Source organism: Rhodococcus sp. I2R (assembly GCF_020889545.1).
Classification (GTDB): Bacteria; Actinomycetota; Actinomycetes; order Mycobacteriales; family Mycobacteriaceae; genus Rhodococcoides.
In genome coordinates, this window is sequence record NZ_JAHUTG010000012.1 from 57,672 (window position 1) to 115,342 (window position 57,671).

General features: G+C 61.0%; 47 protein-coding genes and 4 pseudogenes (2 of these 51 cut by a window edge). 26 read left to right on the forward strand and 25 right to left on the reverse strand.

The annotated features are described in order from the left end of the window. Nucleotides 1-51, reverse strand: partial view of an excinuclease ABC subunit UvrA gene (locus KVY23_RS14365; protein ID WP_230557158.1) — the 5' portion only. 2,247 nt of this gene lie to the left of the window's left edge; 51 of the gene's 2,298 nt are visible here — the first part of the coding sequence; it begins with the start codon at nucleotides 49-51; its stop codon lies beyond the left edge, outside the window. A gap of 206 nt (nucleotides 52-257) precedes the next feature. Between KVY23_RS14365 and KVY23_RS14370 the strand changes: the two genes are divergently transcribed. Next, nucleotides 258-776, forward strand: coding sequence for an excalibur calcium-binding domain-containing protein (locus KVY23_RS14370; protein ID WP_230557159.1), 519 nt, complete (start codon nucleotides 258-260; stop codon nucleotides 774-776). 742 nt (nucleotides 777-1,518) lie between these two features. On the opposite strand, the gene KVY23_RS14375 is transcribed toward KVY23_RS14370, so the two are convergent. The 3 genes from KVY23_RS14375 to KVY23_RS14385 all read right to left on the reverse strand — a co-directional run bounded on the left by KVY23_RS14375 (nucleotide 1,519) and on the right by KVY23_RS14385 (nucleotide 5,353). Beyond that, nucleotides 1,519-4,050 carry a bifunctional diguanylate cyclase/phosphodiesterase gene (locus tag KVY23_RS14375; protein WP_230557160.1) on the reverse strand — a complete coding sequence of 844 codons (2,532 nt, stop codon included), beginning with the start codon at nucleotides 4,048-4,050 and terminating at the stop codon, nucleotides 1,519-1,521. A gap of 107 nt (nucleotides 4,051-4,157) precedes the next feature. Continuing rightward, nucleotides 4,158-4,844, reverse strand: coding sequence for a tellurium resistance protein (locus KVY23_RS14380; protein ID WP_230557161.1), 687 nt, complete (start codon nucleotides 4,842-4,844; stop codon nucleotides 4,158-4,160). A 161-nt stretch (nucleotides 4,845-5,005) separates the two neighbouring features. After that, nucleotides 5,006-5,353 carry a hypothetical protein gene (locus tag KVY23_RS14385; RefSeq protein ID WP_230557162.1) on the reverse strand — a complete coding sequence of 116 codons (348 nt, stop codon included), beginning with the start codon at nucleotides 5,351-5,353 and terminating at the stop codon, nucleotides 5,006-5,008. Between the two features lie 184 nt (nucleotides 5,354-5,537). On the opposite strand from KVY23_RS14385, the gene KVY23_RS14390 reads away from it, so the two are divergent. The 3 genes from KVY23_RS14390 (at nucleotide 5,538) to KVY23_RS14400 (ending at nucleotide 11,281) form a co-directional block, all read left to right on the forward strand. Then, entirely contained in the window at nucleotides 5,538-7,004 is a 1,467-nt protein-coding gene (locus KVY23_RS14390; RefSeq protein WP_230557163.1) for a serine hydrolase, read from the forward strand. A gap of 110 nt (nucleotides 7,005-7,114) precedes the next feature. Then, nucleotides 7,115-8,839, forward strand: coding sequence for a hypothetical protein (locus tag KVY23_RS14395; RefSeq protein ID WP_371829882.1), 1,725 nt, complete (start codon nucleotides 7,115-7,117; stop codon nucleotides 8,837-8,839). A gap of 204 nt (nucleotides 8,840-9,043) precedes the next feature. After that, complete coding sequence (locus KVY23_RS14400; protein WP_230557165.1) at nucleotides 9,044-11,281, forward strand: NADP-dependent isocitrate dehydrogenase; 2,238 nt, start codon at nucleotides 9,044-9,046, stop codon at nucleotides 11,279-11,281. Nucleotides 11,282-11,389: 108 nt separating this feature from the next. Here the strand turns inward: KVY23_RS14400 and KVY23_RS14405 are convergent, their stop codons facing one another. Continuing rightward, nucleotides 11,390-12,223, reverse strand: a complete 834-nt coding sequence (locus KVY23_RS14405; protein WP_230557166.1) for an adenylate/guanylate cyclase domain-containing protein — start codon at nucleotides 12,221-12,223, stop codon at nucleotides 11,390-11,392. A gap of 224 nt (nucleotides 12,224-12,447) precedes the next feature. Between KVY23_RS14405 and KVY23_RS14410 the strand changes: the two are divergent. Together KVY23_RS14410 and KVY23_RS14415 are read left to right on the forward strand one after the other, a co-directional pair. Beyond that, nucleotides 12,448-12,879, forward strand: a pseudogene (locus tag KVY23_RS14410) (Hsp20/alpha crystallin family protein); the annotation flags it as partial. Between the two features lie 175 nt (nucleotides 12,880-13,054). Beyond that, the gene (locus KVY23_RS14415) at nucleotides 13,055-13,489 is read left to right on the forward strand and encodes an SPW repeat protein (protein WP_187346691.1); all 435 of its coding nucleotides are present in this window, start codon (nucleotides 13,055-13,057) and stop codon (nucleotides 13,487-13,489) included. A gap of 137 nt (nucleotides 13,490-13,626) precedes the next feature. Here KVY23_RS14415 and KVY23_RS14420 read toward each other — a convergent pair whose 3' ends face one another. Beyond that, nucleotides 13,627-14,574, reverse strand: a complete 948-nt coding sequence (locus KVY23_RS14420; RefSeq protein WP_230557168.1) for a GlxA family transcriptional regulator — start codon at nucleotides 14,572-14,574, stop codon at nucleotides 13,627-13,629. Between the two features lie 116 nt (nucleotides 14,575-14,690). Between KVY23_RS14420 and KVY23_RS14425 the strand changes: the two genes are divergently transcribed. Continuing rightward, the gene (locus tag KVY23_RS14425; protein ID WP_230557169.1) at nucleotides 14,691-15,332 is read left to right on the forward strand and encodes an isochorismatase family protein; all 642 of its coding nucleotides are present in this window, start codon (nucleotides 14,691-14,693) and stop codon (nucleotides 15,330-15,332) included. A gap of 46 nt (nucleotides 15,333-15,378) precedes the next feature. Continuing rightward, nucleotides 15,379-16,284: an HNH endonuclease gene (locus KVY23_RS14430; protein ID WP_230557170.1), complete on the forward strand. Its 906-nt coding sequence runs from the start codon at nucleotides 15,379-15,381 to the stop codon at nucleotides 16,282-16,284. Nucleotides 16,285-16,287: 3 nt separating this feature from the next. Here the strand turns inward: KVY23_RS14430 and KVY23_RS14435 are convergent, their stop codons facing one another. The 5 genes from KVY23_RS14435 to KVY23_RS14455 form a co-directional block, all read right to left on the reverse strand. Then, nucleotides 16,288-16,773, reverse strand: a complete 486-nt coding sequence (locus KVY23_RS14435) for a hypothetical protein (protein ID WP_230557171.1) — start codon at nucleotides 16,771-16,773, stop codon at nucleotides 16,288-16,290. 112 nt (nucleotides 16,774-16,885) lie between these two features. Beyond that, a complete protein-coding gene (locus tag KVY23_RS14440; protein WP_230557172.1) occupies nucleotides 16,886-17,983 on the reverse strand; it encodes a hypothetical protein in 1,098 nt (365 codons plus the stop codon). Continuing rightward, nucleotides 17,983-18,273: a hypothetical protein gene (locus KVY23_RS14445; protein ID WP_230557173.1), complete on the reverse strand. Its 291-nt coding sequence runs from the start codon at nucleotides 18,271-18,273 to the stop codon at nucleotides 17,983-17,985. The genes KVY23_RS14440 and KVY23_RS14445 overlap by 1 nt, the downstream gene beginning before the upstream one ends. Further along, nucleotides 18,270-18,593 (reverse strand): SAV_915 family protein, encoded by a 324-nt coding sequence (locus tag KVY23_RS14450; protein WP_230557174.1) that lies wholly within the window; start codon nucleotides 18,591-18,593, stop codon nucleotides 18,270-18,272. The genes KVY23_RS14445 and KVY23_RS14450 overlap by 4 nt, the downstream gene beginning before the upstream one ends. Nucleotides 18,594-18,749: 156 nt before the next feature. After that, complete coding sequence (locus tag KVY23_RS14455; protein WP_230557175.1) at nucleotides 18,750-19,223, reverse strand: TetR/AcrR family transcriptional regulator; 474 nt, start codon at nucleotides 19,221-19,223, stop codon at nucleotides 18,750-18,752. An 84-nt stretch (nucleotides 19,224-19,307) separates the two neighbouring features. Between KVY23_RS14455 and KVY23_RS14460 the strand changes: the two genes are divergently transcribed. Beyond that, nucleotides 19,308-19,937, forward strand: coding sequence for a hypothetical protein (locus KVY23_RS14460; protein ID WP_230557176.1), 630 nt, complete (start codon nucleotides 19,308-19,310; stop codon nucleotides 19,935-19,937). 18 nt (nucleotides 19,938-19,955) lie between these two features. On the opposite strand, the pseudogene KVY23_RS25290 reads toward KVY23_RS14460, so the two are convergent. Further along, nucleotides 19,956-20,641 (reverse strand): annotated as a pseudogene (locus KVY23_RS25290) (hypothetical protein). Between the two features lie 1,231 nt (nucleotides 20,642-21,872). Between KVY23_RS25290 and KVY23_RS14470 the strand changes: the two are divergent. From KVY23_RS14470 to KVY23_RS14490, 5 genes and pseudogenes are all read left to right on the forward strand, one after another. Beyond that, a pseudogene (locus KVY23_RS14470) lies at nucleotides 21,873-22,348 on the forward strand (transposase); the annotation flags it as partial. Nucleotides 22,349-22,528: 180 nt separating this feature from the next. Then, the gene (locus KVY23_RS14475) at nucleotides 22,529-23,128 is read left to right on the forward strand and encodes a TetR/AcrR family transcriptional regulator (protein ID WP_230557177.1); all 600 of its coding nucleotides are present in this window, start codon (nucleotides 22,529-22,531) and stop codon (nucleotides 23,126-23,128) included. A gap of 46 nt (nucleotides 23,129-23,174) precedes the next feature. Continuing rightward, nucleotides 23,175-23,384: an NAD(P)/FAD-dependent oxidoreductase gene (locus KVY23_RS14480; RefSeq protein WP_230557178.1), complete on the forward strand. Its 210-nt coding sequence runs from the start codon at nucleotides 23,175-23,177 to the stop codon at nucleotides 23,382-23,384. After that, a complete protein-coding gene (locus tag KVY23_RS14485; protein ID WP_230557179.1) occupies nucleotides 23,290-24,474 on the forward strand; it encodes an NAD(P)/FAD-dependent oxidoreductase in 1,185 nt (394 codons plus the stop codon). The genes KVY23_RS14480 and KVY23_RS14485 overlap by 95 nt, the downstream gene beginning before the upstream one ends. A 1-nt stretch (nucleotide 24,475) precedes the next feature. Then, nucleotides 24,476-24,814, forward strand: a complete 339-nt coding sequence (locus tag KVY23_RS14490) for a DUF2834 domain-containing protein (RefSeq protein WP_230557180.1) — start codon at nucleotides 24,476-24,478, stop codon at nucleotides 24,812-24,814. 361 nt (nucleotides 24,815-25,175) lie between these two features. Here the strand turns inward: KVY23_RS14490 and KVY23_RS14495 are convergent, their stop codons facing one another. The 3 genes from KVY23_RS14495 to KVY23_RS14505 all read right to left on the reverse strand — a co-directional run bounded on the left by KVY23_RS14495 (nucleotide 25,176) and on the right by KVY23_RS14505 (nucleotide 27,287). Continuing rightward, nucleotides 25,176-25,526, reverse strand: coding sequence for a lipase family protein (locus tag KVY23_RS14495; RefSeq protein WP_308070956.1), 351 nt, complete (start codon nucleotides 25,524-25,526; stop codon nucleotides 25,176-25,178). Between the two features lie 61 nt (nucleotides 25,527-25,587). Beyond that, nucleotides 25,588-26,175 (reverse strand): flavodoxin family protein, encoded by a 588-nt coding sequence (locus tag KVY23_RS14500; protein WP_230557182.1) that lies wholly within the window; start codon nucleotides 26,173-26,175, stop codon nucleotides 25,588-25,590. After that, nucleotides 26,172-27,287, reverse strand: coding sequence for a nitronate monooxygenase family protein (locus tag KVY23_RS14505; protein ID WP_230557183.1), 1,116 nt, complete (start codon nucleotides 27,285-27,287; stop codon nucleotides 26,172-26,174). Before KVY23_RS14505 ends, KVY23_RS14500 begins: the two co-directional genes overlap by 4 nt. Nucleotides 27,288-27,384: 97 nt before the next feature. On the opposite strand from KVY23_RS14505, the gene KVY23_RS14510 reads away from it, so the two are divergent. Beyond that, nucleotides 27,385-27,972: a TetR/AcrR family transcriptional regulator gene (locus tag KVY23_RS14510; RefSeq protein ID WP_230557184.1), complete on the forward strand. Its 588-nt coding sequence runs from the start codon at nucleotides 27,385-27,387 to the stop codon at nucleotides 27,970-27,972. An 8-nt stretch (nucleotides 27,973-27,980) separates the two neighbouring features. Here the strand turns inward: KVY23_RS14510 and KVY23_RS14515 are convergent, their stop codons facing one another. Both KVY23_RS14515 and KVY23_RS14520 read right to left on the reverse strand, forming a co-directional pair. After that, a complete protein-coding gene (locus KVY23_RS14515; RefSeq protein ID WP_230557185.1) occupies nucleotides 27,981-29,141 on the reverse strand; it encodes a serine hydrolase in 1,161 nt (386 codons plus the stop codon). Between the two features lie 15 nt (nucleotides 29,142-29,156). Continuing rightward, on the reverse strand, nucleotides 29,157-30,359 hold the full coding sequence (locus KVY23_RS14520) for a S9 family peptidase (protein WP_230557186.1): 1,203 nt from the start codon (nucleotides 30,357-30,359) through the stop codon (nucleotides 29,157-29,159). An 855-nt stretch (nucleotides 30,360-31,214) separates the two neighbouring features. On the opposite strand from KVY23_RS14520, the gene KVY23_RS14525 reads away from it, so the two are divergent. The 7 genes from KVY23_RS14525 (at nucleotide 31,215) to KVY23_RS14555 (ending at nucleotide 41,531) form a co-directional block, all read left to right on the forward strand. Continuing rightward, nucleotides 31,215-32,162 (forward strand): fatty acid desaturase, encoded by a 948-nt coding sequence (locus KVY23_RS14525; protein WP_230557187.1) that lies wholly within the window; start codon nucleotides 31,215-31,217, stop codon nucleotides 32,160-32,162. A 17-nt stretch (nucleotides 32,163-32,179) separates the two neighbouring features. Further along, the gene (locus KVY23_RS14530; protein ID WP_230557188.1) at nucleotides 32,180-33,196 is read left to right on the forward strand and encodes a hypothetical protein; all 1,017 of its coding nucleotides are present in this window, start codon (nucleotides 32,180-32,182) and stop codon (nucleotides 33,194-33,196) included. Between the two features lie 2 nt (nucleotides 33,197-33,198). Further along, complete coding sequence (gene asnB, locus KVY23_RS14535; protein WP_230557189.1) at nucleotides 33,199-35,046, forward strand: asparagine synthase (glutamine-hydrolyzing); 1,848 nt, start codon at nucleotides 33,199-33,201, stop codon at nucleotides 35,044-35,046. A 47-nt stretch (nucleotides 35,047-35,093) separates the two neighbouring features. Beyond that, nucleotides 35,094-36,059 carry a TauD/TfdA family dioxygenase gene (locus KVY23_RS14540; RefSeq protein WP_230557190.1) on the forward strand — a complete coding sequence of 322 codons (966 nt, stop codon included), beginning with the start codon at nucleotides 35,094-35,096 and terminating at the stop codon, nucleotides 36,057-36,059. A 1-nt stretch (nucleotide 36,060) separates the two neighbouring features. Then, on the forward strand, nucleotides 36,061-36,744 hold the full coding sequence (locus tag KVY23_RS14545) for a haloacid dehalogenase type II (RefSeq protein ID WP_230557191.1): 684 nt from the start codon (nucleotides 36,061-36,063) through the stop codon (nucleotides 36,742-36,744). 51 nt (nucleotides 36,745-36,795) lie between these two features. Next, nucleotides 36,796-39,018, forward strand: a complete 2,223-nt coding sequence (locus KVY23_RS14550) for an MMPL family transporter (protein ID WP_230557192.1) — start codon at nucleotides 36,796-36,798, stop codon at nucleotides 39,016-39,018. Between the two features lie 170 nt (nucleotides 39,019-39,188). Beyond that, a complete protein-coding gene (locus KVY23_RS14555) occupies nucleotides 39,189-41,531 on the forward strand; it encodes a heavy metal translocating P-type ATPase (protein WP_230557259.1) in 2,343 nt (780 codons plus the stop codon). Between the two features lie 171 nt (nucleotides 41,532-41,702). Here KVY23_RS14555 and KVY23_RS14560 read toward each other — a convergent pair whose 3' ends face one another. The 4 genes from KVY23_RS14560 to KVY23_RS14575 form a co-directional block, all read right to left on the reverse strand. After that, on the reverse strand, nucleotides 41,703-41,906 hold the full coding sequence (locus KVY23_RS14560; RefSeq protein WP_075838034.1) for a hypothetical protein: 204 nt from the start codon (nucleotides 41,904-41,906) through the stop codon (nucleotides 41,703-41,705). Nucleotides 41,907-42,426: 520 nt separating this feature from the next. Then, on the reverse strand, nucleotides 42,427-42,738 hold the full coding sequence (locus KVY23_RS14565) for a colicin immunity domain-containing protein (RefSeq protein WP_230557193.1): 312 nt from the start codon (nucleotides 42,736-42,738) through the stop codon (nucleotides 42,427-42,429). A gap of 194 nt (nucleotides 42,739-42,932) precedes the next feature. Further along, nucleotides 42,933-43,388, reverse strand: coding sequence for a hypothetical protein (locus tag KVY23_RS14570; RefSeq protein ID WP_230557194.1), 456 nt, complete (start codon nucleotides 43,386-43,388; stop codon nucleotides 42,933-42,935). A gap of 264 nt (nucleotides 43,389-43,652) precedes the next feature. After that, the gene (locus KVY23_RS14575) at nucleotides 43,653-45,440 is read right to left on the reverse strand and encodes a lipase family protein (protein WP_230557195.1); all 1,788 of its coding nucleotides are present in this window, start codon (nucleotides 45,438-45,440) and stop codon (nucleotides 43,653-43,655) included. Between the two features lie 329 nt (nucleotides 45,441-45,769). Here KVY23_RS14575 and KVY23_RS14580 point away from each other — a divergent pair, with 329 nt between their 5' ends. Together KVY23_RS14580 and KVY23_RS14585 are read left to right on the forward strand one after the other, a co-directional pair. Continuing rightward, nucleotides 45,770-47,344 (forward strand): AAA domain-containing protein, encoded by a 1,575-nt coding sequence (locus KVY23_RS14580; protein ID WP_230557196.1) that lies wholly within the window; start codon nucleotides 45,770-45,772, stop codon nucleotides 47,342-47,344. Continuing rightward, a complete protein-coding gene (locus tag KVY23_RS14585; RefSeq protein ID WP_230557197.1) occupies nucleotides 47,341-49,032 on the forward strand; it encodes a DEAD/DEAH box helicase family protein in 1,692 nt (563 codons plus the stop codon). The genes KVY23_RS14580 and KVY23_RS14585 overlap by 4 nt, the downstream gene beginning before the upstream one ends. A 274-nt stretch (nucleotides 49,033-49,306) precedes the next feature. Here the strand turns inward: KVY23_RS14585 and KVY23_RS14590 are convergent, their stop codons facing one another. Further along, complete coding sequence (locus KVY23_RS14590; RefSeq protein ID WP_230557198.1) at nucleotides 49,307-51,433, reverse strand: AIPR family protein; 2,127 nt, start codon at nucleotides 51,431-51,433, stop codon at nucleotides 49,307-49,309. A 400-nt stretch (nucleotides 51,434-51,833) separates the two neighbouring features. Here KVY23_RS14590 and KVY23_RS14595 point away from each other — a divergent pair, with 400 nt between their 5' ends. Both KVY23_RS14595 and KVY23_RS14600 read left to right on the forward strand, forming a co-directional pair. After that, nucleotides 51,834-53,447, forward strand: coding sequence for a class I SAM-dependent DNA methyltransferase (locus tag KVY23_RS14595; RefSeq protein WP_230557199.1), 1,614 nt, complete (start codon nucleotides 51,834-51,836; stop codon nucleotides 53,445-53,447). Nucleotides 53,448-53,472: 25 nt separating this feature from the next. Beyond that, the gene (locus KVY23_RS14600) at nucleotides 53,473-54,405 is read left to right on the forward strand and encodes a hypothetical protein (RefSeq protein WP_230557200.1); all 933 of its coding nucleotides are present in this window, start codon (nucleotides 53,473-53,475) and stop codon (nucleotides 54,403-54,405) included. Between the two features lie 405 nt (nucleotides 54,406-54,810). Here KVY23_RS14600 and KVY23_RS14605 read toward each other — a convergent pair. The 3 genes and pseudogenes from KVY23_RS14605 to KVY23_RS14615 all read right to left on the reverse strand — a co-directional run. Beyond that, nucleotides 54,811-55,182, reverse strand: a pseudogene (locus KVY23_RS14605) (IS1380 family transposase); the annotation flags it as partial. A gap of 177 nt (nucleotides 55,183-55,359) precedes the next feature. Continuing rightward, entirely contained in the window at nucleotides 55,360-57,099 is a 1,740-nt protein-coding gene (drmB, locus tag KVY23_RS14610) for a DUF1998 domain-containing protein (protein ID WP_230557201.1), read from the reverse strand. Nucleotide 57,100: 1 nt separating this feature from the next. Further along, on the reverse strand, nucleotides 57,101-57,671 hold the final stretch of the coding sequence (locus KVY23_RS14615) for a helicase-related protein (protein WP_230557202.1). The gene runs 2,564 nt beyond the window's last position; 571 of the gene's 3,135 nt are visible here — the last part of the coding sequence; its start codon lies beyond the right edge, outside the window; the stop codon is at nucleotides 57,101-57,103.

Genomic DNA, 57,671 nt, shown 5'->3' on the forward strand with positions numbered 1-57,671 from the left:
GAGTGCGTCGGCTGGATTCGTCTCGGTTTGATTCGACGCGGCAGGGGTCATCTCGGGAGGGCACCTTTCACCGGGCATGGTTAGTCCACGCCGAAACTGACGGGGACGCGACGAGTCTACCGTACACCGTACGACAAGAAGCGCTCAAGTTCGCCGCGAGCTATTGCGTGACCCACGCCCGTGTGGCTGTTCCAGCCTGCGGCGCCAGTCCGATTGTGAAGTAGAACACACATACCCCCTATTTGGTCTGAGGCATCATGACTACACCCAAGAGTCGACCGCCGCGAGTACTTTCTCCAGGCCCCACACCGAATCGTGACCGTGCGATCCGTACCCTCGTGGCAGCGCCCGTTCTGGCATTGTCATTTTTTCTCGCAGCGTGCGGCGGAGAGTCGACCCCGTCGAGTCCCGAGGCGCCAACTCTGACCGGCACAACCTCGTCGCAAGCGTCTTTCACCACTTCAGCCACAACCACTGCTCAGTCGTCGACCACGACGGTGCTCCCGGATCTGCCGCGCGTAGACAATTCGGACGACGATCGCAACTACGTTCCGGTACCCGCTGCACCACCACCACCACCACCGCCACCGCCGCCGCCGCCACCACCACCACCGGAACCAGAACCGGCTGTCGTTCCTCAGGGGGCGGGATCCGTCTACTACAAAAATTGCACGGCAGCACGAGCCGCCGGTGCGGCGCCTGTTTACGTTGGTGAAGCTGGCTATGGATCACACTTGGATCGCGACAACGACGGCATTGGATGTGAGGTTTCGTGAAGGACGGGAGCTGTATTGCGCTGAGTGCCTACTGCTCTTGATGATGCAGTGCATGTTTCGCCCTTCAGGCTCGTGCAGACCCATCCACGTTCATGCTCAGGATCAGGCCGTCACCTCAGCATCGTTGATTGCGGTCCCTTCAGTCGCCGTCGATCCTCGTCCTCGGTGTTCGTAGGCCACACTTCGATCACGTAAATTTCCTGTGTGGGTGGATCGTTGGCGTCTCGATGCTCGCCCACTGCCAACCGTCGGTTGCGTTCGTATGCGCGTCCTCGATAGAACCCAGGTCCGCTCGGTGTCACCGATGACTGGAACAGTCCCGCTCCCTCGGCCGCAAGGGGTAGTACTCGCCTGAAGCAACGCGCGTGAACGCGCTCAACGCCCGAAAACTGATCTCTTCGATCGTGTCCCAGTCGCCCGAGTGCAGCTGTGACGGTTCGCTTTCGAGTGCCCGGACCGAAATGCCGACCTGCCCCGCATTACGCCGGTGGTAACCGTTGCGATGCCCGGGGCCGCGGTGAGGAAATCGAATCCCTCCGGTGGATCGGGTGGAGGTAGGTAGTCGTCGACGTCCTCGGTCGATTCCACGTCGGGATATGCCGGATCTGCCATTGGAACATCAATCAACCAGCGGGACCGGTATTCGGCCATGACTCAACCACGCATTTCGATCATTCGTCGAACACCGTTCTCTCTCAACGTGAAATGACATTATCAATGCTTCCTGCCGAAGTACGACTCATCAGCTAGCACCCTGAACCACTCCAGGCCGCTCCCAGGTGTTCGACGGGGTTTCTGCGGGCGGGCCCAGCAGGAACCCCTGTCCCTGAACCGAACCGGGCAAGGCATCGAGTTGGTCGGTGGTTTCGATTCCTTCCACCACGCACCCTAGCTGCAAGTCGCGGGCGAGGGCGATGATGGCTCGGACGATGCTGCTGCTGGTCGAGTCACTGGTCATGGTTGCGGTGAACGACCGGTCGATCTTCACCGCGCTGACGGGCAGGGTGGCGAGGTAGCGCAGGCTTGCGAAACCGGTGCCGAAGTCGTCGATGGCGATGCCCACACCACCGTCGCGCAGCTCGCCGAGTTGACGCAGCATCGAAGAGCCCGACTCCAATAGCACTGACTCGGTGAGCTCCAGCACCAAGTCTTCGGGTGATAGCCCGTGTCGGTCGAGGGCTGCTCCGACCACAGCGGACATGTCGACATGCTGGGCCTGTCGGGGGCTGAGATTGACCGCGACTGTGACGGGCACGTCCTTTGCGGAGGTGGGCGGGTGCGCTGTTCGCCACCGCACGAGCATGGCCAGGGCGTCATCGAGTACCCGCTTGCCGAGGCGAGTGATGAGTCCAGTGTCCTCGGCGACCGGGATGAAGCGCTCGGGTGTTATCTCCGCACCGCTCGCGTCCTGCAAGCGACTCAGAGCTTCGAAGCTGACCAACCGACCGCTGTCGAGCTGGTGTATCGGTTGAGAGACCACACTGAGGGTCGCTGTGCAATTGCCATCGGAATCGAGGGCCTCCCGCAGGGTCTGCTCGATGTGTGCACGTTCTAGTGCGTTCGCGCGCAGGGCATCGTCGAACAGTTCGATTCTGTCTTTGCCGAGCTGTTTGGCGCGGTACATTGCGGAGTCGGCGTCCCGTAGCACCTCCTGTGCGCTGGTTCCTTTGCGCGCCAGTACTATTCCGATGCTCGCTGACACCACGTACTGGCGGCCGCGGTGCTCTATCGGTGCGGCCAACACCTGTCGGATGCGTTGGGCGACTTTCTCTGCCACGCCGACACTCGTTCCCGAGGAGGAGTCGTGCTCGGCGGGCATTGCATCGACGACGAGTACGAATTCGTCGCCCCCGACCCGCGCGATCGAGTCGTTCGCCCGCAACACAGAGCGCAGGCGGTGGGCGACCTCGACGAGCACCGCGTCACCAGCGTCGTGCCCGCCGGTGTCGTTGACGCGCTTGAAACCGTCCAGGTCGCAGAACAGTACGGCAGCGGCCGCGCCGGCTAGCTCGCCACGTTCGATAGCGGAGCCGATCCGGTCCAGAAGCAGCATGCGGTTGGGCAGCCCCGTCAGCGGATCTTGCAGCGCAGCGCGTTCGAGGGCCCGCTCGGCCTCGACGAAATCGGTCACCTCACGGACGACGGACAATACCTCCGTGACCTTCCCTGACGGCCCCCGGCGGAACGGTGTGCTGCGGCGCGAAAGCCATCGGGTCTCTCCGTCGGCCCCTCGCACTCGGTATCGAGTAGTGAGGCTCTCTCCGTCGGGTAGTGATGCTGCCTGCCGGTCGGCAGTGCGGAGGCGGTCGACATCGTCTGCCAGCACTGCGGTTTCCAGGTGGTCCTCTTCTGTGCCGTCCGCTCGGTCGAGCCCGTGCCAGGGCGGCAAGTCGTCCGGAAGGGGGCCTTCCAACAGCGACCGGAGGCTGCGTGAGGCCCACGTCAGATTGCCGGTGCTCACGTCGGTCACGGTGGTGATGTCTGGCGAGGCGGTCAACACCGCGTCACGGAACGCCCTGGCCCGATCCAGTTCTGACTTCGCCTCGCGCTCGGCGGTGACGTCCTCGGACAGCACCATGGCCCCGATGATCCGATCGGACCCATCGCGTAGCGGCCGGGCTCGGACCTGGAAGGTTTTGCCGGTGCGGGAACTGATCCAGTCGAAAGACGACTCGTTTCCGGCAACCGCTGCCGTGTAGTGCGGTTCCAGCTCGGCGTATACGTCCGGAGGCATCGTCTCGCGCAGGAGCTTCTTCTCCAGCAGCCGCCTGTTGTACCCCTCTGCTGCGAGATCCGCGCCCTCGACGAGGACGAAGCGTAGGTCGGGGTCAAGCAAGAACACCATGGTGTGCGGCAAGTTCGCTGCCAGCTGCCGGTACCGGGCCTCGCTCGCATCGTCGAACATGGCAGGCGAGCGAAGCAGTGGACCGTATGACCGACGCAATCCGAGGTAGACGACCCCCGCCAGCGCCGTCGACGCGGTCACCGCGATGTCGATGCCGCCACCCATCGACTCCCGCATGATCGAGATCACTCCGGCGTCGGATCCTCCGAGATGCGAGGCATGGTGGTCGGATCCTGCCAGCAGGTGCACCGCGTGCAGCACATGGTGCGCAGCGCAGGTAACGAAGATGGCCGCTGTCGCCAGCGCCAGTCGATTGTTTCTCAGCTGCCCGGTCCGGCGAAGGCCCCGGACGATGAACAATACGATCCCCAGGTATGCCGCAGCAGTGACTACGTTGAAGACCACCACCCATACCCAGCCGCTCCCCACGGGCCGAGAGTATCCCAATCTCACGCCAGCGTGAGGTCGGGAACTTTTCGGAGGTGACGCGTATCGGCGATCTACCGCCTACCCACAATTCGGTGCTGAAACCCCGGCTACTTCTTACCGGCCGCCCATTGCATGCCCCAGCCGTATTTCTTGTCGAGATCGGACTGGCTGCCCTGGATGTATTCGACCTGCCTGGTGACGGTGAAACCCTGCTTGCCGTTCTCGAGCAGTGCGATTGCGCAGATTCGTGCGGAGTTGCTCTCCGAGTCGAGTTTGACCTCGATCTGTGGTCCGGAGGTGGGGAAGAGCGTCACGACGCCATCAACGGCTGCCCAGTTGGGTGCGCCCTCGTAGATCATCGCGAAAACGAGGATCCGCTTGAACAACTCGGGACGGGCGAGGTTGATGTGCATGTTCTCGCCGCCGGTGACCGAGCCGGAACGGTCGTCGCCGTCGAGCGCGATGTACGGGGCTCTGTCGACCGCACCGAAACTGTTGCCGAGAGCCTGGATGACACCTTTGGTGCCGTCGGCAAGCTCGTAGAGGCAGCCGAGGTCGAGGTCGACGCCACCGCTTCCGTACGACGCGGCCGCCAGCTTGGCGAAGAAGCCCTTCTTCTTCGGCTGCGGTGCCCCAGCGCCCGTCGACCAGTTCAGGTTGACGCGCATCGAGCCCTGCTTCTCACCAGACTTGGTGAGGCTGACCGAGGGCTGCGCCTTGGACAGCGTCACCTTGCTGAGGCTGACCGGTGGTTCCGCGGGGGTCGAAGGTTTGCGGGTGTAATCGATTGCCATGAAGAGCCTTCTGTTCGGGATGTCCGGTTTGCACCGTTGAGCCTAGTCGCGATGGCCACGGGTCGGCCATTGGCCGATCTGCCGCGCGAGCTCAGGCCTGTACGACGCCCACGACGGGCGCGAATTCGCACGGCGGCAGCGCGCTGCGATCGGGTGGTGCGTCAGAAGGGGTTGTAGACGTAGACCTGTCGGAGGCCTGCGGCAGATCCGGTCTGTGGTGTGATCGGAGTGAGAGCGTGATTCTTGCCTGCGAGATCGGTTTGTGTGCACCAGCTTTGTGCGTGAAATGAATTGCATTCGATCTTGTGGCTGGTCCCGAACGGGCTGATGATGATCGAGCGGTCGCTCTTGCTCCCGTATGCAGCCGGATCGACAACGCTGACAAACTTGTCCGTGTAATCCCACGGCCCGAAAGGGTTCTCGTTGGACGGCTGAGCACCCGCAGTCGGGGCGAACGTCAACAAGCTTGCGGCAGATATTCCCAGTACAGCTAGCGCCTCCTTCAGCATGAGGTCTCCATTCATCGGCGATCGCGCGTGATTCCTCTTCATCGAGACCGCAGGAACGTGCGTTACCTCAGGCGCGACGGCCGAGGCTCTTCAGTGAATGGAAAACGAAGTACAGGAAACGCAGCGGTGGCGGGGGAGTAAACGGTGTTTGCCCTCGCTCGAAGGACATATCCGTCATGCGAACATGTGGGCCGGTCGAGCCGAGGGGGAAGCGGACAACATGCTGAAAGCTGCACGGAGAGCGCTCGCGATGGGATTATGCGTTGCGTTCGCTGCGATAGCGATGGGCGGTGTTGCCACCGCAGAAACGCCGTCGCCGACGCAATTGCAGGAAGCCGTCGTCAACTGGGCGTCGGAGATCGGCGCACCCGGCATGACCGCGCAGATCGTCGATACCGACGGGGTGCTCGCGGCAGCATCGACCGGTATCGACGGGAACGGTGACCCCGTCGACGACGGCTCCCCGTTCGTTTGGGGGTCGGTGTCCAAGCAACTGACCGCCGCCACCGTGCTCGGTCTCGAGCAAGAGGGTGTCATCGACGCGGAAGCTCCCGTCGTCGCCATCGTGCCGCAGGCCAGTGGCATGCTTGCCGATCCCGCCACCACCGTCGACGATCTCGTGCACCATACGAGCGGCCTCCCGCACGATCTCAGCGTCACTGACGATTGGACTCGGCGGGAGTCGGCAGCCGAACTCGCGGGTTCGCTTCCGCAGCCGGCCGGCGTCTCCGAGCGCGGTGAGTTCCGGTACTCGAGCTTGAATTACCTTCTGTTGCAGGCAGTGGTCGAGGAATCCACCGGTGGCTCGTTCGCGGACGCCCTCGAAAGTGAGGTGCTGGGGCCCGCCGATGCGACCGACACCATCACCGACCCGACCCAGTACACCGAGGATGTTCCGCCGGGGCATGTGCCGTTCTTCGGCTCGGCCAAGCCGATCGACGTCGGCGTCGACTCCGCGGGGCTCGGCTACGGCTATCTGGCTGGATCCATCGAGGAGTTGGGCCGGTACGCGTCGTGGCGTCTGGGGGAGTTGCAGGACGGGGAAGCCTCCATGCCCGCGGTGGACACGGGGCAGGGGACGGAATACGGCGCCGGCTTGTTCCACGAGAACATCGACGGACAGGAGGTGTGGTGGCACTCGGGTGCAGTGCCCGGCTACTACACCTATGTCGCGTTCGTTCCCGGTGAGAACACGGCAATAGTGTTGGCTACCAACAAATACGGAGAGATCGAAGCCGAGCGCATCGCTGCAGTGGGGCGCAATCTCACAACATTGGTGCTCGATGGGTCGACGACAGCGTTGCCGAGTTCGCTGGCGTTGCCGGCCCTCGGCATTCTGCTCGGCCTCGTGGCGGTGCTGGTCGCGGTGATCGCGTGGGTGATCACTGGTCTGTTCACCGGTAAGACTCGTGAGCGATCCCTCGTCGGCGCCGGTGTGCGTATCGCGATTGCGGCGCTTGTCGGTGGCGCTGTGTTGTTCGGCGCCTTCATCGGCGTGCCGTCACTGGTCGGGGCCTCACTGTCGGTCATGTGGCTCTGGGCTCCCGATGTCACCCTCGTGTTCTGGGTTCTGCTCGGCACCGTGTTCCTCGCCACGGCCCTCGTGGTCGCCAACGAGGTGGTCAATTACAAACGTTTCCGTATGGACTAGTCCCGCCTCCGCCGAGATCGAGGTTGTGCACCGTTTTCGCCTGAAAACCGTGCACAACCTCGATCTCAGCGTGCCATCATTGAAGTTCCGATCCCATGACGCCGCAGGCTATGGAGCAGAACGTGGACGATTACTACGATCTGGGCAATCACTCTCGGCAAGTCACCACATCCGTTCCGGATGCGCAGAAATGGTTCGATCGCGGGCTCGTGTGGTCCTACGCGTTCAATCACGAAGAGGCTGTGAAGTGCTTCTCGAAAGCGATCGAAAAGGACCCGACGTGCGCTATGGCGTACTGGGGTCTGGCCTACGCGCTCGGTCCCAACTACAACAAGCCGTGGGAGTTCTTCGACGAAGCAGAGCTGACGACCACCGTGGCTCGTACGCACAGAGCGGCCGAAGATGCTGCCGGAGCCGCCGACGACAACCACACGAGCGTCGAACGGGAACTGATCGAGGCACTGCGGTACCGCTACCCTGTGTCCGAGACCGCAGTCGGAGCGGACTCGTCGGAACAACCCTGGTCCGTGTGGAACGACGAGTACGCCGACGCGATGCGCGCGGTGTATCTCAACCACCCCGCCGATCTGGACGTCGCGACGTTGTTCGCAGATGCACTCATGAACCTCACGCCGTGGGAACTCTGGGACCTACGCACTGGTGAACCAGCGCCAGGTTCACGAGCGCTGGAAGCCAGGGAAGTCCTCGACCGCGCGCTCGAATCGGATGGCGGCCATGGCCACCCCGGCGTGCTGCACATGTACATCCACCTCATGGAGATGTCTTCTGCTCCCGAGCAGGCGATGGTCGTGGCAGATCGATTGCGCGGGCTGGTTCCGGATGCCGGCCACCTGCATCACATGCCAACGCATCTCGATGTTCTGTGCGGTGACTATCGACGCGTCGTCAGCTCGAATACCGATGCGATAGCGGCCGACGAGCGATTTCTGAGCCGCGAAGGGCCGATGAACTTCTACACGCTCTACCGTGCGCACAATTATCACTTCAAGATTTACGGTGCGATGTTTCTCGGTCAGTCCGCGGTTGCCATCGACACCGCTACTGCGCTCGAGTCGGCGATACCAGAGGACCTGCTCCGCGTCGAAAGTCCGCCGATGGCGGATTGGCTGGAGGGTTTTCTCGCAATGCGGGTGCACGTGTACATCAGATTCGGTCGATGGCAGGACATCATCGAGTTGGAGATGCCGTCGGATCCGGACTTGTACTGCGTGTCCACAGCGATGATGCATTACGCCAAAGGCGTTGCCTACTCGGCGACGTCGCAGGTCGAGCATGCTGAGCGGGAGAGCGATCTGTTCAGGAGCGCATTGACCCGGGTTGCACCCTCGCGCACTCTGTTCAACAACACGTGTCTCGATATTCTCGCCGTCGCAGGTGCCATGTTGGAAGGTGAGCTCGAGTACCGGAAGGGCAACTACGACCGAGCCTTCGACGCGTTGCGTCGGTCGATCGAGCTGGACGACGGTCTTCCCTACGACGAGCCGTGGGGATGGATGCAACCGACACGGCATGCCTACGGCGCCTTGCTGCTGGAACAGGGTCACGTCGAGGACGCTGCGGCGGTGTACCGCGCAGATCTGGGTCTCGACGCCACGTTGCCGCGACCCCTGCAGCACCCGTCCAACGTATGGGCACTACACGGGTACCACGAGTGCCTTCTTGCTCTCGATCGCAGCGCCGAGGCCCACATCATCGAACAGCAGCTCGAGCTTGCTGTCGCCATGGCCGACGTTCCGGTCGAGTCGTCATGCTTTTGCCGAATGACCGCGACGCCGGGCGACCGATCAGGTGCGCATCACTGCTGTTCGGACTGATTGCCGTTCCGGCGGGATGCGTACGAAAGACCTTGTCACCAGGCTATACAGGCCGCGTTCGGGCCGGCGCGTTCGGCTACCCGTGAGTAACTACGGCGGCTCGAGTGAGTGATATCCCTCCACCCCGCACAAGATCGCGTTCGAAGTTTAAAGTGAAGGCGGACGCATCCAAAAGACGACGTTGAAACTGAGGCAAAGGCGAACATGACTGCGAAACAGCCGACCATTATCTATACCTTGACCGATGAGGCGCCGATGCTGGCGACTCACGCGTTCCTGCCGGTCATACGCTCGTTCGCCAGCGCGGCCGACATCAACATCGAGTCCAGTGACATCTCCGTCGCCAATCGCATCCTCGCCGAGTTTCCCGACTACCTGACCGAAGACCAGCGCGTCACCGACAACCTGGCCGAGCTGGGACGTTTGACGCAGCTGCCCGAGACCAACATCATCAAGCTCCCGAACATCAGCGCCTCGGTGCCGCAGCTGCACGCAGCGATCAAGGAACTGCAGGACAAGGGCTACGCGATTCCCGACCTGCCCGACAACCCCAAGACCGAAGAAGAACGCGAGATCCGCACCCGGTACACCAAGTGCCTCGGCAGTGCGGTCAATCCCGTTCTCCGCGAGGGTAACTCGGACCGGCGCGCGCCCAAGGCCGTCAAAGAGTTCGCGCGTAAGCACCCGCACAGCATGACCGAGTGGTCGATGGCCTCGCGCACCCACGTCGCGCACATGCGTGAGGGCGATTTCTACCACGGCGAGAAGTCGACGGTCGTCGACGGCGACCGTGAGATCAAGATGGAACTCTTGCCCGCCGACGGCGAGCCGATCGTGCTCAAGGAGAAGGTCTCGCTCACCGACGGCGACGTCATCGACTCCATGTTCATGAGCAAGAAGGCACTTCTCGAGTTCTACGAGGCGGAGATGCAGGATGCCTACGAAACAGGCGTCATGCTCTCCCTCCACGTCAAGGCAACCATGATGCGCGTCTCGCACCCGATCGTGTTCGGTCATGCCGTGCGCGTGTTCTATAAGGACGCGTTCGCAAAGCACAATGAGCTCTTCGAAGAGCTGGGCGTCAACGTCAACAACGGTCTGTCGGATCTGTACAGCAAGATCGAGGCCCTTCCGGCGTCCAAGCGCGACGAGATCATCGAGGACCTGCACAAGTGCCACGAGACTCGCCCGGAACTGGCGATGGTCGACTCGGCACGCGGTATCTCGAACTTCCACTCGCCCAGCGACGTCATCGTGGACGCATCCATGCCCGCGATGATTCGCGCCGGCGGCAAGATGTGGGGCGCCGACGGCCGGCCGAAGGACACCAAGGCCGTCAACCCCGAGTCGACGTTCTCCCGCATCTACCAGGAGATGGTGAACTTCTGTAAGACGAACGGCCAGTTCGATCCGACAACCATGGGTACCGTCCCCAACGTCGGCCTGATGGCGCAGCAGGCCGAGGAGTACGGCTCGCACGACAAGACCTTCGAGGTGCCGACGGCGGGCATCGCCAACATCACCGATATTGCGACCGGCGAGGTGCTGCTTACGCAGACCGTCGAAGAGGGCGACATCTGGCGCCTGTGCATCGTCAAGGACGCGCCGATTCAGGACTGGGTTGCGCTGGCTGTGCGACGCGCGCGCGAGTCGGGAATGCCGGTTGTCTTCTGGCTCGATCCGTACCGCCCGCACGAGAACGAGCTGATCGGCAAGGTGCGCACCTACCTGTTGGATCACGACACCGAAGGTCTGGACATCCAGATCATGTCGCAGGTTCGCGCGATTCGGTACACGATGGAGCGTCTGGTCCGCGGGCTCGACACCATCTCCGCAACCGGCAACATTCTGCGTGACTACCTCACCGACCTGTTCCCGATCCTCGAACTCGGCACCAGCGCCAAGATGCTCTCGGTCGTGCCGCTCATGGCCGGCGGCGGACTGTACGAGACCGGTGCAGGCGGATCTGCACCCAAGCACGTCAAGCAGCTGATCGAGGAAAACCACCTCCGTTGGGATTCGCTCGGTGAATACCTGGCGCTCGCAGTCAGCCTCGAAGACCTCGGCCGCAAGACCGAGAGCACCAAGACGACTCTGCTCGCGAATGCTCTGGACGCGGCGACCGGCAAGCTCCTCGAGAACAGCAAGGGACCCTCGCGTTCGACAGGCGAGCTCGACAACCGAGGCAGCCAGTTCTACCTCGCGATGTACTGGGCGCAGGAACTTGCTAACCAGACCGAGGACGAGGAATTGGCCAAGCATTTCGCCGGTCTGGCGAAGACGTTGGCCGAGAACGAAGAAACGATCATCAAGGAAATGAACAACGCGCAGGGCAAGCCGGTCGACATCGGTGGCTACTACTACCCGGACCCCGAAGCCACCGCCGCCGTCATGCGCCCCAGCAAGACGTTCAACGACGCGTTGGAGTCGGCTCAGCAATAGGCGCCTTCGGCGCACGTGAGCGGAAATGCGTAGCCCGCTATGCATTTCCGCTCACATAGGGTGGGTCGGTCTACCGCATGAACGGACCAAGCGCACCCGGAGTGCTCCTCAATCCAGCTGCTGCGCAGTGTCTGCAGTCTTCAGCGCGGGCAGCTCGACCGGATACAACTGAAAATGGCCTTTCATACCCTTGAGCGCAACCTCGCGCGGAGTGCCCAGCGAGATGTCGTAAGCCTCGCCGAGAGCGTCTCGAACCGGTTCGCTGACCAGAATTTCGCCACCCTCGGCCTGGCCCGCGACGCGCGCGGCCATAGCGACATTGAGCCCGAAGAGATCGTCGCCCCGCCTTACCGAGCTGCCCACGTGGACGCCCATACGCACCCGAATGTTGTTCCAGCGATCGGGTTTGTCCGCCAGAGCCTGTTGCACGCGAATCCCGCATCGCACAGCCTTTGCCGGGTCGGAGAACGCGATCATGAAGCCGTCGCCCTGATTCTTGACGACGTGTCCGCCATGGATTTCGACCTGCTTGGTGATCAGCCTGTTGTGCCGTTCGAGCAGCTTCAACCAGCCCCGGTCTCCCATGTCCTCGTTGCGTGCGGTGGATCCTTCGATGTCCGAGAACATGACGACGATGTCACCGTCGGCGGTCATTCTGGCGAGGTCAGGCCGTTCGACCCTGGCCCAGCCCGCCAAGTCCTCCACGGAGTTGCGCACGGTCGCGCCGATACCTTTGTTGAGCAAAGAGTCAGCCGTATGGAAGACCGTTCTGATCGCTAGCGGGGCCACGCCACGTCGCAGACGTCGACCAGGTGTGTTGTTGCGGGCGCGCTCGAGTGCGCGCCGCGCTCCGGTGAGCTGTCGGCGCGAGACGATGATCCATACACCGAGCCCGATGATCACGGCGAGCTCGATCGAGGCTGCAATTATCCACAGAGTCACACGTTCATCATTGCCTTCGACGCCCCGTTGCAGCGAATAATCTCGACATGTCCGACAAAACCATACAGTCGGGTTCGGCTTGAATTGGGGACGGAAACGTATGCGATTCGCTTTCAGGGGCAAGTGGTCCTTCAAATGAGGACTGTCGACCCTACCTGGGGGAGCGGATGCGGAGTGGAATCGAAAGGGTCGCCACTGATGAACCCTCACGCTTGGAGCCAACGATGAGCACTCTGTCCCCCCGCAGCCCTCGCCAGTCTTGGATGACACAGCCGTTCTGGTCGGATTTGATGAGCAGGTTCGAGGACATTTCCCCCGGGGCCGCACTCGACGGTCAGATGATCCGCGTCGAGGAACACCTCGACAAAGGCCGCTACACCTTGCGTGCCGAACTACCCGGGATGGACCCGGACAAGGACGTCGACATCAGCGTCCGCGACGGACAATTGACGATAACGGCCGAACGCACCGAAGAGCGGCGTGAAGGCATCCGGTCCGAGTTCCACTACGGCAGCTTCTATCGGTCGATGCCGCTACCCGTCGGCGCACAGGAAGACGAGATCGACGCCTCCTACACCGATGGTGTCCTGAGTATCACGATGCCGGTGACCGACTCTCCTACAGCGGAGAAGCACATCGAAATCAAGAAGACCAACGGCGACGCCGCCAATGCCGAGGCCGACACCAAACCCGACGCCGACGTCGAGGCGAATGCCGACGGCGAAAAGAACGACTGACCACACCGTCTACACGTCGAAAGGCGTTGCACCCAATGATTTTACCGCCGGGATAGGCCGGATTGCCTTCCCTCTACCCGAGGAGCTGATCACCATGTCGTCATCGACGCATTCCACGATGCACACGCACCCGGATATTATGGCGCTTCGCGAGCGCTACGACCAGGCAGCAGAAAAGCCCACCGTTCAGGTTGCGGACGGTGTGATGATGATGGCGGGGTTGTACGCGGCGGGGTCCGCCTGGATCATCGGCTTCGCCGACCAGGCCCTGGCTGTGCCCAACCTGATTGCAGGTATTGCGATCGCTCTGTTGGCGGCCGCGTTCGGTTCGGCCTACGGCCGAACTCACGGCATGAGTTTCATCGCACCGCTACTCGGTGTCTGGATGATCGTGGCCCCCTGGGTTGTCGCAGACGTGACCACCAGTACCGCGATGATCTGGTCGAACGTGGTCGTCGGTGCGCTGGTGTTCGTGCTGGGGATGGTCGCCGTGGCTACGGGCACCGACATGCTGAAGCGATCATCCTGAGGCGCGGTTGCGTCAGGTCGTGAGTTCGAGTTGCTGACCGCTCGGTCGGATCCGAGTTCGGTGGGGGAGTCGCGCGCTCAGAACGAATACCAGTGACTAGATGACGACAGAGCCTGCGTTACCTCCGTACGCCGGTGTCACGCGTGCGCGAACTGCCTCCTGTACGCCGTCGGATTCACCCCGAACGCGGACGTGAAATTCTGACGGAACGTTGTTGCGCTTCCGAAACCGCAAGCGTCCGATATTCTCTCGATGCTCTGGTCGGTCGTCTCGAGGAGGCTTCGCGCCTCGTTCAGTCTTTGCTCGAGCACCCATCGCGCTGGGGTTGCGCCGGTAGCACGCTGGAACTGCCTGATGAAACTTCGACGGCTCATCCGCGCCTGCTCGGCGAGCCGCTCGATCGACAGCGGCTCGTGGAGTCTTCCGAGGACCCATTGCATGACGTCGGCGATGGCGGTGTCTTCGGCGGCTTTTGTCAGTGGGCGTTCGATGTACTGTGCCTGCCCGCCGTCTCGGTGCGGTGCGACGACCAGGCTTCGGGCGACGCGGGTGGCCGCCGCGGAACCGAGGTGCTTGCGGACGATGTGCAGGCACGAGTCGATCGACGACGCCGTTCCAGCCGAGGTCATGACGTCACCGTGGTCGATATAGAGCACGGATTCGTCGACGTTGGCCTGGGCGTTGCGCTCGCGGAGATCGGCCATCTTGGTCCAATGCGTTACGGCGGCGCGGCCTTCGAGCAAACCGGTATCGGTGATCGGGAAGGCGCCGAGGCAGAGTCCCGCGACCTCGGCGCCCCTCCGATGCGCCGTGCGGAGCTGTTCTCTCAGAGCGTCGCCGATCGGTGGCAGTGCATCCGGCCACGACGGGACGATGACGATATCGGCCCACTCGACGGCGGCGGGCCCCGCGATGTCACCGAGGGTGTAGCCCTCCATCGTTCTGACCGAGCCCGCCTGATCGGACCACAGCTGCGTCTTCCAATCAGAGGCAAGGCCGAGGCGGGTCACCTCACCGAACACCATCAGTGGTGCAGCGAGATGAAACATCGTGATGCCGTCGAAGGCATACAGCGCGATCTTCACGAGACCTCCGATCTTGGCGCAAACTCATCGAAAGTATGCATCCGTGCCACTCGTGGATGCAACACCGGGGACCAATGATGGAAAGCAGATCGCACCACCATCGAGGAGAAATCGACATGACCACACCGCACCGCGCACTCATCGTCATCGACGTCCAGCAGGAATACTTCGACGGCGTTCTTCAGATTCAGTACCCACCTCGGAACGAGTCACTCGCGAATATCGTCAACGCACTCGACGTGGCCGCTGCGCAGGATCTGCCCGTCGTCATCGTGCAGCACGAGATGCCCGCGGGGGCTCCGGCATTCGTGAAGGGCACTCCGACGTACGAATTGCACCCCGACATCGAAGCTCAGCTCCAGCCGTCCTGGAAGCGCGTGGAGAAGCAGTACAGCAGTGTGTTCGCTGGCACCGACGTCGCCGATTGGTTGAAGGCACAGGGCGTCGACACCGTCACCATTGTCGGCTTCATGACCAACAACTGCGACCTCGCCACCTCCGCCGACGCCGAGGCACTCGAACTGTCGGTGGAGATCCTCTCCGACGCCACCGGCGCAATCAACCTGTCGAACGAGGCGGGCTCGGTATCCGCTCGGCAAGTGCACGAGACGCTGATGGTGCTTCTGCACTCGAACTTCGCCGCCGTCGCTACGACTGCCGATTGGACCGAGGCAGTCAAGTCCGGGGAAGCCCTCCCGGCAAGCAATCTCGTCATTTCGGCTGCCCAGGGAAACGAGGCAGCTCGCCCGACCGCATGAGGCACAATGTCGGTCATGAGCAGTGCGGGTATCAGCGCGGTGTCGCGTGTCCGATGATCTCGACACACGGCTTCGCGATTCCGCTATGGAGTGGCTCAAGCTGAGGACCAGCGACGGATTGGAGTCGATCAGCTCCACGGACCTGCTCGACTTCACCTTCGACGACCAGCATTTTCGGTTGATGGATCCGCAACGCGGTATTCGCAAGCCCAAGGAGCTGGCGGCGGCTCTGTCCATCCGGACCGTGTATCGCCCCGACGGCGCCAAGCGTCCGTACGAGGACGAGATGGGTGACGACGGACTGCTGCGCTACAAGTGGCGAGGTGAGGATCTCGATCATCCGGAGAACAGGGCGCTGCGGGCGGCGATGGAGCTGGAGTTGCCGCTGATCTGGTTCTTCGGGGTCGGTGTTGCGATGTATCAGCCGATCTTTCCGGTCTACCTACTGGCTGAGGAACCGGAACGGCATCAGTTCGTCATCATTCCCGGTGCGATTCGAGGACTCGTCGACGCCACCTCACCTGCGGAAAGCCAGCTTCGACGCTACGTGATGGCGGAGAGCAAGCGCCGACTGCATCAGCCGGTATTTCGGGCGACCGTCATGCGTGCATACGAGACCCGTTGTGCTGTCTGTTCTCTCGCGCACGGCCAGTTGCTCGACGCCGCACACATCGTTCCGGACTCCGACGAGGCCGGAATCCCGACTGTGCGCAACGGTTTGGCGATGTGCAAGATTCACCACGCTGCCTATGACGCCCACATCATGGGGGTATCCCCGGACTACGTCGTCAAGATTCGGGCCGATCTGCTCGACGAGATCGACGGCCCCATGCTGCAATACGGGCTCAAAGAGCGTCACGATCAAAAACTGATGGTGCTGCCGTCCGTCAGGGCTCAGCGGCCGGATCGGGATCTGCTGGCCCTGAGCTACGACCGATTCCGGTCAGCGTAGGGCTCACACTTTCAGAATCCGACGGGCAGCTTTCGAGATGTCGCAGTCCCCGCTCGCGACGGAGTGGACGATCCCGTTGTAGACCAAGTCCCACAGTTTGGTGTTCTTTTGCGCGTGCCGGAGGACCAGTACGAGCTTGTGCCCGTGGTTATCCTCGAGCTTCATCGCGCGTTGCAGTCCGACGTTGGTCGACCGGATTCGTGTGAGCTCATAGGTCGACACCCACTCTTTCCGCGTCTGTACCCATTGCGAACCAGCTAGGACGCGGTCTCGGCGAGCATCGAAATAGATCAACAAACTCAGTCCGCCACTGAAGCCCCAGGGGAACCAGTCGGTCACCCAGTCGAACCCTCCGGTGATGACTGCGAAGGCCGCTAGACAAAGCACGAAGAAGCCAACGCTGCCCTGGAAAATGTCGCCGCGAGGTTGGGAAAACCACTCCAATGCGACGCCCCACTCGGATGGCGGCCCTCCGGCTTTGTCTGGCATGTCCGGAGCGCTCGTGTGAATCGAGGTCGTCTCGGTTCGTGGCGCCGTAGGCGGGCGCGGTTCGCCGGTCATCTTGTCCGGAATGGGTGAAGGCCTTCTTCTCGATCGCATGTCAGTCAGCGGCCAACTCGATGATCTCGCCAACGCCCCAACCTACAAACACCCCGATACCGACAGCGGCAAGTGTTGCGGGTCCTCCTGCGACACTGGTAAGGAGCAACGTCGTGGCGGCCGTGCCTGCCAAGAACCCGCCAGCGTCCTTCGCGACGACCTTGGCGGCCTCACCGCCGCTCTCGACGCCCTGCAGGTTGTTGTAGATCTGTGCCCCGGTGATCGCAGCGCCGGCAATCGGGATCTTGGACCCAACCGAACCTGCCAAGGGCAGCCCCCTCGTCGCTTGTTCACCAATTTTCTTCGTCAACGACCCCGGTAGCAATGCGCTGTTCTGCGCTGCGTATCGCGCCGCATCGTCCGCTGCAGAAGAAAAAACTGTTGATGCGCGGGCCGCCGAAGTGCGGACGGAATCAGGAAGTGCCTCTCCGGCGATGTCGGCCAAACGCCCCACCTGCGCGGCTCGGGTTTGCGCGATGGATCCCCACTGATCGGCTTGCTGAGCCGCTGTGCCTAGATAGCTGACCGTTCCACCGGCAATCATCCAGGGCGCCGAGCTTCGTAGGCGGTCGAGCCAGCCCTCGCTGTCGGCGAACGTTGCCGAGAGCGTGGAATGAGCGCCGGCCTCGATTGCACGCGCATCATCGACCATCTCTAGGGCGTCGTTGTAGGCCGAAACTTGGGTCGCCTGCTTCGTTCGCTGTTCGATCGTCCATGGACCGGTCAGGGGCAGCGGTTCAGGGTCGCCGATCCACGTCGCGTCGCACGAATTCGGACCGACCCAGAGTCCAGCTGATGCTGCCAGCGTTGCTGCTCTGTTGAGGTGCTCTTTCGCAGTGAGCATGGAGTCGGTGAAGACTCGTAGAGCTGCTGCGAGCGCTGAGGCGTGATCGGATGTTTGTTCGGCTGCTTTGGCCAGCGTCGTGATGGTGTCTCGAAAGTCGTTGCCTGTGGGTGAGTCCCAGACGTACTCCGACTTGTCTCGTGCTTGTTTGAACTTGTCGGCACTAGACTCAGCGACCGTGCTGAGTTCGTCGAGCGCAGCAGCACAGGTGCGGCATGAGTTGATGTCGACGTCGAGGTGTACGTAGATCGGCATCAGCGTGTCCCGTCCGCTGCGTCTGCGATGTCTGCGCCGTTCATGTATTCGGTTGCCGCGTATCCTTCGTCGCAGTCTTGGACGGCGTGCGCGGCCCGCGCGGATGACACGACCAGGTCGGACATGGCCTGTGCCAGGGCAGCGATCCCGTCTCCGATCAGGGCAGTGGACGGTCCGGCGTTGGGCACCTCGGGTGCCTCGTTTCCTGCCGCATCCAGCGTCTGCCCATTGTCGACGAGGAGTTTGGCGGGCTCGTTGAGGTCGCCGATGTCGAGGCCGTACCAACTCATCGGACCGGGTCCGTCATGTAACTCGATTGCCTGGCCTCTGGTTCGCGGAACCGTTTGTCACGTGCAGGGAGTTCGGCGTCCAGAAGAACGACGTCGATGTCGAAGGATGCGAGTATGTCGTCGAGTCCGCCGTCGTCGACCAGCCCCCACGGTTGCCCGTCGCCGCAGCTGCGAACCAGTGAGGCGAGGGAGGTGTAGGCGGTCAACCCGACGCGTCCGTCCGCGAGCCCACGCAGTTCGACGGATCGTACTGTAGCGCCCCCGACTACTGGTTTCAATGGAACGTAGAGCCTCGACGAAGCCCCCTGCTGCTCGGACACTGACCCCCCCGGTAAACCAATGCCGACACCCCCGTCGCGTCAGCGTTGCGATGGAGTGTAGCCGGAGGGAGTGACGGGGTTAGAAGCTCGCCCGGTCGATTCCTTTCGGATCACTCGCTTCGTTGCGTCACCTTGGTGAGGGAGTGTGGACCCGCGCTACTGACGAGTCGTGAGGTTTTCGGTGTGGCGTGCGAGAACGATGGCTCCGTGGGTCGTGCTCCAAAGCCGTTGGGCGTCGGCGGGTGATCCGCACTTTGTGTGGAGCGAGAACTGTGCCAAGACCTGCTCGATCAACGTGGTCCGGTGGGAGGTCTCGACGCCCAAGGACGCGAGATCGTGCTCGAACAGCATTTGGTAGAGGCCAGGGTGGTCGGCCGCCCACTGTGAATAGCGGTCCATCATCGACTCTTGGTCGCCGCTGGGTTCGAGTGCGGCCAAGCACTGCTCAGCGGCGTCGTCGAAAACCGCGGTCAACAATGCGGATCGGGATCCGAACTTGGAGTAGACGCACATCGTCGATCGCCCGGATGCGGCGGCAAGTGCGCGGACCGAGGTATCGCTCGCGGTGCCCGACGACAGATACGCCAACGTGCCGGACATCAGCTGTTCGCGAACCGTGGGTGACGTCAATTCACACTCCATCCGTTGACTTTCGGCGCCTGCCACACCACTATAACGACTGTTATCAATAACAGTCGTTATCGAGGAGGCATCATGTCCGTTACTCCCGTTCAGCAATCGATCACTCGAACCCTGCCGCTACGATCGGCCGCCTGGTGGGGCTTCGCAGCAGCTGTGGTCCTGCTGGTCAACGCCGCCAAACGAGCTGAACTTCTGCCGACGGCAGCATGGACGCAGCTTCTCGCACCAGGTGCAGAAATCTTCGCGATCTTCTTCGTCATCGGCCTTGCGGTCGTCACCGGGATGAGCGGACGGTTCGCTGTCTTGGCGACATCCTTGAACATTGCGGCCCTCGCGGCCTTGGTGGCAGCCGAAGCGGTCATCAATCTGGTGTTCATCGAACTGCCGCAAGAGCAGATCGATGTATTGCTCGACGGCCCGCTCGGAGTCGCCTTGGTCATCGCGTCAATGGCATTCTTGATTGGCACCTTGTGTTTTTCTGCGGCGTGCGCGTTGGCGCCGACTCGCCCGCCCATGCTCGCTCTGGTCGGCTACGCGGTGTCGGGGACTGTGATTGCGTTGCGCGCCTTCGTTCCCGAGGCTGCCCTCCTGGCTGGTATCAGCGTGTTGGCGATATCGATCGCCGGGCTCAGCGTCTGGCTGTTGCGTACGATTGCTCGGACTTCGGTGGCTTCAGACCACGCGACCGAACGACGTTCATAGCGGCCGCAGCACAGATTGTCAGAACAGGGTCGGCGCGGCGTGGCTACCGAAACGTGCTTCGCGGACTCGGGCGCTCCAGCGCTGCACGAGCCACATCTCGACGAGTTCGGGTCTGGTGCCGATATCGGTTGCCCACCTGGTGAGGAGGGCGACGTAGCGGTCGTAGCGGCGTAGCGTGAACCCGGTGACGGCGGGGTCTTCCAGCCAACCTTCGTGGATGAGGGTGGACACCCCGAATTGGTCGATCAGCTGTGCCGGGCCGCCTGCCACGGATCCTTTGACGGCCCAGAGAAAAGTGGCCATCAAAGACACACCGACGCCCGGAGCATCCGGCCACCCGGACCAGGATTCGGTCGGGAGGTCGGGGAGTCGACGGTCACGTACGCAGCTGTCGAGGACAGTGAGTGTCTTGGCGAGCGGACTCTCGTTGGGGCGGGTCAAGTGCGGGTTGTGTCACCACCTGCGAGGTCGGTGCCGATGCGAAGGTCGTTGCGCTGTACCGTCGCGAAGCCGTCGGTGACGAATTTCCCGTCGAGATTGCGTCCGCTCAGTCGAATGTCATGACCCGCGCGCTCGAGGTGCTTGTTCCACCAGTCAAGGTCCACCACGACGCCGTCGTCTAGGACGTTCAAGTCGTAACTGCGGAGTTGGCACCATTGCACACACGCCGTTGGGGGCGCGAATCCCTCGTCGAAATGTGACATGCCGACATCCTGGCAGGACGCACCGACAAGAATGATCGAGTCTCACCAGCTCGATGTCTTCGTTGCTACGCTCGGTGGAGGACGCTGATGTGACTCCAGTCGTCTTCATCGGCAACGGATGTGGCAGCGGGTTCCGTTGAGTCTGGACTGTGCGTCAATCCGAGTGCGTCCAGAATTTCGGCGCCGGCAGGGCTGACACCCAACTCTCCGACAGTGCCAAACTCTCTTCGTTTACGTCCGACCATTCTCGAGCGGTCCTTGGGTATTGAGGCACAACAGTTCCCGTCAAATGTAGTAGCCGAACAATCGTTCAATCTCAGCGATCGCCAACTGGATGGCTGGCGTGGTTCCTTCGGCGAGGATCGTCCTAGCTTCCTGCAAGATCTGTGCACGGCCGGACCCCTGCAACTCGTCAAGCTTGGTAACCATCCTGTCCGTATCGGGATCCTCCAGCCTCTCTCTTAGGTCCTGCAGCACGGCGACCAGTCCAGACCTTCCGACTCCAGTCACGAGAGATTCGGCTACAGATACCTGCACAGCAATGTCATCATCATGCAACATCTCAATTAGCCGGAACTCCAAATAGGGGGTCAGGCAAGAACCTGGCCATTCTTGACGCTGCTTGGTCTCTCGAATAATAGTCCGTCGTGTGCGAACTATCTATCGACCGGTCTATTGGATTGTCAGTCATGGGATCTCATCCGGGGTGGCAGCGCGCACATTCCGAGTAAGTTCACGTGGGAAGGTCTGCCCGGTGGCGGGGTTTCTGTCATGGACTATATCAACCACATGTGGTGTCGGTATTTCGTTGTGGCTTTAACCGGTGACGTCCATTCGTTTGATGCTCCTTCCCTCATCGTAATATTGGATGTAGTGGGTCACGTTTCCCTCATGGTCGCGACGGGCCAAGAACCCGTTGGCGGTCCGTCGGTGTTCGCAAACTTTCCTCGGACAGTTTGCGCTAGGTCCAACTGTTGACGCACTGGAATCCGGTTCAGTTTGTCAACGCCCGGGATCCTGCTCGGCAGGGGCAATTCCCCTGACGTGGTGGATATTCGGTGAGGCGGCGTAGCCGCAGCTCGGGCGCGTCGTGCCCGTGTTGTGGGTGGGCCATCGTGTAGTGATTGACGAGTTACCTCTCACAGTGGCTCGACCACAGGACCCACGCGATGACCCACGACCATTCTGCCCTGATCGCCCAGCTCGACGCACTCAAGTGCCGACCCGGCGCGGGTGTTCGCCGAACGGCCTCTCGGGGGTGCATCTGGTGATCTCCGATGCGCATGCGGGGTATAGAGCTGCTGTGACGCAGCAGTTCGCTGGTGTGTCGTGCAGCGGTGCCGGGTGCATTTCATGCGGAACGTCACCTCGGCGGTCTCGTCGAAGCAGGTACCTCCGGTGACGGCGGCAATCAAGACGTTCTTCGCGCATACTGAGCCGGAAGCTGTTGCCCATCAATGGGATCAAGTCGTCGACACCCTGGCTGAGTCGTTCCCGAAGGTGGCGGCGATGATGGAAAGCGCGAAGGCGGCCCTGCTGGCGTTCCGGTCGTTCCCGAAATCGCATTGGCAGAGGATCTGGTCGAACAATCCGATCGAACGGCTCAACAAGGAGATCATCGCCAGGAAGAAACGCGCAGCAGCATCACCAGACACAACCGCCGAACCGTTGACACCGCAACTCGAAAGCGCCTATCATGCAACATAACTCGTTGATCACGAACCAGATGGTGCACCGAACTGCACCACTTCATGGGGCGCTATCGGAGTTCCACGGACCTACCGGAGCTGCCCCATCTTCTTGATCCGTCTGCCAGCAGAAGGACTGTGTCCCAATTGCTTCTCGGGCGGGTCGCGTCTACCTTCGGCTCGCTCGTAGACTCGAGCGATGGATGCAACGGGCACAGGGGCGAGAGATCGACCTACTGACGTGCGCGCCGCGCTACTCGACGCGGCGGAGGTCGAGGTCGGCGAGCGCGGTGGAGGCAAGCTGAGCCTCCGCGCCGTGGCCCGGCGGGCGAACGTATCGCACCAAGCGCCAGCCCATTTTTTCGTCAACCGAATGGGATTGTTGACGGCTCTGGCCACCCGGGGCACGGAGCGTCTCCGCTGTGCGCTCATTGACACCGTCGCTGCCGCGGAAGGGCAGGATCCCTTGGTGCGCCTCGCAGACCTGGGCATGACATACGTCGACTTCGCAGTAGTCAACAGAGGGCTGTTCGTTCTGGCCTCGAGTCCGGACCAGATCGACATCCGAGACCCGGAGCTCACCCGCGTTCGTCGCGCTGCGTGGGACGTTCTGGCCGACACGGTCGCCGAAGCCCAGCGTGACGGTTGGCGCACGGACCAGGACACGGACATCGTCGCCATGCTTTGTTGGTCCATGGTGCACGGCAGCGCAGGTCTGTGGCGGGACGGATGGCTTGAATTCCAACACGGCGATGAGGCTCGGCGCGCCATTCGGAAGATGCTCACGACCATTCTGTAGGACGCGATCACTTGACACTGGCAACCATCGGTTGTCATCATCAGACATGACAATCTCAACTGAATCGCCTGGCGTCGTGACGAGCACTGCGGATACCGATGTGGTGATCGTTGGGGGAAGCGTTGCAGGGTCCACTACTGCGACGCTGTTGGCCAGGCACGGTGCACGGGTCACCGTGGTCGAACGGTCCGCGGATCGGCCACAACAAGCAACTGTGCACCCACGAGATCATTGCCCTCTCTGTGCCGGTCGTTGAGCGCCTCGGCATCCTGGGCGAATTGCGTAAGGCTGCCGGGCCGCAGGGGCCTACCGACATCTGGACTCGATACGGCTGGATAAGGCCGGGCTTCGGTGGTGATCTGTTCGCAGAAGGCATCAATGTGCGACGGTCGGTGCTGGATCCGCTTGTGAGGTCCGTAGCTTTGGCAACCGAGGGCGTCGACTATCGCGCGGGACCACGGGTCTTTGCCGTGCATCGCGATCCGGGCGGTCGTCTCATAGGAGTTCGCGTCCAGCGCGGCGGACAGGTCGCCGACATCTTTGCGCGAGTCGTCATCGGAGGGGACGGTGCCTCGTCGGCGGTGGCGACCCTGGCGGGGTGGAAGCCAGAACGCTGCCGCACAACAGGTTCGGGCATGCGGCGTATTGCGAGGGCATGCCGCGCAACGAAGACGACGACGGAATCGCTCGCTCGCGGATCTGGATGCTCGATCCCGACATCGCCTACCACTTTCCGACCGATGGGGGTCTCACGATGGGTGTGCTCTGCGCCGATGCGAACAGAAGAACGTATTGCTGCGTTCAAGGCCGACCTCGACGGGGAAGTTGTGTCGATGATGTCTTCGCTACCGGATGGCCCAGATCTCTCCTCGGCGCACAGAGTCGGTACATGGCGCGGCGTCGTTACAAGTGAGAACTCCCGGCGACAGGTTTCGTCACCAGGGCTTGCCTTCGTTGGTGACGCTGCTCAGGTCACGGACTTCGTGTGGGGTACCGGGTGCGGCTTCGCCGCTGCGGGGGCGCAGTGGTTGGCCGACGGCCTCGGCCCTGTCCTTGCGGAGGGCAAGTCGGATCGAGCAGTTGACGCAGCGTTAAGGTCGTATCGCCGCCCGCACCGGCACGAATTCGGGATGCATCACCGACTGATCGCCGGGTTCTCCACAGGCCGTACGTTCAACCCGATCGAGAAGCTCGTTTTCCGCGGCGGTGCCTGGAGCGACAGGGTTGCGCAAGCGGTCTCCACGATGGGTGCGCGCACAGTCTCGCCGCTGCGCGCGATCACCCCGCCCATATTGGCCAGAGCTGCGCTCGCGCGGCGCGTGAGGCCCTCACCGATCGGAGTCTGACATGTTTGTCCGCTTTCTCGCTGCGATGACCGTCGTCGGCTTTCTCATACCCAACGCTATGGTCATCGCTTTCGTCGTCCAGGAGGGCCTCGACCCCGGCCGGTATTTCGGGTTGTGGGTCGACTCGCTTCCCTCGTTGCAACTGACGATCGACCTGGCGCTCGTGTCGCTGGTTTTCGCCGTCTGGTCCATGATCGACGCACACCGTAGATCTGCTCGCTGGTGGTACGTGATTCCGGCGACACTCCTCGTCGGCATCTGTTTTGCCGTTCCGCTCTACCTCTTCCTGCGAGAACGACAGCATGCCGGTGTATTCGAGGTCGAGAACGCAGATCGGTGACAAGCGAGCTTGGCTGATCTGTAGCAAAATGATTCCAGGTACCGGTCTCGGAATGTTGCCGCCGCACCGTGTGGCATCACGGTCCGAGGTGGAAGAAGTCCACTGCACTTTGTTCCACCTGTTTGCGGTCAGGCCTTTCTCCGGTGCACGTATGCGCGAGACCATCACCAGCGTCGAGACGCTGGTTTCCTAGCTGCGGTCCCGTGCGCCGGCCCGCACGTCCTCGGCCTGTATGCCCGGCTTCGAACCGGCGGGCACACGACAATCGAGAACATCTCCGAGTGACAGACCACCGAATATGGTCCTGTGCCGATAGCAATAGCGCGTGTAGGTGGCCTGCCGATCGTGCAAGGCTGAGCGTTCAGCCAGGAATGCCGAGCAGCCCTCGGGCGGCCTGGTCTATCACCTGAACGGTCGCGCCCGGATCAGCTACTACGAAGCTCGGCACGGTGGTGACGTCGCACCCCGATCGTCGGGACGGTGCCGGCTCTGTCGTTCTCCGATCGAGCCAATCGAGACTCAGGGGCAACCCGGTCACTGCGGTGGTGAGGTGCAGGGACAGAGATTCGCGTCGGACCGTCAGGTCGGCACCGCGTGCACATTCGGATGCCACGTAGTCGTCGACATCGGCAACAGGCACGACCTCGTCTCCCACACCGTGGTAAATCAGTCGAGCTTGCTCGACAATCGACCGGATTTCGGGTCCGCCCAGACGGCCCGGAAGTCTTCGGTGAAGGCGAGATCAACTGCCGGTGCGCCTCTCCCACATCCGGTCAGAGGACTCCCACCGTGCGGGCCGCGGCGGCGATCGTCGCCACCCGTCGGCCGAGGTGTTCGGCTGTGCGCAAATCGGATTCGGATGGAGCGACGGCAGGTGCGGCGTCCGACGCCGAGAGCGCCATCGCTCCAAGGAAGCTGCCCAGCCTGTTCGGGTCTTCCGCTGTGCCCTCTGCGGAGTACAACCACCCTGGCGGCAGTCCCAGGTTGATCCAGTGCATACCGTGTTGAGCGGCCAGTATCGCGAAACTCATGAGGGTAGCGAGTTTGTCTCCGTTCACCCCGGCAGAGTTGGTGAATCCGGCCGCGTACTTGTTCCGCCACCGTTGGCTGGACCAGGCTGCAGATGATTCTTCGGCGAAGCGCCGAAACTCCGCCGATGCCCCGCCCATGTACGTCGGGGATCCGAAGATGATGGCGTCGGACATGTCGAGTACGTCCCACATGTTCGTGGGCGGGTCGGCGACGTCGAACAAGTGAACTGTGGCGTCGTCGATTGCGGCGCCGCGGGCGACTGCGGCAGCCTGTCGGGCCGTGTGGCCGTAACCGCTGTGAAAGACGATGGAAATGGTGACGGCGTTCATGAATTGTCTCCTGTGACATGGTGTGTGGTCGGTGTCGGCGCTGAGCGCAGGCTGTGGTCGGTGGCGGCGACGAGGTGCTCGAAGAGGTTCGTTGCGTCGCGGTGATCGGTGAGGAGTGGGGCGCCCTGACCCGACCAGAGTGCGAGCAGTTCGATCTCGCCTTGGCGGGCCGCCGCCGCTCTGATCGGTGCCGTGAGCCAGTTCTGCTGTGGATACGTCGGCACGTCGACGGACTCGAAGGCGTCGAGAAAGTCATTGCGAATTCCGCGAGCGAGTCTGCCCGAGAATGCCGTGGTGAGGGCGGTATGCCGGGCACGTGGTGATCGAAGTGCGTGTTTGTGGGCGTCGGGAGCGCCGGACTGGTCGGTGGCGAGGAATGCTGTGCCGATCTGGACGGCCTCGGCGCCCAACATCAGCGCCGAAGCAATCCCGCGTCCGGTGGCGATTCCGCCGGCGGCGATGACGGGGATGTCGAGCGCTGCCGAGAGTTGCGCGGTGAGTGGGCCGGTGGCGACGGAGTCGGCGGCGGGACGAAGGAACGCAGGACGGTGCCCGCCGGCCTCGTAGCCAGAGGCGACCACAGCGTCGACACCGGCATCCTGCAATGCCCGCCCTTCATCGAGATGCGTGGCCGCGCCTACAGTTCGGATTCCTCTGTGTCGGCATTCGGACAGTATTTCGGGGCGGGGGATACCGAAGACGAAGCTGAACACTGCAGGTCTACGTTCCAGCACGGCCTCCACCTGCGCTTCGAAATCTGGGGACGACGCATCCTGGTAGGCGGGGGGTTCCAATCCGACTCGCTGGAACCACGGCCGTAGCGCACCGGAGTAGGTGTCGTGGGTGGTCCGATCGAGGTGGCGCGGTTGATCGGGTAGCGGCACCCACAGATTCACCGCGAACGGCTGATCCGTTGTGGATTGCAGCTGGCCGATCGTGGCGTCCAGATCCTGAGGGGAAAGGTGGTGTGCGCCGAAGGACCCGAGACCGCCGGCCTCGGAAACGGCAGCCGTCAGCGCTATCCGTGAGATGCCTCCGCCGAATGGGCCCTGCACTATCGGGTATCGGAGGTCGAATTTCTGTGTGAAAGGCGTGCGGGTCCAATCTGTCATCACGATGCTCCTGGTCTCGTCGAGATCTTCCAGACGAAGACTAGACGACCGGTCAACTAAAAAGCAATCAATAGTTGACCGGTTGTATAGTGGCCGGATGGGACGGACCAGTACTGCTCGCGATCGGATGCTCGACGCTGCCTGCTCGCTCATCCGTAACCAGGGGTACGAGGGCGTCGGGGTCGCTGAAGTGTGTTCCGTGGCCGATGTGCGTAAGGGAAGCTTCTATCACTACTTCGAATCCAAGCAGGCGCTGACCCGCGAAGTGATCAACGAGCAGTGGCGGCACGAGCGCGCACGATGGGTCGCAGTGCTTTCGGCGCCGGGACAACCCTTGACGCGTTTGGAGGCTTTGTTCGGCATGCACGTGGATGACATTCGCGAACAACAAGATTCGAACTTCGTCAACGGTTGCCTCTTCGCCAACTTGTCGTTGGAGTTGTCGACGCGAGACGCGGCCATTCGGTCGGACCTGCAGTCGGTATTCGACGATCAAATCGCCTTGGTCGCAGAGGTCCTCGACGACGCAGTCGCCGACGGTTCCCTGCGCGTCGCAGACACCACTGCTCATCTTGCGGCAGCAATGCTCGCCCAGTTGGAGGGAACAATTCTGTTCGCGAAACTGCGGAACGACGCCTCGGTCCTCGACGGGTTGTGGAGTCAGATCAGCCGCCTCGTGGCCTGACCTTGGACTCAACTCGCGGCTGTTTGCAAGCCCTCCGCAACCGCCGGAGCGGGGAACGCGTCCTTGCCGTCGACCTCGAACGTGTTGTCGCTGTTGGTCAGAACGATGACCGTCGTATCGAGGTCGTAGTTGTGGGACAGGTTGCTGTTGTATCCGGGGATGTCGCCGTCGTGGCCCCACCATCCGTTGCGATCCCCGATCCCGATGCCGTACCCGACCGTCGCGGTCATCGGGGGAATGTCGTGGATGATGGAGTCTCGACGAAGCTGCTGAGTTGCTGCATCGAGAACGCCTTCGCCGGTGAACAGGGCGTGAGCCCATTTCGTCAGGTCGTCCAGGGTCGAGATGACGGCACCGGCGGTGAAGGCGAACGACGGGTTCCAGTTCGTCGAATCGACACTCTGCCCGGGCGGCTGGTTTTGATCGGTGGACCCATCCAGGTGCGGATCTCCGATCTCGGTGGACCCGCCCGGAAAGGAAGTGTCCGACATGCCGAGCGGTTCGAACAGGCGCTCCTCGAACACCGCGTCGATGGGTTGGTCGAGAACTTGCTCGATGACCATTCCCAACAGGACGTAGTTGGTGTTCGAGTATGCCCACCCCTCACCGGGAGCGAAGTCGGCGGGCAACGGCTTGACGGCGTCGACGAGTTCCTGCGGTGGCCAAGCGTATTCGGGGTCTGCGAAGTACTTACTGACGACCGCGTCGGAAGCGGTGTAGCTGGGAATGCCACTTGTCATGTCGGCGAGCTGTAGCAACGTGGCGTTGTCACCGTTCGGAACGCCGGGCACGTACGTGCCGATCGTCTCGTCGAGCGAGAGCGTGCCCTCCTCGACCAACTGAAGCAGCACCGTCGCTGTCATGGTCTTGGTGAGCGAACCGATGCGGGTCAGGTCGGACGATGTCGGAGGCTCCGACCGGCCCGCGCCGACGGTTCCCGAAGTCCCCGTCCATGTTCCGGCCGGCGTCGCCACCTGCGCGATGACGCCGGGGAATCCCGCTGCGGCTCGGGAATCGTCGAGCACGCCCTGAAACGCCTCGGCTTCGGAGGCCTCGATGGTCGGCGAGGTCGACGGCGCAGGTTCCTCCGTTTGCGAGCAACCAGATGCAACCAGCGATACAGCGGTTACCGCAGCGATCACCGAGAGAAGCCGAGATGCGAGGTTCATGCTGGTCTCCGTCGATCAGGGGCGATTGATGGTGTCATCGAGCCAATCGAATACCTTCTGGCTGAACAAAGCGCCCGCACCGGCCTCGTCGTGCTCGCCTGCACCGTCTGCATTGGAGAACCGGAAGTACTCTTTCGGGGCCGTGAGTTCGTCGAACAGCGGTTGTGCGTCGTTGCCGCGGACGTCGTTCTCGCCGGTGCACAGCAATGTAGGACAGCTGATCTGCGCGGCGAGGCCTTTCAGCGTGTAGTGCTTCGTCTCCCGCAGGTATTCCAGCGGAGTGTCGAATCCGTGGGTGAGCATCCCCCGGTCCATGGTGAACGCGAATCCTTCGCTCTTCGCCATCTCGTTCTCGAGTACCGCGTTGAGTTCGTTCGCGTCGCCGGTGTACAGCTGCTCTCGGTACTGCTCGGGCATCAGATATTTGGCGTTCTGCCCGGGAGTGAACTGAGGGGCGTCGGCGACGAGCGCGGCAATTCGATGCTCCGCTGTGGCAGCTCGCGGAGCGAGATATCCACCCCAACTACGTCCCATCAGCACGATGCGGTCGGCGTCGACATCCGGCCTGGCGAGCAACCAATCGAGCTGCGGCGTGACCACCGCTTCCCAATCCGGGCGAAAGACCAGGCCTTGTTCGATCAACGCTCCACCCTGGCCCGGTCCGTCGATGAGCAACACTGCGTATCCGCGACGTAGTGCTGCGACGCCTCCGGCGAAGAATCCTTCCTCCTTCGTACCGTCGTAACCACCGACCATCGTCAAGACGGGGTAGGGGCCCGATCCGTGGGGCTTCGCGAAATACGCCTCGAGCTTCTTGTCCTCGTACGGGATGGTCACGTTCTCGATCGCCCACTCCGACAGTTCGATGGCCTTCTGAAAGGAGCTCTTCTGCTGTTGGTAGGACTTGACGAACGCGGGGTCGAGCGGGGGTTTGTACAGAAAGATGCCGGAGGTCCGGTAGTAGGTGACTGCTCGCAGGTATCCCTCGTAGGCGCTGACGCGGTGGCCGGCGGCGACGCTCGCCTCAGCCTGCGCGTAGATGCGGTCGGCCGTTGCGCGCCACTCGGTGAGCCATGCGTCGCGGTCACCGACAGGGATGCGTCGTGCGGTCATGAACGCCTCGCCGATGTCCGCGCCTCCATATGGGATCGTGTCGAGCGCCCTGAGGAACTGGCCGTCGAACATAGGATCGGTGAAGCCGATGTCGGTCAAACCCATGAGGTCCTCGTTTCCAGCCGGAGAAGGAGCTGGGCTCGACGTGGCCCCGAGGCCGCGGAAGTCCACCATCGAATTTTAGCGGGCTTGATCTCGCTATCCTCCGTTTTCGGCAGTCAGTTCGTTGAGAATTTGACCGCTGTGGGAGGACCCAGGCATCCAGGGTTCGGTATCTCACCGCTCGGCTTGAAGCCCTGTTCGGCACGCACGCCGATGACATTCGTTGACAGGAGGATTCGAAGCTCCATCAATGGGTGCCTCTTCATCAGTCTGTTGTTGGAGTTGTCGACGCATGACACGACTATCCGTATGAATATGGAGTAGGACGTGATTTCGGAGTCCATGCACTTGGTTGATCGTTCAGATTGAACTCCGAACAATGGCGAAGACTCAAGGGATGGCGTTTTCCAAATGGCGACACTGGATGACGCGATGGCCGGGTAAGACCCACGGGATGGTGACGACGCTGGGCGGCCGCAGCATGGGCGTGTCCTACCGGCGTTGAGGGTGGGCTTCGCGCTCGCGAGGGGTCGAACTGTCATAGTTGTTGTGCAATAAACTATTTCCGTACATGCCGGTTGCGGCTCTTCTTGACAAGCCATCTCAGACCCGTCACAAAACGCGATGCAGAATCAGTGGTGAGGATCACAAACAATCAGTTGCCAGAGCTTAGGGCGCCTGGAACTGCACATGTTTTCGCTTGTTGCCAGAACAGGCTCGCGCAAACTTCGGACAACCATGTACCGTCCTTACCGGTCAGTAGGGAAGACAGCTGTCTGGCTGTAATTGATTGGCGAAATGCAAGCGACAGTGGGTTGTTCCTGTTCGACCGCATTCGAGAACCTAGGGGTGAATTGCATGACGACGACAGCTGCTCCGACGCCCGATGAGGCGAAACGGTACGCACGTGAGTTGCGAAAGGATCCACGCTACGTAGCCGATATTCGACGATTCGATGCGCGGAGCCGCCGCAAGGTGTTTCTTTTGAATTCTATCTTTGTTGCATCTTTGCTGCTCTTCGTTGCTGCTGGCGAATCCTGGTGGCTGGTTGCCCCATTGGTTGCGGTCAATGGAATTTTCGCACTGCCGAACCTGCGCGTGTTCATCCACTCCGAAGCGCATTGGGGACTGTCGGAGAATCGGATAGGGACCTGGTACATGCGGTTTCTCGCATTCGCTCCCTACCAAGTTCCCTTCGAGGCGTACCGCGTCGGACATTTCGCTCACCACCAATACGACAACGATGTGCCGGAGCGGGACCACACGTTGGCCAAGGACCGGCAGTCCACGTACCTGTATTCACACCTCGGCAAGCCCGTGGCCTTCGTGGTGTGGGCTCTCCATTATTTGTTTGTCTACCAGTATCTCAACCAGTTCGTACTGGTCATTCGGCGTACCAACGCCAAGAAGATCGCCAGCATGATCGCGCAGGCGTTAGTCATCGTAGCCCTGGACGTCGCGATATACCTGATCAGTGCAAGGTTCTTTCTCGTGATATTCCTGCCTTCTTTGGCGATCGCATGGATAGGCTCGGCGATTGTTCTCTATATGATGCATAAAGTAAAGTTTTCGGATGCCAAATATCATCACTCTGTGAACTCGTATTCGTCTTTCTTCAACGGATTCGGGGACAACGATGGAATGCACGTGGTGCACTCGATGGTTCCGTTTCTGCACCCGTTCCATCAGGCGCGAGTGAACAACCTGATCAAAGACAATCTGCACCCGGATCAGGCACTACGTGGGCACTACGTGGTGGAGTTCTTCAAGGATCAGCTCCACCTGAACCGTCGGTCGTCACCATGATGATTGGTTCAGGGGCTGTGAGCAGCGACGGAACGGCGCGGCACGTCGAGCAGCAGGCCGCTCCGTTGCCGCAGACTCTCGACTACCGATGGCGTTTCAACCGCGAAGTCCTTCTGCCCATGGCTGACCAGTTTTTCGAGGCCCGCTTCGAGTCGGAGGATATTCTCCGCCGCGGTGTCGAAGGCAAGCGGCAGATCATATTCGTGGGAAACCACTCCGGGGGATCGATGTCGTGGGACAATGTGGTGTTTCAGGCATTGTTCGATCGTGTCGTCGGATGCGAACAGCCGAGGTTGCGGCGGCTAATTCATCCACGGCTATACCACGACAGCATCGCGCCCTTTCGAATCCGCGAGTGGTGGAAAGAAATGGGGTGTGTGGAAGCCACCTACGACAACTTCGATGCCCTTCTGAGCCGGGGTGAGCGATTCCTGTACCTGTCGCCAGAGGGCGTCGACGGTCTGAAGAAGCCGACCTGGCGGGCAAAGAGACTGCGCCCGTTCAGTAGTTCGTTCGTTTCTATGGCCAAACGCCACGACGCACTCGTCGTGCCCGTGGTGATCCACAACAGTCAGTACCTCAACCCGCTGTCCTGGACATGGAAATGGCTGGATGCGCTCGCTGACAAACTGTTCGGGTGGCCGTTTCTGCCGCTTGGGCCGGCACTCCCTCTGATTTTTTTCGCAAAGTTCTTTATTCAAGCATGGCCGACTCGGCTGACATATGAGCTTCTCGAACCGATTTCGTTCACAGGTACCGACTCGTTGACGCGGAACAGGCACGACGCGCAGGCAGTTCGGTTTCGGATCGAAGACGCGCTGGGTCGGCGGAAAAACTCTTTGTGCAGGGCCACTCACTGGCGAGCGCTGTTCGATACCCGAATCACCTTCTGGAATACCTACCGATTCTTCTTCGAGGCACATGCGGGACGGCCTATACGCGCAACCGAGCAGTGGGGTTACGCGATTCCAGTACTCAGCTACCTGCTTGCGCAGCGGGCAACGAATAGAGCAGCCCCGAAAGGACGAGACTAGCGATGTGTGGACTGGCAGTGGTGTACGCGCCCTCCTGCGGAGAAGATCTGCGGCACCACGCGATGAAGAACATGCTCGAGGCCATGGCGCACCGAGGCCCTGACGGGCAAGGGGAATTCGTCTCGCGTCACGGGGTGCATTTTGGGCACGTAAGGCTCGCTATTCAAGATCCGCAACATGGCGCGCAACCAGTCACGTCGGGCCGAGGTGATTGCCTGGTATTCAACGGTGAGGTGTACAACTTCCCGGAGTTGCGAGCTGAATTGGAACAGGAAGGAGAATCTTTCGCCGAGACAGGTGATACCGAGGTCGTTGCGCGGGCCCTGCAGCACTGGGGCGAGTCGGCGGTTGATCGATTCAACGGAGACTTCGCCATCGTGTGGGCACCCGGAGACGACAGCTCCATGACATTGGTACGGGACCGCTTCGGCGTCAAACCGTTGTACTACTGGAGCGACGACACCACCCGCACATTCGTCGCTGCCTCGGAGCCCAAGGCCATCATCGTCGCTCTCGAGCAGCTCGTACCTGGCTACCGTCCGCGGGTGAGCCGCGACGGCTTCCTCGACACCAGCCTGTACGGGGCACCGGTTGCACCGTTCTCGCTGTTCGAAGACATCCGCGCGGTCCGACCCGGACACCTGATTCGAGTCGACTTTTCGGGTTCGTTGTCGTTGACGGAGACGCAATACTGGGAGCTGACGGTGACCGACGTGGTCGGTGACGTGAAGGTCGCCATCGATGGCGTGCGCACAAATCTCTCCGACGCAACGCGGCTGCGCTCGCGAAGCGATGTGGGCTTGTCGACAATGCTCAGCGGCGGCCTCGACTCGTCAGTGTTGGCATACCTGGCAGCGGACATCGATGACAAGCATGCTGGGCCTCGACGCCATCGGCGCGCGTACACGATCGGCGACCCGCACAGGACGGAAGATCGCGAGAATACCTTCGTGAGTGGTTCTGACCTCGCCTACGCGCGGGTTGTGGCCGAGGAAAGCGGCCACGAGCTCATCGAGCATACCGACATGGTTTCGGACCCGGTCGCATTCATACGGCGGTGTGCGCGATCGCGCGGTTCCATTGTGTCTTTGGGCTCGGAAATCGCCATGGCGAAACTGTTCGAGCTCATCGGAAAGCACGATCGTGTGCTGATCTCCGGCGACGGAGCCGACGAGGTCTTTCTCGGCTATTTCATGCAGACCGATGCCTCCGGCACCGTGAACCAGTACTACTCGTCGAAGAACTCACGGTACCTACCGCTGATGTACAGGAAGTCCTTCATGTCGGCCCGCGAAGCATGGGCACGTTCCACGCGGGAATTCAACCGAAGGCTCGGCGACGTGGCGCCCTCCATCAGGTCGAGCAACCACTACCTGATCCACTACCTACAGCTGCGCTTCACACTTCCATATCTACTCGATCGCGCCGACACGCTCTCCATGGCGGAGTCGATCGAGTTGCGCGTGCCGTATCTGGACCATCGACTGGTGTCGGCCGTATTCAATACCGACAAATCGATACGGTTCTCCGACAACGAGAAAGAACTCCTTCGCGCTGCCTTCCGGGATCGATACAATCCGCAGGTCATCGACCGAAAGAAGAGCGTCTTCCCATACGGCGAATCACGTGAATACATGGAAGCTCTGCGGCGCGAGGTGAAGAGGATTGTCTCGGACCCGACATCCGTGGTGTCCGAGGTCTACAACGTCAGGCTCCTCAGGCTTCCGTTCCATTCACGCCGGACCTTCACGCTCTTCGAGAAGGCTGTTGGACAGTTCTATCTCCATGCGTTCGTCTGCCAGATCATCTCGCTGGACGAACTCGGCAGAGAGCACGGCCTCACCGTCTAGTTGCGCGCACATGCACTCATACCCCAACCCGAAAAGGTGAACACTTGATGCGGCCTTTTGCCGAACGGTTTCCGGTCCTGCAAGCCCGGAACAGCGAACAGTGGCTCGAGGACTATCTGACGGTCTCTGCCCGTGACGATCTGGATACACACGGCGCCGTGCTCATCCGTGACACGCCAATCGGCGATCCACAAACTCTGGAGCGATTCGCGAGACACCTCATCGCGAGGCCAGCAGAGGCGTACATCGGGGGAGTCGTGCCGAGGGACTCGTACTCCCCGGTGGTCTTCAGCTCCACCGAGCTGACAGGATTGTTCCGACTCAAACTTCACAACGAGATGGCATACCAAGAAAACTATCCTCGCTTCATTTCGTTCTTCTGCAGCACGGCCCCTGCTGCGCTGGGTCAGACCCCCATTGCCCATGAGAGTGATATCTTCGACGCGCTTCCAGAGGATCTGCGAGAGAAGATCCGTAGCGAATCGGTGATCTACGTTCGTCGCTACCTGTCACGAAAGTTCAACGAAGCCAAAGTCAAACGGCTGCGGTCGATGTTCGTGCCATGGCAGGACGCCTTCAAAACTGAATCCAAAGCCGAGGTCGAGAAGCGCTGCTCCGAGATCGGTGCGGAATACAGCTGGGATGCGGACGACATTCTGACGGTGCGCACCGAGTTGCCCACCACGCGTCCCCACCCCGCCACAGGAAAGGACGTTTACTTCAATCAGCTCTTGACGCAAAACTTCAGCGTGAAGGGTCTGGGGCCTGCGGGTTATCTGTTGCACCGAGCCATGGGAATCAAGAAAAGCACAGCACCGCGGCATTCCGTTCTCGCCCGAAGCGGTGAACTGACCGGTTCCGAGCTTCGAGCATTCGACCGTGCATACAACAAGGCGACCACGGCATTTCGGTGGAAGGAACGTGACTGGCTGCTGGTGGACAACTTACAGGCCATGCATGCGCGCAACCGATTCATCGGAACGCGTGCGATCTGGGTAGTGATGGGAGACTGAAGTGGCACGGTACGAGGCGTACATATTCGATGTGCAGGGCACGCTGTTGGACTTCTACACCCCGGTGGCAAACGCACTGAAGGAGCATTTCGCCGCCGATTCCACTGTACCAGTAGGCGATATAGTGCGAGCGTGGCGTCGGGACTATTTCTCCCGCGTGGCATCGCTCGATCAGTCGGCTGCCAAATGGTCGCCGGTTCAGGACGCATACACGGCGGGACTTGCAACGGTATGCGAGGAACTCGGCGTCGACATCCCACTCGGTAAGCACGCCGAATTGGCCGAGGCGTGGAAACGGCTCACGCCGTGGCCCGATGTTGCGGACGGACTGCGCAGGATTCGGAGCGAAGCGATCGCGGCGACATTGTCGAACACCGACATGTCGACCATGGTGCAACTTTTCAAGACCGAGCAGCTCGAGTGGGACGCGGTTCTCACGGCAGAGTTGTTCGGGGCCTTCAAGCCCGAGCCGCTGGTTTACGAGCGGACGTGTCGATACCTCGGCGTGGAGCCGGGCAAGGCAGCGATGGTCGCCTCTCACCCGTACGATCTCCGGGCAGCTCGCGAGGTGGGGTTGAACACGGTATTCGTATACCGGCCTCTCGAATTCGGCCGCCTCGAGGACGCGGTCGATGAACACGACGAGTTCGATCACCGCGTAGAGGACATTCGCGAACTTCCCTGAGGAACACGCTCGAATCATTGTCGGAACGAGACCGAAAGTGGGCACACGGTGGTGACGAAGCTGTCCCGCAGAGCTGTTGCGGGTCTGTGCGCAATCGTATTGGTCGCTGCCGCGGGCATCTGGGCGGCGATGGACTTGGAGGAACATCTCACTGTCGGCGGCTTCAAAGACGAGAACTCACCGTCGTTCCACGCAGATCGCGAACTGGAGGACAGGCTCGGAATCGGGGCGCCGAACGTCATCGTTCGGATTGCACCGGTGAGCGGATCCGTGGATTCTCCTGAGACGAGGGCGACTGCCGAGGATGTTGTGGAAGTCGTGGCACAGCACGCTGTTCCGGCTAGCATCCAGTCGTATTGGGAGTCGGGCCTGCCGTATCTGAAGTCGCAGGACGGGCGATCCGCGCTCATCTTGGCTACCCTCCCCGGTGACGAAGACGCCGCGGACGCCGCAGTCCGTGCTCTCGGTCCTGACCTCGACGAGCTCGAGATCGAAGGGACACACGTCGGGTTGACCGGTCAGGCCGAGATTCTGAGGGAAGCCACTGACGTCTCGAAAGACGGACTGGTCAGGGCCGAGTTGATCGCGGTGCCGATTTCCGTTTTTCTGCTTCTGATGATCTTCGGATCGCTCACCGCCGCTGCGCTCCCGGTCGTCCTCGGCGTGCTGTGCAGCCTGTCTTCACTGTTGGTAATGCGGCTACTGACGATGTGGATGGACGTCTCTGTGTTCGCGCTGAATCTGGTAACAGGACTCGCGCTCGGCTTGGCCATTGACTACAGTCTTCTCATCATCGCGCGCTACCGCGAGACGCTGTCCGCCATTGACAATCCGACCGACGAGGACTATCGCCGAGCCTCCGAGTACGCAGTTCGGCGGACTCGACGCACGGTCGTCATCTCGACCGCGACGATTGCCATCGCATTGGGCGGGGTCCTGATGATCGACCTCGGGTATCTGCGTTCCATTGCGCTGGCCGGGATCGTAGTCGTCGCAGTGACGGCATTCCTCGTTCTTGTGGTGATGCCGATAGCCCTCGCCCTGCTCGGGAGACGGATCGACTCGCTGATGGTACGTAAGGTCGACCTAGCAACACCGGGTGCAGTGATGCGACGACTTCTGGCGTTCAGTACTCGTCGCCCGCTCGTCGTGTCGGTAGTAGCGGGTGCCATTCTCGTCGGGCTGTTTCTTCCCTTCTTGGGTGTCAAGTTCGGTCCGGTGGACGATCGCGTACTCCCGGCCGATTCCGAGCCATACGTAGTCGCAGAGCAGATCCGAGCCGAGTTTCCACAGCTGGGTTCCGACATCATGATCGCCGTCTTGCCCGGGGAGACCACCATCGGTGAGGGCGAAACGATTGCGTCCACTCTGTCGCAGACTCAGGGAGTCTCCGTTGCGACGAGTGCGTGGGGAACGTTCGTCGGCGGTTCCCGCGTCGCGCCAGGTTCGAACGAGCTTGCTGGCGACGCCGCGTTGTCCGCGATCGCCTTGATTCCTCACGCCGATCTCGACCAGCAAGAGTTGCTCGAACTTGCTCGGAGTGTCCGGGCCGACATTGACGTGCACGACGGCACACTGGCCGGCACGTATGCAGATGAATTGGACAAACAACAGGCGATTGCGTCGCGGATACCGTTTGTGTTGGCGATCGTTGTCAGTGGGCTGCTTCCCATGGTGTTTCTCGCCACCGGGAGCATAGTCATCGCATTGAAGACAATGCTGCTGACCGGTGCGAGTCTGACGGCGAGTTTCGGTGCCCTGGTATGGGTGTTCCAGGACGGGAACCTGTCGAACATACTCGGGTTCACCCCGACCGGGAGCATCGATGTCACGGCTCCAGTGCTATTGCTGTGTTTGGCATTTGGACTGTCGATGGACTACCAGATAATGCTGCTTTCTCGCATCAGAGAAGAGTACGACCGTAGTGGCGATACAGCCCACAGCGTTACCTTCGGGATCGAGCGCACCGCGAAAGTCCTCAGTGCAGCAGCGCTTCTCATTGGTGTTGTCTTTCTTGCGATCGGTACTGGCGGAACCACCATTGTGAAGATCCTCGGCATCGGACTCGCGATTGCGGTGTTGATGGATGCGTTTGTCGTCAGAATCGCGCTGGTTCCATCCTTGATGCTGATGCTCGGCCGCTGGAACTGGTGGTCGCCCAAGTGGGCCTTGGGCATCTATCGAAAGTTGGGACTCGAGCGACCTCACCTCGATGGTGTTGTACCTTCCACTGATCGAGCGCCAGTTCGTGCGCATGTTCGGGACGCGCTCTAGCATCCGGTCGGCTATCGAACCTTGTCGATGACGCGGGATTCACGCGCTCCCTTCGGGCCGATGTGTGGTCAGCCGGTGCCGGTGATCGTTTCGGGGGTCTTTCGGCCCTGTCACGTCGCCGCCGGATGCGCGACTATCGGCGATGGAGCCGAAGGAGGGTCATCAGGATGATGTCGTCGACGTCGAAGAGCACGTGGCGGGAATGGTTGGGCCGTGCCGTCGAACCGATCCTGCTGGCCGCGACGCTGGCTGCCCTCCTCGCTGGTTGTGTCGCCTGGCTTCTCGACGCGGATGGCGTAGCGGACGCCTGCTGGATCGCCGGGACTGTCGTCGCTCTTGTCCCCGCCACCTGGTGGGTGATCGATTCAGTGCGCCGCGGGCGTGTGGGCGTAGATCTGATAGCAGTGCTCTCGCTGGTCGGCACCCTGTTCGTCGGTGAGTATGTCGCCGGTGCCCTCATCGGCGTCATGTTGGCGTCCGGGCGGGCCCTCGACGCCGCTGCCGAACGTCGCGCCACAAAGGATCTCCGATCCCTGTTGGATCACGTTCCACGGACCGCCCGTCGGCGTATCGGAGACGAAGTCCAGGTCGTGCCGCTCGACGACGTTGTTGTCGGCGATGTGCTCGTCGTCGGTCCTGGGGAAGTGGTGGCTGTCGACGGATGGGTGACTTCGCCGCTTGCTGTGCTCGACGAGTCGGTGCTCACCGGCGAAGCGATGCAAGTCCAGCGCCGCAGCGGGCAGCCCGTGCGCAGCGGCGTCGTCAACGCCGGATCCGCGTTCGAGTTGAGTGCCCGCGCCAGCGCTGCGGAGAGTACCTACGCCGGGATTGTGCGCTTGGCCCGCGATGCTGCCGCCGAGAGCGCCCCTGTGGTCCGGATCGCTGATCGAATCGCTGGCTGGTTTCTGCCGTTGGCCTTGACGGTAGCCGGGCTGGCCTGGCTAGCGAGTGGCTCGGCCACCCGCGCCGTTGCCGTGCTGGTGGTCGCCACACCGTGCCCGCTGCTGCTCGCCGCTCCCGTCGCGATCGTCTCGGGTCTGTCCCGCGCCTCCCGCATCGGCGTCGTGATCCGCAGCGGCGGGGCCTTGGAGAACCTTGGCCACGCCACCACTCTCGTGATGGACAAGACCGGGACGTTGACGACCGGACGGCCTACCAGCGGCGACATCGTCACTGCACCGGGCCGCGACGCCACCGAGGTGCTCCGGCTGGCGGCATCGGCCGACCAACTGTCCCCGCACGTGCTCGCCGAGTCCATCGTGCAGGAAGCGAAGATGCGCGGGCTGACGCTGTCCATGCCCACCGACGTCGACGAGGAAGCGGGGGTGGGAGTGGCGTCCACCGTGGAGGGCCACCGAGTCACGGTCGGCTCCCTGGACGTGGGCCCGGATGCGCCGGCCTGGGCCCGTGCGGTGCTCAACCGGGCGGACCTCGACGGCGCGGTGGTGGCGTGGGTGACCGTCGACACGGACCTCGCCGGGGCGCTGCTGCTGGTGGACCCGTTGCGTCGCGACGCGTCCCGTACGTTGCGACGCCTGCGTTCGGCCGGCTTGGATCGGTTGGTCATGCTCACCGGGGATCGCCGAGAGACCGCGGAGGCGGTTGGGGCGCTGCTCGGTCTGGACGACGTGCACGCCGAGCAAACTCCCGCCGACAAGGTGGGCGGGGTGCTGGCCGAACGTGAGTCCGCGGTGACGATCATGGTCGGCGACGGTGTCAACGATGCTCCCGCCCTTGCTGCAGCGACGGTAGGGGTGGCGATGGGGGCGCGTGGCTCGACGGCGAGTTCGGAGGCCGCGGACATCGTGCTGACCACGGACCGTTTGGACCGCCTCGCCGACGCGATGGAGATTGCCCGCCGATCCCGACGTATCGCTGTGCAGAGCGCATCGGTCGGGATGGGATTGTCGTTGGTGGCCATGGGATTCGCCGCCTTCGGACTGTTGCCGCCGGCGGCGGGCGCGCTACTGCAGGAGGGCATTGACGTCGCCGTGATACTCAACGCGTTGCGTGCACTGCGCGTCGATTCGTCGCGGACGGTGAAACTCACCGATGACACAGCGGGCATGCTGCGCCGTTTCTCTGCCGAGCACGATGAGATGCGGGAGGATCTGTCGATTCTGCGCCAGACCGCACAGTTGATTGCGACCGGCAACCTCGATCAGGCCCACGAGTCGCTGCGCCGTGCCGAGGCTTTTCTCTTCGACACTCTCTTGCCGCACGAGCAGGCCGAGGACAGCAAGTTGTATCCGGCTCTGGCCGGGCCATTGGGCAGCGGCGAGGTGACCGCAACGATGAGCCGAATGCACGCCGAGATCGACCGGCTCTGCCGTCGGCTGCGCACACACCTCGAGCAGGCCGACGCCGCCGGGGGATTGAGCGTCGATCAGTCCGACGACCTGCTGGCCTGCCTGTACGGTCTGCACGCCTTGCTGCGACTGCACTTCGTGCAAGAGGAGGAGAACTACTTCACCCTGGCATCAGCCGAGGATCGCCCCGCGGGCTCGGCTTGATCGAGTCGATGTCGGTGGTGGTCGAGCGCCACGCAGCGATGCGGTATCGGCGTACGGGATCGGCATCATCGTGGGCGTCGGATTCTTCCTGATGGTCTTCCCGAATTGGTGACGTGTGTCGATGAAACCCGGCGCCGGCGACCACTCAGGGCGCCTCGATTGCGCGCGCAGTCATCCGCCCAGGGCGCCGAGAGCGTCGTAGACGAGGAAGGCTGGCCACACGAACGATTTGAGTATGGCGACAACGTGTTCCCCGAAGCCGTCGGCCGCCTGCCACCAGAAGACCAGGCTGCCGATGCCGCCGAAGAAGTACACCGCCTCCCCTCCGGTCCCTGGCGTGGTGCGGCGGTTGCAGTCTTGATCGGACTTCGACATTGAGTTCTCCTTGTTGTTGTGGACCGTGTCAGCCAAGAACGACGCAGCCCAGCCGTGGTCATCAAGCGTCCGTCGACACCCGCACGTGGGAGTAGGGCCCAGAGTCACTTGACGGCGGTCCGATCGGCCCCAGATGGGACCAGGCGTGGGGCTAGTTGCGTGTTGGCGAGAACGGTATTGTGCGGAAAGCTGCCCCACTGGCTTCCGCTCAGCTTCGGTCGAGTCGTAGCGCCTCACGCGCCGTCACATCCGGTACAACGCGGACGCGCAGAACATCACAGGCGATGGGAGTCTGCCTGGCGGAGTACGAGGGGCCACTGCAGCTTATCTGGGGATTGGCTGCCCCTGTGTCCGGTGCACACGTCCGCGACATCGCCCGGGTTCGGTAGCCGAAGGCAGTGGTCGTCGAACTCGACGGCGTCGGGCACTATTCGCAGTCGGAGGCGTCCGCCGAGGTGGTGGCGGCGATTCGGTCGTTGTGACACCTAGCTCTGTGGGCTATGCGTGGCGACTGCGTGGCTCATTCCTCGATATGACCGCGCCCGTTCGGCAGCCGAAGTAACTCGCGGAGTGCTTCACGAGCCGAAGTTCGGAGGTTGTGCTCGTCGATCTCGTTGGAATCGTGGGGATCCTGCATATTCCGATACGCGAAGTTGTCGACTTCGCAGAACAAGAAATGCAGTGGTTTGGTCACTCGCGGATCCAGTGATCCTGGGTTCTCGTTCAACAGCTCGACAAATCGAGTTTCGAACTCGTGCGCGGAGATTCGCATCTCGACGAAGTCCTGAAGAAGTGATGTGAAGGCCGCGCTCTGCGTTGCTGGGGTGTCCATGGTTGTACTCCTGCCGTTCACTGCCGTCAGTGATGTGGATGGGCGACAGTCGATTAGGCTCCCGGCGTCATTGCCGAAAGCCCCCGCGTCGCGCCGACCGAATTAATCTGTCATTGGGTTTTGACGCGCGTGCCGCCTGATCGGTTCCATACTGTCGCACAGGCGTTGTCGGCAAGGCGCGGAGTTTCCCGGCCTCAGAACAGAGTCGGAGCAGAAAAGCTTCCGTCACGGGATTGGTGGAGCCGAGCACTCCAGCGCTGTACGAGCCACATTTCGACCAGTTCGGGTCTGGTGCCGATCTCGTTCGACCAGCCGGTGAGCAGTTCGACGTAGCGGTCGTAGCGGCGGCGAGTGAATCCGGTGACAGCGGGATCTTCCCGCCAGCCCTCGTGGATGAGCGTGGAGACGGCGAATTGGTTGATCAATTGCACCGGCCCGCCCTCCACTGGTGCCTTGACGTCCCATAGGAAGGTGGCCATCAAAGCCACGCCGACGCCTGGAGCGTCCGGCCAGCCGGACCAGGACCCGTCGGGGAAGTCCGGGACCACCCTGTTGCGTATGCAATTGTCGAGGACGGCCAGGGTCTTGGCGAATGGAGTCTTGTCCGGGTGTCGAAGGTGCGGGTTGCTGACGTCGGGAAACCGTCGCATTGCCTTGCGGTGGCGGTGACTGCCTTGCCAGGCGGCGCAGAGAAACAGCAGGCCGAGGGATGGGTGTTCGCCCGCGGTGAGTTCGGTGCCGACTCGAAGGCCGTTGCGCTGCTAGAGCTCTACCTCATGGATGCTTCCGTTGCTCGCGAATGCTCTCGCTACTGGGCAAATCGTCGCCATGGAACAGAAAGCTGTAGTGGTCGCATTGCGTCCGACGAAATGGGCACGATATTGCCCTTGTGGTCGAAGCGGCTCCGATTCAGGTCAAAGCGATGCGCGAACGGTCTCCGGCGTGAGATGGCTTGACTCCATTAGCTGAACCAGGTTCTGGATCATGTCCCGCTCGGCGACCATCGCCGCCACCGATGGTGCTTTCGGATCACTGAGCGCCTCGACCGTATTGATTTGGGCGGATAGTTCGGCCACTGCAGTCGACGCCGTCATCCACAGAGTGTCGTCGAAGTCATGGCCCAGTTTTTTCTGTGCATACGCAACGGCAACGGCGAGCAACAATTCCTCGGAGCTCAAGCGATGATCTCCTCGGCGTCCGGAAACAGTTGCTGCCGTCGTAATTGCTGCACCCGTTCCAGCGATTCCTCCGATCGTGGCAAGGCCGCCGGCCATGCCGCCAGGTCCGAGTGCAGCAAGGCCACCCGTCATAGCCGCAGCTCCCGCAGCTCCCGCCGGTGCCAGAGCAATGAGACCAATAGGCCCAATCGCAATAACCGCGACACCTGCTCCTGCGATCGCCCATCGCTGCCAATTCGTTCCAGGCTTAGCCAGTTTCGCCAACTTGTTGTTGAATTTGCGAAGCGAACCCGCCAAAGTAGTGCCGAAGTCTCGGGTCAATCCGATCTGCTCCGCGAAATCTGGCAGGGCGTTGAAGCGCGGGTCCGAGACATCGATCTCGAAGGGCGTGGTGAGGTTGCTGAACGCGAGAATGGTGAGCTGCTCGATTATCTCGGCCGTACTCCAGTGGTCGGGTACTTTCGGAGTTGTGCCTTCGGCGAGCAAGTGCAGCTCTCGGGGAAGGGGTAGTCCCGCCTTGTCTGCCTCCCATATCTGGGCGACCAGGTCGAGGCGCTTGATGCGGATCGCTTCGATGAAGCGGGCCTTTGTCTTGGAATCTGTGATCGCGTCGGACACCGCGTACCTATAGTGCAATTCCAATATCAGCGCGGCCGTGTCGTCGGTCAGTGCCGTCCTCACCCTTGTGGTGCGGCGTGGTGTCAGCGCGGATTGGTGGAACGCGCTTCCGACGGCTCTCGCCACAGAAGGTGACCCTAGATAGGCGGCAGAGCCGTGACCGATGGCGCCAACACTTACTCGAATATCCTGCACATCGGCGAACACTGACGCCAATCCGCGGGCGCGAGTGACGGGGTCGCGGCCACTGAAGAAGTTCAGCCACGAATTGGTGCGCGCGTAGGGAAAGTTGCCGATCAGTTCGCCACGAGACACCGCGAACAATCCGGTGTGTGCGGGGCTTCCGATTGTGACCACACGGCGGACCGACAGATCTATCGGTAACCGAGACAATAGATCGACAGTCACGACGCTTCCCAGGCTGTGGCCCACTATGACTATCTCGCCGTGCTCAGGTATCGACTCTAAGACTCGCGTCAGTACTGCGCCACGAAGTCCTTTGCGGTGCACGTACGCCTGAATCTGCTTGACTTCACCAGCGAACCACTTGTCGGGCATAGCTTTCGCCACTGCACCCAGCATCGCATCCGACGGGGCGAGGTCGGGTAGTGGAAATCCCAGACTCTGCGCCGATGGGTCGACTCCAACCACCCGTGCGGCTTCGATCTGCCGGTTGATGAACTGAGCTCGTTCTGCCGAACGATCGGACTTCTCGGTATTCACGGTTGACTTCGGAATGCTCGCCTCGGCGTCCGGAGACGAGAGGATGTCGCTGTAGTGGGGTGCAATCACGTCCGCCCGGTCGATCAATGGCAGGTCCTGGGCGGCCAAACTCGTGTTGAGTGCTTCGAGCCACGCCTGGCTCGTGTCACCTGAGCCAACGCCGTGCAGGTAGATCAGCTTCATCGATGTCCTTCGACCGGAGAGCAGTGCATTCTGGGTTTGCGAGCGAGGCTACAGCCCGAAGTCAGGCTTCCAGCGGTCGCCCGTTTGCGAACACAAGTTGGCCAAGTATGGAAAAAATCCCATAAACGTCGATATCGATCGATATCGACGTCGACACGGGGTGACTCGCAGCGGGTGCTGTCGTCATTCGAACGAATGAATCTCAAGCCAATTGTTCCGGGTCGCGAGCGTTCCTGGCCGCCGACAGATCTAAACGCGCAGATAGGGTGGCTTTTCAGAGCTCGAGTCGTTCCCCACGGTCCGCGCGAGCGCTGGGCACCCGCCAAACCTTGTCACCTTCTCCCTATAAGTACGCGGCGGAGGCGACCGCCCTCGTCGACCAGCTCGCGATCTGCCTCGCCGAACCCGACTACGAGGACAAAACCTTCGGCGTCGTCGTCCTCCAGGGTGCGGCGCAAGCGGATCTGATCCGGTCGCTGATCTTCGAGCGCGTCCCGTCCGAGCAGATCGACGAGCGACGCATCCGCGTCGGCACACCGCCGGACTTCCAGGGCGACGAACGTGACGTGATGTTCCTGTCGATGGTCATCGCACCCGGCTCGTCCTCGAAGGCGTTGACGACGGATATGTTCAAGCGACGCTTCAACGTCGCCGCCACTCGTGCGCGGGATCAGCTGTGGCTGTTCCACTCCGTCACGGCCGACGGACTGGCGGCCACCGATCTACGACGGTCGCTGCTGTCCTACGTCGAGGCCGCGCCGACGGTTCCGGTTCCCGCGATGCCCGACGCCGTGTCGCCGACATCCCCACACCCCGACTTCGGCTCGGTGTTCGAACAGCAGGTCTTCCTGGAACTGCGCGAGCGCGGCTACCACGTCAACCCACGCGTCGACGTCAACGAGATGACCATCGACCTGGTCGTCACCGGAGCCGCCGTGCGCGTCGCCATCGAATGCGACGACGACAGTCATGTCGACTCGTACGAGCTGCTGGACCGCATGGAGCGCGAGTTCGAGCTGCGACGTAGCGGCTGGCTGTTCCACCGGGTTCGGGCGTCGGACTTCGCACTCGACCGCGAACGAGTTCTCGACACCATCACCGAACTGCTCGACTCGGTCGGCATCCTGCCCGACGAGGTAGCGGTGGTCGTCGAGGGATCGGAAACGTCGACGTGGACGCCGATCGCGTTGGTACGTGATCCCGACGACGCCGAACCCGACGAGGAAGCAGTCGAGCTCGTCACCGTCGAAGCGCCCGCTCCGTCCCGGACCGTCGAGGTCGATCTCGCGCCGCTGCCTGAGGCCATCGAAACCGTCGACGAACCTGTCGACGAGGACGAGCCCACCGACCTCGACGACGCGGAAGCCGAGTTCGACGACGCCGACGATGCCGAACCGACGCCGGTTCGGGCGATGCCGCGTGAGGATCTCATCGCGGCCATTCGGTATTCGCAGAAGCGCAACAAGTTCTCCGTCGCGCAGACGGTGGAGGACTGTGAGGTCACGCCCGAAGCCGTGCAGGAGGCGTTGGCGGAGATCAAGTCTCGCGACGACGCATTGAGAGCGTCGAAGAGAAGACCACCTGCTCCGACGCCGGATGCCGTGCCGCGTCGGCAGCGGTCGGCGGGTGTCGCGACCGAGCCGGTAGCGGTTGCCGGAAGCCGCTCGCTGCAAGCCGAATTGGATGCGCTGCCGGTCGCATCGTGGGCGGGAGCGCGCGAGATTGCGATCGCTGCGGCACGTCCGAATGCTCCGTTGACGTTGGAGCGGTGTCAGCGAGTGACGGGGTTGTCGCGGACGAAGGCGGATGAACTGCTGTGGGATCTGGTTTCGCTCAAGAAGTTGGCCAGACGTAAACGTGAGGGTGTCGAGGAATGGGTTCGGCCGCAGGGGTTGACGCTATGACGCAGGTTGCGAGCCGGTCCGAGGGTTTGCGGGACTGGCAGAAGGAAGCGTTCGAGAAGTGGGTGTCGTCTGGCTATCGCGCGATCGTCGAGGCAGTTACCGGCACCGGGAAGACGCATGTGGGGTTGGCGGCAACGCTGGACTCGGTCAGCCGTGGCCGTCAGGTGTTGGTGGTGGTGCCGAGCATCGATCTGCTCAAGCAGTGGTACACGGCGATGGTGAAGGCGTTGCCGAGTGTGCGGATCGGGCGACGGGGGAATGGGCACAATGACACGTTCCGGCTGTACGACGTGTTGATCACGACGATTCAGTCGGCGATCCGGCCTGGTGCGCCGATGCCGCGGACCGGTGCGTTGCTGGTCGCGGACGAGGTGCATCGCTATGGGGCGGGTTCGTTTGCGAAGGTGCTGATCAACCGGTTCGAGGAGCGCCTCGGGTTGACGGCGACGCTGGAGCGTCAGGACGACGGTGTCGATACGCATCTGATGCCGTACTTCGAGAACCTGGTCAAGGGCTGCGACGCGGCGCGGGGGAGACGGGACGGGATCCTGGCGCCGGTACGGGTGATGACGGTGGCGGTTCCATTCTCGGCTGACGAGGCGGCGAAGTTCCAGGAATTGGACGAGAGGGCGAAGTCGCTGCGGAACACGCTGATCTACGACTATGGCTGTGCGGCTGAGCCGTTCGGTGAGTTCATGAAGAACGCGGTGGATCTGAGCAAGGAGCGGCATCTGCCGTCGAGTCGGGTGGCGAGTAGGTATCTGTCGGCGTTCAGTAGGCGGCGGGCGTTGCTGGCGCACTGTGAGGGCAAGTTGCAGGCGTTAGCGTCGATCACGCCGGGGTTGGCGAAGTCGGAGCGGTCGATCGTGTTCTCGGAGACGAAGGAGTCTGCGGCGAAGGGCGCGGAGGTTCTCCAGGCTGGTGGGGTGGCGGCGCATCAGTATTCGAGTCATTTGGATCGGGTGGGGCGGACGCGGATTCTGAAGCAGTTCCGTAGCGGTGAGTTGACGTCTCTGGTGGCGCCGCGGGTGTTGGATGAGGGTATCGATGTGCCGGCGGTGGATGTCGGGGTAATCATCGCGAGCAGTTCGTCGAAGCGGCAGATGATCCAGCGAATGGGTCGGATTCTGCGGCTCAAGCCGGATGGTCGGCCTGCGGCGTTCGTGATCATGTATGTGGCGGGGACGAACGAGGATCCGAGTCTCGGTGCGCATGAGGCGTTTCTGGATGAGTTGACGGGTGTGGCCGAGGAGGTCGTGGACGTCGAGCTCGCTGATGCAGGCGCGGTGTTGGCGAGTTGGTTGGATCAGTCCGCGCCGATTCTGCCGAAGCCTTCGGTGGAGCCGACCCCGATCGAGCCGATCGTGATTCCGCAGTCGAAGTTGGTGCCGACGACGGCGTCTGCGGCGCGGACGCGGACGGTGAAGGAGATTCTGTCGGAGGCGCAGTACGGGACGCCGGATCAGCTCGACGGGATTCTGCGGTGCCTGGCTGCCATCGATGTGCGGGAGGCGTCGGTGTTGATCCGGCGGTACGGGATCGACGGGGCGAAGCCACGGACAGTGTCGCAGGTGGCGGCGGAGATGAACCTCAAGCGGATGCTCATCGAGGGCCTCGAGAAGCGTGGGTTGAAGTCGCTGGAGCGCGAGTGCGGACGAATACTGCATCGGAATCGAGTGCGGTTCTAATAGAGAATTCGATATTCAAGCCCGTAGACGGAGGAGCAGATCTCCCTGCTGAAGTCGAGCCCCATCCGGACGGGCTAGGTCCCATCGGCATACGGTGCTTGCGAAACCCGCTGGAGGCATCGCTACCAAGGTTTGGTTGGTTGTCTGAGCGCTCCACCGAATTGCAAGCGACTGGAATGCTGTGGACCTGTCCCGCACCATTGCTGCCGAATTACTTGTGACCGCGCATAGGTTGAGCGACCTAGTACCCACTGCGTGTAGTTTAGGTTTTAATTTAATCACTAGCGTCTGACGAGACAATTTCGCGCCAAATCGCATCGGCTAGATCAACGAGCGTTTCCCCTCCCCGGACCGACCACTGGCGTGGTCCCTGGACTGCAACCCATGCATCAGCCCAGCCTGCGAGGGTCCAGATGCGCGTAGTCAGACCCGAGGGGGAATAACTGAGGCCGTCATATTCCCACCGCAATGGCTTCGATGCGTTGTCACACCATGTTGCCGAGCTACGCCGCTCGTCGGAGTTCACCCATTCGGAGATTGCGTCTCGCTCAGTTTCGCTTGTAATTACAAATTCGAGTTTTGTGCCGAACGGAATGGCATCGGAATCTCTCAACAAACGGACAGTGTTTGGCCGCCTCTTGGCTGCCGCGCGCGGCTTCTTCTTGAATTCAGAAATATCAACATGGCCAGCTGACATAGAAAGCAAGCTTTCTCCAACCGTTTTCACCAGGCGTAGAACTCGATCGGAACTTGCAAATGTACTCGAAACAAATGAGGTTGACCCAAACTCTTCGTTCAAGCTGTGAACAAGCTGCCACACAATTGTATTGACAAGATCCGGGATCGCCTCGACTGTTGCGTCCCAATCCCAATCGGGGTCATCGATTCCCTCCGTATTTAGGCTTTGGAAGACCAGATGTAAGATCAGAAGGTCGCCATGATCTGTAATTGCTGCCGCCCGGCCGACAAGTGACTCGCGAATCGAGTGCAACTCTGCGCCCGTTTTTCGCATTACTTGAACCGACCTCCAAATCTGCAGCGCGCTTGGCGAATTACCGAACAATATCGTGTATGCACCTCCCCTGCCCTTTTCCCATAGTTGATCTGGATCATGCTTCGCTTGCATGGCCCAAACCGGATTGGTGTGCGCACAGGCTAAGGCTACTGCCGCATGGACAACTGAACATCCGAGGTCTGACGGCGGATCCATCTCACCGCGCTTGAATGTGTAGGTCTTCTGCAGTGAGAGTTCAAAATCTTCGCGCATCTTTTCCTGTGTATCGTCAATTGCAATAAAGTCACGCTTTTCCATGTGGTTTTGCGTATTTGTGGCCTCAGTAATTTGTACTGCGAAATCTCTTGGCGTGTCTTCTAGGCTGATCACCCGTACTGTGGCGTACGCGTCCGCTATCTCGGTCTGATTTGCGCGGCTGATCGATGCTACGGTCTGAGCGCCATTTACAATGCTCGCGTTCTTTAAAGTCAGCCTCACAGGCTCGCCCGATGCGCGTTTTTTGAAAAACTCTTTCTGCACGCTGTCGCAAATTACTGTAATGCCATTGTTGAAGTACCAGAAATTATCAGGTTCATTCTCCAGCGTATCGACAATCCGATTATTGACCCTGGTTCGACCAAGGGATTTTCTAACATTCTTCGCGAAGAGCTTGTCGCCGTACTTCTGGTGCCATGAACTTAACTCGTCAGCAGCGACGAGACCATAGTATGCCTCAAACGGCGTGTCGCGGTAATGCCAGCCGGAGTCCATAGTGGCCATTATGTCTACAGGTTGTGGAGCGATGTCGGCACGAATCTGTTCGTAAAAATTTCTTCCGAGAAGTGTCTGGTGTTCAACCGTGCGTCCAAAAAAATTAAAGTCATTGGCTGCATCGTCAAAGATTTCCTCGACGTCTGGGTGGATTGGATCGTTGCCCATCAGTGAAAGTACCAAATGGACTGTGCAGCTCGGATTGACAAGAATTGACTTAATCTTCGGTACCATTGTTTGAAATCTCAGATTGAATTTATCGAACTCGTGCTCATCCAACTTTTTGAATCCGCGGATGAACTTATTGGCTGCCGCGGTATCGCAAGATGCATTTCCGCGTTCATTCCATTTCGATTGAATGAGCCAGATGACGGGGGCGCTATCGGACGCGATGACGGCGTCGATCCCGTAGTCATCACGGCCGTCGATGACCGAGGCCGCGGCTTCTACGGACGTGCAACCTGACAACATTCGCGCGGAAAGCGCAGCCAATGCGCGTGTCAAGAATGCGGAACTGTGCCGATCACGTCTGTCCGCGGGCAGATCGTCGAGATCGATGAGATCGCCAAACTCGTTCACCAGCGCATCGCGTAGCTGACGGACCTGACTTGGCATTCCTGCATTTGAACCGGACATTTCCATAGCATAGTTTGGCGCTGCGGACTCAGGATACACAGGGGGTTTGGAGTTGTGGTTGCACGTCTACCCATTAGAGATTGCCACTGAGGTATCGACATGGAGGCGCACCGACAGCTGGCGGGCGGGTGACTGAAGCTTCGATCCAGACTGATCCCGCCAGGATGTCGGTCGGAAAGATGGTAGTTCTGCGTGACATCGTGGCGGCAGGATGGGGCCAAGGAGTTGGTTGCTGTGGTCCGCGCGGTGGCGTGTCATAGGTCCCCTGCAAGGCACCGGAAGGAACTCTGTACGTCTCCGTCCGGTTGGGTTGGGTTGGGAAACCTGAACTGCCCGCCCACTAGATGCTGACGGCCACGCTGCGTCTAGTGGCTGGATTGCGGCGACTAGCATGGTGTGTGTGACTGAAAAGACCTTCGTAAGCCGCGCCCTCAGCGGTCCGGAGCATCAGCAAGTCCGTCTGCCGATACTCGAAGACCTGAAGAAGCTAGGTTGGGACGGGGAGCAGCTGCTGTGGAGCCCCGAATGGAGAGTTCCCAAATCGCCGCACGATGCTTCCAAGAGGGAAGACGGAGTTCGATTTGACGGCTGGCCTGTAGATCTAGCGCTCTTCGACAGTGCCGAGCATGCAGGAGATTGGAGATACCTCGCTGTAATATTCGAGTTCAAAGCTCCAACGATTTCGTCCGGAACGTCGCAGTTGGAGATCTATCTGGCTCGCGAACCTCGCGCGAGGCTCGGGTACTGGACAAACGGACATGAATCAATCCGGGTTTACCAGCTCGCGGATGGAACGTTCAAGCATGTGCCCGGTGGCAACCTTCCACGTCCGGGCGAGAACCTCGAACAGTCCAACGATGTCCCGCTGACGTACGCGGATTTGGTGGTTCCTACCAGTTCCAATTTGAAATCAACCTTCAAGAGATTGCTAGATGTGGTTGTAGCCCGAGATAGTCGCGCAACCCGATCAGAGACTCAACTGAATGAGCTATGCAATCTACTGCTTCTAAAACTAGAGTCAGACACAGCAGGATCGCACTCTCCAGACAGTCCATTGGAGTTCCAGTTGGCGTCCGCCGGCGAGGCTGAAACTGCAAAAGGGGTACGTCGACAGTTCGAACAACTTGTCAAGTTTAGGCCCGAAGTATTTACTGACGTAGGTGACAACAAGCTACTACTGGACGATCATACAATCCATGAGGTTGTCTACGAGCTATCCGGCTTGGATTTGGTCGGCGTGAAACCGGACGCGATTTCGTCTGCATTTCAAATATTTCGCCGGGCTAATCTCAAAGCAGGTGAAGGTCAGTACTTCACTCCAGAGAGAGTGATCTCCTCGGCGATCGATATGCTGGAGATAACCCCTCGGGACAAGATAATCGATCCGGCCTGTGGTACCGGCGGGTTCTTGGTCGATGCATTCCTGAAAATAACACAGGCCGGCCTTCTCAGTGGATCCATGTCCGAAGCCAACGCTCGAAGCTGGGCTCACAGAAACGTCTTCGGCGTGGACAAAGACTCAATCAACGTCAAGTTGACGCGGGCGATTATGGTGAGCCTAGGGGACGGTTCTGTGAATATCCACGCCGGTGACTCGATCCGTGAGGACCGATGGATGGCTGACTACCCTCATCTATTTGCCCCTTTGAGGGACGGGTCTTTTACCGTGGTCGTGACGAATCCGCCATTCGGGCAGAATCTGAAAGTCGGTAAGAACGACCTGGCGCGAAACAAATACTCGATTGCGAAACGGGGGAATGCTAAGTATGTCGATCTTGAGATCGGCCTCGTATTCTTGGAGCGTTCTTATAAACTGTTGATGGACGGCGGTCGTCTGGGGATTGTTCTCCCAGAGACGTATTTCTTCTCGTCGACCTACAGCTGGCTGACTGAGTGGCTTGAGTCACGGTTTGTATTGAGGGGAATGGTCAATATTCCAATGGAGGCGTTTCAAGGATTTTGCCGTGCCAAAACCAATTTTTATGTGTTCGAGAAGCGAGTAACAAATGCATAAGCCGAGCTGGTTCACGGATGGAAAGGTGTTTGTATCTTTCGCGCCGACCGTGGGCGTCAATAAAGATGGAGACGAGCTCTTCGTCATAGATCCGCTGACTGGCACCCGGACTGCCTCGATCGACGACAAGGTTGCCGAAGACGTTGCTGCTTTGACCAGCGGATCAGACACGACAGCGACAAGCAGGTGGATTCCAGTCGGTGAGCAGTCATCTCCGATCACGGCGGTACCTATCTACTTCGACGATAGACCCGTCAAAGAGTTTGAGGAGCTTCTGCAGTCTCCGGAGCTGAAAGACTTTGAGAGCGTCACGCTCGGTGAGTTGATAGAGCGCGGCGATGTCATTGCGAAAGCGGGTCACGGCAGTCCGTCGGCGGATATGCGAACCGGCTTGGTTCCGTATATCAAGGTGTCCGATATCAGGGCTGGTCAAGTCAACATAAATCCGACTAATCGCGTCTCGGAAATTGTTGCCCGCAAATTTTGGCGCGGGCCTGAATCCGGTCTTTCCGCCTACGACCTCGTGACGCCAATTCGAACTAGTAAAAATATTGGTGACTTCGCCGTCTTAATGCCTGGTCAAGAGCGAATAGTTCTTACCAAGGAAATGCTCGTCCTGCATGCCTCTGAGGTAGCCGAATTCGACAACTTCTACCTTCTCTGGGCAATGAGTTTGAAGGCTGTTCGACGCCAATGGGATCGAGTTGTCTTTATGCAGACAAATCGAGAAGATGTCGGTCAAAGGTTCAATGAAATAAGAATCCCAATCGCCAAAACCCGGGATGTGGCCGACATGATTTCGGCCCCGTTTCGCAACTACTATATCGGTTCGACTAAATTAAGAGAAGATTTCCTTTCGTATCTGACAAGTGACGGACGGCACCACATTTTCATGTCGAGTGCGGAGGCAGTGGCCGAGGACGCAGAGGAAGAGACGGGCGACGCTTTTGGGTGCTAGCTGTTGCGTGTCATTAGGTTGTAGTCACGAGGTGTGAGGTTCACCCCCCCCAAAAAAAAGTGGACAGTTTCTACGCGGCCATGATATCCGCGATCAGTGACTGTTCGTACGTGGTGGGGCTCAGTATCGCGATCGTGGAGTGCCTACGCCGAGTTTGGTAGACGTTCATCCAGTTGTCAACTGCAGCAACCAATTCAGTGGCGTAGCGTGATCTCCGCAGGACGCGGACCTCGGGTTGCCATAGCCGTAGTTTATCAACTGCGGCGTTGTTTATGACTCAGGACACTAGAACGCCGTGGTCCGATTACCGGGGACCTGCCACATCACCGCAGCAGACCCGCTACCGGAGGATCTGCACAAAGTGCTCGACACGATCCGGCGTGCGCATTAAATGATAAATGTTTGGAACGCGCGGTCTGCGATGCCGGGCAGGATGTCGGTGCGGTCAGCGAGGGTGACGAGGTGTTGACGTAGAACTGATTCGAGTTGGCGATTGTGACCGAAGGTGAACTCACGCAGCAGGGTTCCTACGGTGGAGGGTGCGTATACGGAGTCGAAGAGGTGCTTCGTGCCGCCGGATCGACGGAGGTCGATGTCGTTGTCGATGCTGTCTGCGCCGGCGCACATCGCTGCGATCAGGGCGGTTATCTTGGGTGCCAGGTTCGCGACCCCCGATGCGATCTTCGGAGCCGTGAGCGACACCTTGTCAGCAAGGAGGTCGGCCAGTCCGGTCTGGTCGGCGAGGGTCCTGATCGGCAGAAGTCCGGCGCAGGACACGAGGTGGTCGTCGTCGAACTTCGCGGAATCGGGATGGAAATTGTGGGATGATCGAACTGGAAGTGTCCTGTTGGTCTGGTTCGGTTTTTGTTTGCGAACTCAAATCATCCCAGGTCGGAGCGCACTTTCTTCAGTTCGATACCCCACTACCTCGCACTTTCATCGGTGGATCGAGGCTTAGCTTGACAGGAATCCAGCAGACGGATCAGCTTCTTGGCCCACCAGGCACGCGCGGTCGAGAAGCTTGTTTTGGTGCTCGCACGACACCTCAGGTACGAGGAGGCATGAGTGACATGCGGCCAAGTTAGCCGCGCCCGCTCCGGTCGACATCGACTCGAGACAAACCGGATCGGCGGAGCACCACTCGGCTCGCTCTGTAGCGGATTGGAAGATGCGTATTACGTTTTCTACAGTTCCGTACGAGCACAGCCCTCCGAGGCTGCCAGCAGCGTCCGCCGTAGCGGTATACAGCAGAATCCCCGACTGCCCTTTGTCCGCATAGATGCGTTCCCGGATGGATGATGCCGGATAGCCCGTGTCCAGGGCGAGCTCGTTCAAAAGTGCGTGTGATAGCGAGTGGAGCAGCAGGAAGCGGGATGACACTGGAGGCACTAAGCCGACGCGCTCAGGTGCGGCAGCCTGTATGGCCTGTGTGAGCGCATCAGCGCGGTCCTGCGCTAGCTTCTGTCGCTCCCAGCGCGCGAGGGCGGTGTCGCTTAGCCGGATGAAGATGCCCTCACCCAAGACCTCAACCGCCGGCAACCAGGTAGATTTTTTCCTCGTTAACGATCCAGGAGAAGTGGCCACGGCGTCGTTTACGGTGCTGACTCGCGCGAAGCCTCGAAGGGCACGTACCTCGCGTAGGCGCGTTACCCTCGAGACCAGTTCGATGCGATCGTGGATAGGCCCGAGCACGTTTACGACCGTTGGTTCGCAGACGAAGGTCTCGGTTCCGTCCATCTCTGGGTGCGACCTGCCCAACGCCTCGTATTCATCTGCGCGGAGTTGCCTAGCGGCGTCTTCGTACGACGGTGGTACGGCACTATGATCGCGATACGCAGAAATGAGCTCCTGCTCATCTACGTGATATTGCCGAGCCCGCAGGCCCAGCATCACCACCACGTCGGTTTCGTTGAACTCCGCAAGCTCCGGCGAAATTCGCTCGAGAACGCGCTCGATGTCGGTTTGGGTCCGGTCGACGGTCAGCGCGGAACGCACGTCGGCGAACCACACGTTGGAGGCACCTCTCTGCAGCCCCACCAGTTGTTCGGTACAGTCCACGCGGTCGCCGTCGAGCCAGGGCGACGCCCCTCCGCACCGCATTCGCAATGAGTTGCTCCCAAGCGCACCTTCCAAGGTTCGGAACTGTCCGCAGCTACACCGAATCGTGATCCCAGCCAAAGTCGAGTCGGTTGCGTCGGCCTCGATCCGCAGGGCGTGCTCCGAGTCCGAGATATCCGCCTTTCCGCGGTGCACCCAGTACCGGTACGGGAAGTCCTGAATGTGGCAGTTCGTGCAGCATGCGACAAATCTAGACGGGACCAGTCTCGCTGTCACACAATGGCGGCACTTGTTGATGTACCGGTCTTCCACTTTGTCCGCTAGCCGCCAGAATCTATCCAGTCGCGAGCAATTTGGGCAGTACACCCATTCGGGGAACCGAGCAATCGGGACCATGCTTCCACCCTCGCTGCCCGGAGGAGAGTACAGACGGCTGACCCCGAGTAGTCCGCAGAGCCTCGGCTCGTCGATTTCGTCGGCGGGGCGGGGATTCCAATTGTCAAGGCCTGCAACAATGAAACTCTCGGACTCGACTGGCAAGATCGAACCGACGCCGTACGTGTTGATGAGCTGGCTACGGCGAACCGTGGCCTTGACAGGTGGTCGTCGACCTTTGAGGCTTCTACCGATTGCCATTTTATTGAGCCTCTCTTGCCAGGTACTTCTCGTACAATTGCGTCTCGGCGTCGACATCGCGCATGCTGGATAGTGTGGGCCACGCAGGTTCCTGAACTGGGTAGCTAGCGGGCTGCGAATTCCCACTCGCCGAGGTCAGCAGTGGCTTTGTAGTGCTCTGCCGCTTGGCACTCGGGTGCGCGAGTTTGCCGTACTCGTCAATCAGATTCCGATTGGCCGCTTCTTCCCAGGTATTGATATAGGCGAGTAGCTGATCCCGGTACGCCCCGAACTCGTCGGGTGCCACGCGTTCGGCTCGTGCAACGAGCGCGTCGACAACTTGTCGTACTTCGCCGGGATACTTTGTAATGGCGGTGGCCGCGTTGTCTGCGCGTAGACCCGGGATCAAAAGGCGGATTGCGGCTACGAGAGTGCCGTGTGCACCTCGGTCGCGCGCACGCGATGCGAAAGGTGTTGCCGTGGTAGCTTCCACCTCGCGGTAGAGAGCGCGGTGAAACGGGATGAACGACTCGTAGTGGGACGAGTCTCGTGAACGTTGAGCGTTGAGCGCTACTATCACGAGACCGGGGTGT

Bases quoted from the DNA above. Each gene is read 5' to 3' on its own strand.
- KVY23_RS14400 (WP_230557165.1), top strand. From the start codon at position 9,044: ATGACTGCGAAACAGCCGACCATTATCTATACCTTGACCGATGAGGCG.
- KVY23_RS14415 (WP_187346691.1), top strand. From the start codon at position 13,055: ATGTCGTCATCGACGCATTCCACGATGCACACGCACCCGGATATTATG.
- KVY23_RS14380 (WP_230557161.1), bottom strand. From the start codon at position 4,844: ATGGCAATCGATTACACCCGCAAACCTTCGACCCCCGCGGAACCACCG.
- KVY23_RS14515 (WP_230557185.1), bottom strand. From the start codon at position 29,141: ATGAACCTCGCATCTCGGCTTCTCTCGGTGATCGCTGCGGTAACCGCT.
- KVY23_RS14475 (WP_230557177.1), top strand. From the start codon at position 22,529: ATGGATGCAACGGGCACAGGGGCGAGAGATCGACCTACTGACGTGCGC.
- KVY23_RS14440 (WP_230557172.1), bottom strand. From the start codon at position 17,983: ATGCCGATCTACGTACACCTCGACGTCGACATCAACTCATGCCGCACC.
- KVY23_RS14490 (WP_230557180.1), top strand. From the start codon at position 24,476: ATGTTTGTCCGCTTTCTCGCTGCGATGACCGTCGTCGGCTTTCTCATA.
- KVY23_RS14390 (WP_230557163.1), top strand. From the start codon at position 5,538: ATGTGGGCCGGTCGAGCCGAGGGGGAAGCGGACAACATGCTGAAAGCT.
- KVY23_RS14555 (WP_230557259.1), top strand. From the start codon at position 39,189: ATGTCGTCGACGTCGAAGAGCACGTGGCGGGAATGGTTGGGCCGTGCC.
- KVY23_RS14370 (WP_230557159.1), top strand. From the start codon at position 258: ATGACTACACCCAAGAGTCGACCGCCGCGAGTACTTTCTCCAGGCCCC.
- KVY23_RS14480 (WP_230557178.1), top strand. From the start codon at position 23,175: ATGACAATCTCAACTGAATCGCCTGGCGTCGTGACGAGCACTGCGGAT.
- KVY23_RS14500 (WP_230557182.1), bottom strand. From the start codon at position 26,175: ATGAACGCCGTCACCATTTCCATCGTCTTTCACAGCGGTTACGGCCAC.
- KVY23_RS14505 (WP_230557183.1), bottom strand. From the start codon at position 27,287: ATGACAGATTGGACCCGCACGCCTTTCACACAGAAATTCGACCTCCGA.
- KVY23_RS14435 (WP_230557171.1), bottom strand. From the start codon at position 16,773: ATGCCAGACAAAGCCGGAGGGCCGCCATCCGAGTGGGGCGTCGCATTG.
- KVY23_RS14540 (WP_230557190.1), top strand. From the start codon at position 35,094: ATGCGGCCTTTTGCCGAACGGTTTCCGGTCCTGCAAGCCCGGAACAGC.
- asnB (WP_230557189.1), top strand. From the start codon at position 33,199: ATGTGTGGACTGGCAGTGGTGTACGCGCCCTCCTGCGGAGAAGATCTG.
- KVY23_RS14425 (WP_230557169.1), top strand. From the start codon at position 14,691: ATGACCACACCGCACCGCGCACTCATCGTCATCGACGTCCAGCAGGAA.
- KVY23_RS14445 (WP_230557173.1), bottom strand. From the start codon at position 18,273: ATGAGTTGGTACGGCCTCGACATCGGCGACCTCAACGAGCCCGCCAAA.
- KVY23_RS14575 (WP_230557195.1), bottom strand. From the start codon at position 45,440: ATGAAGCTGATCTACCTGCACGGCGTTGGCTCAGGTGACACGAGCCAG.
- drmB (WP_230557201.1), bottom strand. From the start codon at position 57,099: ATGGCAATCGGTAGAAGCCTCAAAGGTCGACGACCACCTGTCAAGGCC.
- KVY23_RS14385 (WP_230557162.1), bottom strand. From the start codon at position 5,353: ATGCTGAAGGAGGCGCTAGCTGTACTGGGAATATCTGCCGCAAGCTTG.
- KVY23_RS14525 (WP_230557187.1), top strand. From the start codon at position 31,215: ATGACGACGACAGCTGCTCCGACGCCCGATGAGGCGAAACGGTACGCA.
- KVY23_RS14520 (WP_230557186.1), bottom strand. From the start codon at position 30,359: ATGGGTTTGACCGACATCGGCTTCACCGATCCTATGTTCGACGGCCAG.
- KVY23_RS14565 (WP_230557193.1), bottom strand. From the start codon at position 42,738: ATGGACACCCCAGCAACGCAGAGCGCGGCCTTCACATCACTTCTTCAG.
- KVY23_RS14395 (WP_371829882.1), top strand. From the start codon at position 7,115: ATGGAGCAGAACGTGGACGATTACTACGATCTGGGCAATCACTCTCGG.
- KVY23_RS14570 (WP_230557194.1), bottom strand. From the start codon at position 43,388: ATGCGACGGTTTCCCGACGTCAGCAACCCGCACCTTCGACACCCGGAC.
- KVY23_RS14585 (WP_230557197.1), top strand. From the start codon at position 47,341: ATGACGCAGGTTGCGAGCCGGTCCGAGGGTTTGCGGGACTGGCAGAAG.
- KVY23_RS14510 (WP_230557184.1), top strand. From the start codon at position 27,385: ATGGGACGGACCAGTACTGCTCGCGATCGGATGCTCGACGCTGCCTGC.
- KVY23_RS14460 (WP_230557176.1), top strand. From the start codon at position 19,308: ATGTCCGTTACTCCCGTTCAGCAATCGATCACTCGAACCCTGCCGCTA.
- KVY23_RS14560 (WP_075838034.1), bottom strand. From the start codon at position 41,906: ATGTCGAAGTCCGATCAAGACTGCAACCGCCGCACCACGCCAGGGACC.
- KVY23_RS14590 (WP_230557198.1), bottom strand. From the start codon at position 51,433: ATGTCCGGTTCAAATGCAGGAATGCCAAGTCAGGTCCGTCAGCTACGC.